A 41,518-nucleotide genomic window follows, 5' to 3' on the forward strand; every position below is an offset into this window, starting at 1 on the left:
GGTTGAGGCGCGAGACGTACTCGCCCGCCGCATGGTTGGTGTGGCCGTGGCCCGCGAACTGCTGGCCCAGCTTGGTGTAGTGCCGGGCCTCGTCGGTCATGAGGATGGCCTCGCGGCTCAGGTTCTCGACCACGATTTCGCCGATGGCCTTGGCGCTGATGAAGTCCAGCACGAACGAGCGCTTGGCGCCGGTGTCGCGGTCTACAAGACTCAGCACCTTCATCTTGTGATTGCCGCCAGCCTTGGCCTTGGGCTCGCCGGGCTCAACGCCGATGAAGGTCTCGTCGGCTTCGACCATGCCGCCGCCCGAACCGAACGACGCCAGGTCGCCGGAGCGCATGGCTTCCCGAATACGGTGAGCCAGGAACCACGCCGACTTGTAGGTGATCTCCAGCGTGCGGTGCAGCTGGTGAGCGCTGACGCCCTTCTTGCTGCTGCACATCAGGTGCATGGCTTGGAGCCAGATGCGCAGGGGCAGCTTCGACTCTTCGAAGATCGTACCCATGCGAACCGTGAACTGCTGCTTGCAGTCGCCGCAGCGCTTGAGGCCGTAGCGGACGCGCTTCTCAGGGTTCGGGGCGATGACACTGATCCGGCCCATGCAGCCGCAGTGATGGCAGACCGGACCTTGCGGCCAGAGAACCTTTTCCACCCGCTCAAAAGCGGCGGCTTCGTCGTGAAAGTGGGGGGCGGAAAGGATCGACATAACGGGGCTCGCTGTTTTCCCCATTGTTATAGCTCATCTTCTCGTGTTTGCAAAGTATATATACGCCTCGCGGGATGACGAACATATATAGAACAACGGGGTTGGCGGCTACGGGTTCTGCTTGTGCAGTTCCGCGCGGAACGCCGCCTCGGACTTGGCGTAGAAGGCCTTGCACCCCTCCCGATCCACGAAGGCGTCGGCCTTGCCGGCGTCCAGGGCCTTGCGCTTCGCCTGCATTCCGAAGAACGACCCGTGGGAGCCCAGGAACACCTCGCAGGGCAGGGACTTCCAGGTGGCGAAGCTCTTCTCGTAGTCCGCTGTCTGGCCGGGGTAGGTCTCGGTCTTGCCCAGCCTGTAGCCCGGCAGGACCGATGAGGAGCAGTGGGCCAGGGCCTGGCGCACCTTGCCGGCCACGGTCACCGGGAAGGTCCAGGTGGTGCAGCCCCTGGTGTGGCCGCCGGTGACGTGGGCGGTCAGCGTCCAGCCGCCGAGGCTGATCGTCTGGCCATCCTTCAGGGTCACGTCCGGCTTCACCGGCTCGTAGTAGAACGTCTCGCCCTTCAGGAACGGGTCGCCCCGTCCGCCGGCGGCGACGATCGCCCCGTCAGCGGCGCTGGCGTAGAACTTCGCGCCCGGCGCGGCGCGCTTGATCTCGGCCAGGCCCGCGGCGTGGTCGAAGTGCTCGTGGCTGTTGAGCAGCACCTTGATGTTGGCCGGGTCGAAGCCCAGGGCGCGGATATTGCCGACGATCTGATGGCCGGTGGCGCCGCCGCCGCCGTCGAGCTGGATCAGCCCCGCCCGGGTGACGATCAGATAGGCGGCGTAGTCGGCCGAGCCGTCATAGTAGAGGCCCTCGCCGATCTTGAACGGGGCGTAGGGGGCGTCGCCGTCGGGGTGGTCCTGCGCGGCCACGCCGGGCGGACACGCGAAAACGGCCGCCGCGAGGGCGACCGTTCCAAAGAGCGCTGAGACGCCGCGCCTCACCCCAGGGCCTATCGCGGCGCCAGGATCATGATCATCTGGCGGCCTTCCATGCGCGGCTCGTATTCGCACTTGGCGATGGGCTCGAAGTCGGCCCGCACCCGCTGCAGCAGCTTCATCCCCAGTTCGGGGTGGGCCAGTTCGCGGCCGCGGAAGCGCAGGGTGATCTTCACCTTGTCGCCTTCCTCGAAGAAGCGGTTCATGGCCCGCTGCTTGACCTCATAGTCGTGGATATCGATGTTGGGGCGGAGCTTGATCTCCTTGATCTCCACCACCTTCTGCCGCTTGCGCGCCTCGTTCTTCTTCTTCTGTTCCTGGAACTTGAACTTTCCATAGTCCAGAATCTTGCAGACGGGCGGATCCGCGTTGGGGACGATCTCGACGAGGTCGAGGCCAGCCTCTTCGGCGGCCTCGATGGCCGCGGAGGTGGGCATCACGCCCTGTTTCTCACCGTGCTGATCGATGAGCAGGACGCGGGGAACGCGGATATCTTCGTTCATGCGCGGCCCTTCCTTGACGGGCGGCGCTTGCATGGGACGGCGAATAGGCAGTGCTCCGGATTGTTGAAACGGCGGCTGTGGAAACGCAAAGGCTGTGGAAACGCAAAAAACGCCGGCGCGCGCGGAGCGCTCCGGGTCTTCCGTCAGTATATGACCCGCGGGCGCCCGCGTATCAAGGCGCGGCGGAGACCTGCGGCGCCAAAGAGTTGGCCGCCTGCGCCACTTGCGCCACAGGCAGGTCGCTGAGGTTCTCGGCCCGCAGGATCGCCACCCGGCCGCGCGGGGCCGACAGCTTGGGATCCGAGGCGCGGGAGAACAGCACGATGGCCGGCGCCCCACCGGCCGCGGCCAGGTGCAGGGGGCCGGTGTCGTTGCCGATCGCCAGGGTGGCCTTGGCGCCCAGCATGGCGATGCTGGCGAAATCCGTGCGGCCGGTCAGGTCGCGGGCGCGCGGCACGGCGCGCTGGATCGCATGGGCCAGCTCGCTTTCCTTCGGGCCGCCGATGATCACCACGTCGAACCCGCGGGAATAGAGGATGCGCGCCAGTTCGGAATAGCGCTCCACCGGCCAGCGTTTCTCCGGCCGATGCTCGGCGCCGCCGGGCACCAGCATGACGTAGGGCCGCGGCCTGTTGGAGCCCGGCACCGGGCGCTGGGCGGGGGTCGATTTCAGCACCCAGGAGAGGTCCGGCGGCGGCGCGCTGCCGGCCTCGGTGGGGGCGTCGTCCCAGATGCCGGCGTACATCAGCTGGTCGGCCTGGCGCTCCAGGGTGTGCATGCTGTTGCGCAGCGGATTCCGGTGCGGCATCGAGCAGCCCAGCGCGACGCCCGACCAGGGCGGCGGCCCGGGCCGCAGGGCCTGGAAGATGCGGTTCGAATGGGCCGAGGTCTGCAGGTCGTAGACCCGCGCGTAGCCGGCCGCCTTGATCCGCTGGCGCAGCGCGATCCACTCGGAGAAGCTCTCGGGCCGCCCGCCGGTGTCGACGGCGTTGAAGTAGGGGCAGATCTTCGCCAGCGCCTCGAAGGGCGGAGTGGTCAGCAGGGTGATGTGCGCCTTGGGATGGGCGGCCCGGATCTTCTTCATCGCCGCCAGGGCGAGCACAAAGTCGCCCAGGGCCGAAAGCTTGATCACCAGGATGCGTTCGACAGGCCGGGCCATCAGGCGCGCGCCTCCAGGACCTTCTCATAGGCTGAAAGCGTGGCGGCGCACATGACGTCCACCGAATAGAGCCGCTGGGCGCGCCGGCGCCCGGCCTCGCCCATCTCCAGCCGCTTGCCGGGGCCCAGGTCGATGGCGCGGGCCAGGGCGACGGCCCAGGCGGCCGGGTTGCCCACCGGAGCCAGCCAGCCGGTGGCGCCGTCGACGATGGTCTCGGTGACCCCGCCGTGGTTGGAGGCGATCACCGGGCGGCCCATCACCTGCGGCTCGACGGCCGCGCGGCCGAAGCTTTCCGGATGGGTGGTGGGCAGGATGGCGAAGTCGGCCAGCAGGTAGGCGGCCGGCATGTCGTCGCAATGGCCGACCAGCTTGACCGCCCCGCCCACACCGGCCTGGTCGATGGCGGCCTGCAGTTCGGCGGCGAAGCCGGTGCGGCCCTGATCGTCGCCGGCGAACAGGATCAGGAAGTCGCTGCGCCCCGCCGCCGCCAGCTGCCGGGCGGCCTCGATGATGGTCAGGTGGCCCTTGATCCGGGTCAGGCGACCGGCCAGCAGAATCCTGGTGCGGCCATCCGCGGCGACGCCCCAGGCCGCCCGCAACGCCTCCACCCGGTTGGGGGGGACGAAGCCGGGGTCGAACCGGGTCAAGTCGACGCCGCGCGGGATGGTGACCATCCGCGCCGGATCGATGCCGTGCTCGGCCAGCACATGGGCGCGCGTGTACTCGGAGTTGGCGATCACCAGGTCGCCGCGGGTCATCACGGCGTTGTACCAGCGCTTGAGCCCGGACTTGGCCTTGTAGACACCGTGATAGGTGGCGACGAACGGCGTGCCCGTCGCGTGGGCGGCCCAAAGCGCGGAAAAGGCCGGGGCGCGGCTGCGCGCATGGACGATGGAGACCTTCTCCTGGCGGATCAGGGCCACCAGGCGCGCGGCGTTGCCCAGCATGGTCAGCGGGTTCTTGGTCTGGACCGGCATCTGCGCCAGCCGGCCGCCGTCGGCCACCAGCCGCGCGGTCATCCGGCCGCCACGCGCGGCGACCAGCGCCGTGCCGCCGGCGCGGACCACGGCCTGGGCGACGTCGATGGTGGTCTGTTCCGCGCCGCCGGTCTCCAGTTCGGGGATCACCTGCAGCAGGGTAAAGTCGGGGGGAAGCGGCACGGGGCCTTCTCTAAACTGAAACTGTGGCCGGTGAACACCTGAGCGGGTTATGACTTAGCCATGAAAGATATCGGGGGGTTTCTGGAACGGCCCGATGGGGCGCGGCTGGCCTGGCGGGCGGTCGAGGGCGCCGGCCCGGCCGTGGTGTGGCTGGGCGGCTTCCGATCGGACATGACCGGGACCAAGGCCGAGACCCTGGCGGAGTGGGCCTGGTCACAGGGCCGCGCCTATGTGCGGTTCGACTACTTCGGTCACGGCCAGTCCTCCGGAGATTTCCCCGACGGTACGATCACCCGCTGGCGCGAGGATGCACTGGCCGTGCTGGACAAGCTCACCAAGGACGAGCTGGTGCTGGTCGGCTCCTCGATGGGCGGCTGGATCGCCTGCCTGGCGGCGATAGCGCGGCCCAAGCGGGTGAAGGCCCTGGTGCTGGTCGCCCCCGCCGCCGACTTCACCGAGAAGCTGCTGGGGCCGGCGATCCCGCCGGAGGGCCAGGCGGCCCTGGCGGCCGACGGTGTCTGGCTGCGGCCGTCCGACTATGGCGAGCCCTATCCGATCACCCGCAAGCTGCTGGAGGACGGCGCGCGCTGGTCGCTGCTGGGCGGCAAGCCGATCCCCGTCAAGGTCCCGGTCCGCATCCTGCAGGGCGGCGAGGACACCGACGTCCCCTGGCGTCACGCCCTGGAAATGGCGCACGCGCTGAAGACCGACGATGTGGTCTTCGGCCTGATCAAGGATGGCGACCATCGCCTGTCGCGGCCACAGGACCTGGATCGGCTGATCGCGGCGGTCGACGAGGTGGTGCGGCCGTAGGGAAATTCCTCCCCCGCTGGGGGAGGTGGCGCGAAGCGCCGGAGGGGGTTCTCAACGATGGCGCCGCCGAAACCTGCTCCGCGCCTCAGAGGTGGATGTGGAGAGGTCTGAGCTGACCCCCTCAGTCAGCTTCGCTGACAGCTCCCCCGACGGGGGAGCAACTCGTTTCCGCCGCCAGCACGGCGCGCAGCCCCTCCCGGTAGGTCGGATAGGCCGGACGCCAGCCCAGTTCCGCCTTGGCGCGCGCGTTTGAGACCCGCTTGCTCTCCGCATAGAACCGCATCGCTGCCGGACGCAGGTTGGCGTCGGCGAGGGCGACCTCGGGGGGCGCCGCCATCCCCAGCAGGCCGGCCGCATAGGCCACCGCCTCGCTGTTGGGCGCCGGCTCGTCGTCGCAGAGGTTGTAGATCCCGGCCGGCCGCGGGCGGGCGATCGAAGCTGCCAGGCCGGCCGCCAAGTCGTCCACGTGGATGCGGGAGAAGACCTGCCCGGGGGCTACTATCCGCCGGGCCTGGCCCTCGCGCAGGCGGTCGAAGGCCGAGCGGCCGGGGCCGTAGATTCCGGGCAGGCGGAAGATCGTCACGGTAAGGCCCATGCCGCGGCCGACCTGAAGCCAGTCGCGCTCGGCTCCGACCCGCCGCGCGCCCTCCACCGACTGGGCGGCCAGCGGGCTGGCCTCGGTGACCCAGCCGCCGCGCCGGTCGCCGTAGACCCCGGTGGTGGAGAGGTAGCCGGTCCAGTCGGGAAAGGCGCCGGCCGCGGCCAGCGGCCCGACCAGGGTGTTGAGGCCCGGACACCCCTGTGGTCCGGGCGGGGCGGTGACCAGCAGGGCGCGGGTCCCGGCCAACGCCTCGGTCAGGGCGGTGCGGTCGGCTAGATCGACCGGTGTGTAACCGTCGGCGCGGACGCGTCCGGCGCCCGCATCGTCCCGATGTGTGGCGAAGACCTCCCAGGCCTCACCCGCCATCCGCCGGGCCAGCGCGCGCCCGGAAAAGCCGTAGCCGAAGATCAGCAGCCGCACCGTCTACGTCCGCCCTGGCGTCGCACGGTCTCTCTTCGCCGCGACCCGGCGCGCCGCCCCCAGCGCCACCCGCGCCCAGGCGACAAGGTCTTCGGGATCGTCCAGCAACCGGTCAGGCGCCCGCCAGAAGGAGAGGTCGATGATGCGACCGCCCTTCTCGTAGTTCAGCGGCGCAGCGGCCCGCGCTTCCGAAAATGCCGCTGCGATCTGGTCATCGACCCGAAAGTACAGCGAGTCCCCCGTCACCATCGCGAACATCAGTCCATCGCAGAATACGCCGGTCTTGCCGAACATGCGTCGCGTCGTGACGCGACCGAGCGGGGCGAGCTCCTCGCGCAAGAAGTTAGCGAAGCTGGCGCTGGCGACCATCCCCGCTCACAGCAGCAAGGCGATCGCCCTGCGGGCCGCCTCGCCGAGCTCCGGGTGGGCCAGGGCGAAGGCGACATTGGCCCGCAGCAGGCCGATCTTGTCGCCGCAGTCGTAGGTGGTCCCGTCGTATTCCAGAGCGTGGAAGGCCTGGGTCTTCATCAGATTGGCCATGCCGTCGGTGAGCTGGATCTCGCCACCCGCGCCGCGCTCCTGGGTTTCCAGCACCTCGAAGATGTCGGGCTGCAGGATATAGCGGCCGGAGATGAACAGGTTCGAGGGCTCGGTTCCGGGCGCCGGCTTCTCGACCATGCCGGTCATGCGGTTTAGGCGGCCGTCACGTCCGTCCAGCGCCACGATGCCGTACTTGTGCGCCTCGCCTTCGGGCACGGGCTCCACGACCACGATATTGCCGCCGACCTGCTCGAAGGCCGCCACCGCCTGGGCCAGGGCGGGGGGTTTCGCGGTCATCAGCATGTCGGGCAGCATCACCGCGAACGGCTCGTCGGCGACGATGTGGCGGGCGCACCAGACCGCGTGCCCCAGGCCTAGCGGGGCCATCTGGCGCACGAAGCTCATCCCGCCGGGCTCGGGCAGGTCGCGGCGGACGTCGGCCAGGATGTCGAGCTTGCCCTTGCCCTGAAGGATCCCCTCGATCTCCGGACTGGTGTCGAAATAGTCCTCGATGGCCCCCTGGCCGCGGCCGACGATGAACACGAAGTGCTCAATCCCGGCGGCGCGGGCCTCCTCGACGATGTAGCTGAGGATCGGCCGGTCCACGACGTTGAGCATGTTCTTGGGCGTGGTCTTGGCGCCCGGCAGCACCCGTGTTCCCAGGCCCGCCACCGGCAGGACCGCCTTCTTCACACGCTGGGACATGCCACCTCCGGAGCCGATAACTCCGTGATCCCTAATGCGCTCCGCCCCGGTGGCGGAGATTTTTTCGCTGCAACTGTACGATCACGATTTTGAGATCGCACGAAGTTGTGTAGGGTCCGCGACGTCGGGGAATTCACCCCCAAGGGGAGCCATACTCAAATGAAGCTTCGCATTCTGACCGTCGCCGCCGCCGGTGTCATGGCTCTGAGCCTGGCCGCCTGCCAAAAGAAGGAAGAAGCGCCGGCCCCGGCCGCCGCTGACGCCGCTGCTGCTGCCGCTCCGGCCGCCGCTGAAGCCGCTGCTCCGGCCGCTGCTGAAGCCGCTGCTCCGGCCGCTGCCGACGCCGCTGCCCCGGCCGCTGCCGCTGCTGCTGCTCCGGCCGCCGCCATGGCCGCTGCTCCGGAAAAGAAGTAAGCATCGTCTCGCAAGAGACGGCTTGAAAGAGCGGCCGTCCCTCACGGGGCGGCCGTTTTTTATGCGCAATCGCTCCGCCTTTGGGGGAGCTGTCGGCAAAGCCGGCTGAGGGGGTCCTCAGCGGCGGGGCCGACGCGAATCCTGCGCCAATGCAGGGTGTCAGCCGGACGTTCCGAGCGGACCCCCTCCGGCGCTTCGCGCCACCTCCCCCGATGGGGAGGAACCAGGCGTTATTCCACCGTCACCGATTTCGCGAGGTTGCGGGGCTGGTCGACGTCCGCGCCTTTCTGGACAGCCACATGGTAGGCCAGCAGCTGGATCGGGGCCGACATCACCAGCGGCGCGATCAGCGGGTCGCAGCTGGGGGCGGTGACCACGACGCGGGCGCCGGCCGGGGCGTGCCGCTCGCCGTCCGAATCGGTGATGAACACCACCTGGCCGCCACGGGCCATCACTTCGCTCATGTTCGAGGCCGACTTCTCGAAATAGCTGTCGAAGGGCGCCAGGATGACGATCGGGGTCTGTTCGTCGACCAGGGCGATGGGGCCGTGCTTCAGCTCGCCGGCGGCATAGCCCTCGGCGTGGATATAGCTGATCTCTTTCAGCTTCAGGGCCCCTTCCAGGGCCAGCGGGTACATCGGGCCGCGGCCGAGATAGAGGACGTCGCGGGCCTTGGCGACCTCGACGGCGATGCTCCTGACCGCCTCCTCCAGCTGGATCGATTCCGCGATCAGGCGCGGCGCCTCCAGCAGCACGCGGACCAGCCGCTGTTCCTCCGCCTCGTCGATCCGCCCGCGGGCCCGGGCCGCCGCGACGGCGAGCGCGGTCAGCACGCTGACCTGGGCGGTGAAGGCCTTGGTCGAGGCGACGCCGATCTCCGGCCCGCAGTGGATCGGCCAGATCACGTCGACCTCGCGGCCGATGGTGGATTCCACCGTGTTGACGATGGCGGCGCTCTTCATCCCCTTGGCCTGGCAGTAGCGCAGCGCCGCAAGGGTGTCGGCGGTCTCGCCGGACTGCGACATGGCGATGGCCAGGGACCCGGCCCGCAGCGACGGCTCGCGATAGCGGAACTCCGAGGCGATCTCGACGTCCACGGGCAGGTCCGCCAGCTGCTCGATCAGGTACTTGCCCAGCAGGCCGGCGATGTAGGAGGTGCCGCAGGCGACGATCTGGATGCGCTCGATGGCCGCGAAATCGACGCCGCCGGGCACCGCGGTCCGGTCGGTCAGGGTGTCCACGTAGGCTGCGATGGTCCGCTGGCAGCCCTCTGGCTGGTCGTGGATCTCCTTCTCCATGAAGTGGCGGTAATTGCCCTTCTCCATGACCGCGGCCGAGGCGGCGAGCAACTTGATCGGTCGGTCGGCCGGCAGCCCCGCCTCGTCGAAGATCCGCGCCGAGGTGTGGTCGATGACCACGTAGTCGCCGTCGTTGAGGTAGGCCACCCGGTTGGTGAACGGCCCCAGCGCCAGGCCGTCGGACCCGATGAACATCTCGCCGTCGCCATAGCCCACCGCCAGCGGCGGGCCGTTGCGGGCGCCCAGGATCACCTCGCGCTCGCCGCCCACCAGCACCGCCAGGGCGTAGGCGCCGCGCAGCTTGTCCAGGGTGGCCTTGAACGCCGCCAGCGGGGCCAGGCCGTCGTTCAGCGCCTCGTCGACCAGGTGGGCCACCACCTCGGTGTCGGTGTCGCTCTGGAACACCCGACCTCTGGCCTGCAGCCCGGCCTTCAGCTCGGCGAAATTCTCGATGATGCCGTTGTGGACCACGGCCACCCGGCCGGCGACATGCGGGTGGGCGTTGCGCTCGGTCGGCGCGCCGTGGGTGGCCCAGCGGGTGTGGCCGATGCCGGTCTCGGCGCTGAGCGGGTGCGCGGCCAGCACGGCTTCCAGCTCGCGCAGCTTGCCCGGCGCGCGCCGGCGCTCGAGCTTTCCGTCGACCTGGGCGGCGATGCCGGCCGAGTCATAGCCGCGATATTCCAGGCGCTTCAGGCTCTCGACCAGGCGCTCCGCGACGGGTCTGGTCCCGACGATGCCGATGATGCCGCACATGTGGCCGGAGTTTCCTTTATGCTAGACGCGAGTGATGTACGCGAATCTGGGACGGGTTCGGCCCCGACGCGGCCGCTTTAGCATCCGGTAGGCCGCCGGCGAGAAAAAGTCAGTTTCGGATCGTTTCCTTGTCACCCGCACGAGCCCTTCATGAATAAACGCGCCTATTTCGGCACCGACGGCATCCGCGGCGAGGCCAACCACCATCCGATGACCGCCGAGGTGGCCCTGCGGGTCGGCCTGGCCGCCGGCAAGATCTTCATGTCGCGCGACGAACGCCGGCACATGGTGGTGATCGGCAAGGACACCCGGCTGTCCGGCTATATGGTCGAGCCGGCCCTGGTGGCGGGCTTCGCGAGCGTCGGCATGGACGTGCGCCTGCTGGGCCCGATGCCGACGCCCGGCGTGGCGATGATGACCCGCTCGCTGCGCGCCGACCTGGGGGTGATGATCTCGGCCTCGCACAACGCCTATGTGGACAACGGAATCAAGCTGTTCGGCCCCGACGGCTACAAGCTCTCCGACGAGCGCGAGCTGGAGATCGAGGCGCTGATGGACCAGGGGCTGGCCGACGGGCTGGCGCCCTCCACCTCGCTCGGCAGGGTCGCCCGGGTCGACGATAGCCAGGCGCGCTACGTCGAGATCGCCAAGGCCACCTTCCCGCGCCGCCTGAGCCTCGCGGGCCTGCGCGTGGTGATCGATTGCGCCAACGGCGCCGCCTACAAGATCGCCCCGGTGGTGCTCTATGAGCTGGGCGCCGAGGTCATCAAGGTGGGCGTCGAGCCCAACGGCACCAACATCAACGAGGACTGTGGCTCCACCCATCCCGCCGCCATGGTGCGGGCGGTGAAGGAGTTCCGCGCCGACATCGGCATCGCCCTGGACGGCGACGCCGACCGCCTGGTGATCTGCGACGAGAAGGGCCAGATCGTCGATGGCGACCAGATCATGGCCCTGATCGCAGACGACTGGGCGGCCCGCGGCAAGTTGCGCGGCAGCGGGGTGGTGGCGACGGTCTATTCGAACCTCGGGCTCGAGCGCTTCCTGGCCGAGCGGAACCTCAAGCTGGAACGCACCGCTGTGGGCGACCGCGCGGTGATGATGCGGATGCGGTCCGGGGACTACAACCTGGGCGGCGAGCAGTCGGGCCACATCATCATGTCGGACTTCTCCACCACCGGCGACGGCCTGCTCTGCGCGCTGCAGGTGCTGGCGGTGCTCAAGGAGGGCGACAAGCCGATGAGCACCCTGGCCCGGCAGTTCGAGCCGGTGCCGCAGAAGCTGGAGAACGTCCGCTTCGCCGGTGGCAAGCCACTGGAAAGCGCCCAGGTAAAGGCGGTCCTGGCCGACGCGGAGAAGCGCCTGAACGGCTCCGGCCGCCTGGTGGTGCGCGCCTCCGGCACCGAGCCCCTGATCCGCATCATGGCCGAGGGCGACGACGAGAAGCTGGTCGACCAGCTGGTCCGGGAGATCGCCGGGGCGGTGAAGAAGGCCGCCGCCTGAGGTCGGGTCCACGGCGCTTCACGACGATCTGATGGCGCGGGCAGCGCGCACCGTGGCGGCGGCGGCAACCACATCCCTACCCAAGTCGCAAATACTGTGTCACGCTCGACACATTCGGCCGGCTCGACCCGGTCGATCTGAGAACAGCGACTTGGGAGGATACATGCGGCGCGAATTCGCCCTCACCGGCGTGGCGCGACACGCGCAGCGGCCAGCCCGCTCGATCGCGTGCCTCGTCTTTGTGGCTGTCCTTGGCGCGGCCTTCTGGGCCGGCGCCGTCTGGATCGCCGAAACCTTCCTGCGGACGGCCCACCTGGGGCTCTGACCTGCGTCAGACGGGGCGGGTCACAGGCCTAGGCTGCTCAGTCCGGGGTGATCGGCGGGCCTCGGTCCGGACCGGTCCCAAAGAAACAGGCGCTCGGCGGCCTGGATCGGCAGGTCGTTGATGCTGGCGTGGCGTTCGCCCATCAGGCCGTTCTCATCGAACGCCCAGTTCTCATTTCCGTAGGCGCGAAACCATTCGCCTGAGGCCAGGCGGTATTCGTAGGCGAATCGCACGGCGATCCTGTCGTCGGCGAACGCCCAGATCTCCTTGATCAGCCGGTAGCCCAGTTCACGCCGCCATTTGCGGTCCAGGAACGCGACGATGGCCGGCCCGCCCTGCAGGAATTCGTCGCGGTTCCGCCAGCGGCTGTCGACCGTATACGCCTTGGCCACGCGCTCCGGGTCGACGCTATTCCAGGCGTCCTCCGCCCGCCGCACCTTCAGCGTCGCGGTCTCCAGGGTGAACGGCGGCAGAGGCGGGCGGGGTTCGGACGGTTCGGTCATGGGAAGCTCCAGCGCCGGCTCGGTTGAAGGCGCAGAATATTCGGGCGAGCCCCCCGGCGACGACGCCGCAGCCGAGGGACTCTAAGGGTCAGGCCGCTTCGAGGGCGCGGACCACCGGAAAATCGATCTCCGTCCGGGCCACGTTGTTGATGAAGTTGGTGAAGACATTCTCGGCGACCACGGCGACGATCTCGACGATCTCCGCATCGGTGAACCCGGCTGACCTGACCGTTGCGATCTCGGCGTCTGCCACTTGGCCGCGCGACTCGGCGACCAGGGCTGCGAAGCGGACGGCGGCGTTGGCCTTGGGATCGCCGGAACCGCCCCCTCGATTCAGGGCGATCTCGGCGGCGTCGATCTTGGCCAGGTTCAGGCCGAGATAGGTGTGGGCCGAAAGGCAGTAGTCGCAGCCGTTGACCTGGGCCACGGCAAGCGCGATGCGCTCCCGGGTCTTGACGCCGAGCGTCTTGGCCAGCGCGCCGCTGAAGCTCAGGAAGCCGCCGAGCGCCGCGGGGCTGTTGGCGACCAGCCGGTAGAGGTTGGGCGTGACCCCCAATTGCTGCTTCACGGCGTCAAGCAGCGGTTGCGAGGCGGCCGGGGCTTCGTCGCGGGTCGGAATGGAGAGGCGGGACATGTGCGGACTTCCTGTCGGGCGGCCGTGAGTGGCCGGCCCGATCCAGATAGGCCTCAGCGATTGGCGCGATAATCTAGTTAATTGACAAGTTTTTGTTGCGAGATCAGCAATAGTGAATGGATCAACTCGACGCCATGCGCGCCTTCGTCGCTGTCGCCACCCGAGGCAGCTTCGCCGAGGCGGCCCGTCATCTGCGTCTGTCGCACTCCGTGGTGTCGCGGGCCATAGCCGGATTGGAAGATCGCCTGGGCCTGGTTCTGTTGATGCGAACCACGCGTTCGGTGCGGCTGACCGAGCGCGGCGCCATCTACGTTGAGAGCTGTCGAAAAATCCTGGAGGACATAGATGGCGCCGAGCGTCTTGTGCGCGGGGAGGACGCGGCGCCGCGGGGAATTCTCACCGTAGCGGCGCCCATCCTGTTTGGCCGCCTGCATGTGCTGCCCATCCTGACCGGACTGATGGCCGGGCACGCCGACCTGCGGGTCCGGCTGGCCCTGTCCGACCGCAACGTGCATCTGGTCGAGGAGGGTGTCGACGTTGCGATCCGGGTTGGCGCGCTGGCCGATAGCAGCCTGGCGGCCGTGCGACTGGGCGCCGTCAGCCGGGTGATCGTCGCCAGCCCGGCCTACCTGGTCCGGCGCGAACACCCTCGGGGGCCCGCGGACCTCGACGATCATGACATCGTCGCCTTCGAGGGCGTGGGGCTCGACGACATCTGGCGGTTCGCCAAGCCGGACCTGGACGTGCGGATCGAACCCCGGATCGCGGTCAACAGCGCCGACGCCGCCATCGCCGCCGCCGAGCAGGGGGTCGGGATCACGCGCGCCTTTTCCTACCAGATCCAGTCCAAGGTCGCCGCTGGCCGGCTCGTTCCCTTACTGCGCGGCTTTGAAGCTCCGCCGCTTCCCGTCAGCGCAGTGCATCAGGCGCGCCGGATCGGCTCCGCCAACCTGGAAGCGTTCAAGGCCGCGGCGCGGACCTACTTCAAAGGGCGTGACCTCACATTGGCGTAGCGGGCGGGTCCGGCCTGCAGGCGACGCGCTTGGGCGCAGACATCCGTGCTGAACGGGCTGAGTGTCGGCGGCGTCATTCGGGCTGCGGGAGATTGTTCATGCAACGCTGGTTCGCCGCCGCGGCGGCGCTACTGCTTTGGGCGACTCCCTGTTTCGCGCAGGACCTCGACGCCACCTTGAAGGCCGCCATGACCGGCACTCAGACGCCGGCCGTCGGGCTGCTGGTGATACGCGGCGGCAAGGTGGTCGGGCAGGCCGTGCAGGGCGTGCGCCGCAACGATGGCAGCCGCCCGGCGACGATGAACGATGTCTGGCTGATCGGCTCGGACGGCAAGCCGATGACGGCGACGCTGATTGCCAGGCTGGTGGATCGCGGCGTGCTGTCCTGGGACGCGCCGCTTTCCGCCATGCTGCCGGAACTGGCCGCCCAGATGCGGCCTGATTACCGCACCGTCACCCTGGTGCAGTTGCTGTCACACCATGCGGGCTTCGCCCATGACATCGGTGATATGGCGTTCCTCAACAGCCTTTACGCCGATAAGAGGTCGCTTCCGAAGCAGCGCCTCGACTACATCGCCCGCACCCTGAAGGAGCCCCCGGAGATCGCGCCCGGCACGGCCTTCAGATACAGCAACACGGGGTTTCTGATCGCCGCGGTGATCGCCGAGCGGGCCACCAAGACGAGCTATGAGACCCTGATACGGCGCGAGGTGTTTGGGCCGCTGGGCATGACCACCGTCGGGTTCGGCCCGACCCATGACCCCCAGCTGATCGGCCACCACGGCGGCAAGCCGATCGTCAGGGCGGAAGACAGCAACCCGCTGATGTTCGCGCCGGCCAGGAATATGCACATGAGCCTGGGAGACTGGGCGAAATTCTGCCTGGACCAGATCGCCGGCGGCCAGGGGCATGGAAGGCTGCTGAGCGCGGACTCCTACCGGCGCATGCAGACGGCGCTGCCCGGCGGATCCAGCGCCCTGGCCTGGGGTGTTCAGGCCTCGCTCGCAGGACGCCAGGGGCCGGTGCTGACCCACGCCGGCTCGGACGGGAACTGGAACGCGATCGTGGCGCTGTTCCCGGCCTCCGGCGACGGGGTTCTGGCGGCGGCCAATGCCGACGAGGACATGGGCGGCGACAAGGCGACCAAGGCCGCCCTCATGGCCGTTCTGCCGACCCTGAGCGTCGCCAAGGCGCCTTAGGTGTCTTCGATCAGGCCCGCCCGACGCTGGTGTAGGCGAAGCCAAGGGCGCGCATGTCGCCGGGCTTGTAGATGTTGCGCAGGTCCACCAGCACCGGCTGGTTCATCAGGAGCTTGATGCGGTCCAGGTCCAGCGCCCGGAACTGGTCCCACTCGGTGATGATCACCAGTACGTCGGCGCCGGTGGCGACCGCATAGGGGTCGTCCTTGAAGTCGACGTCCTTCAGCAGGTGGCGGGCTTCCTCGCCCTCGGGGTCGAAGGCCTGGATCCTGGCGCCCTTGTCCTGCAGGGCGGGGATGATGGCCAGCGACGGCGCGTCGCGCATGTCGTCGGTGTTGGGCTTGAAGGTCAGGCCCAGAATGCCGACGGTCTTGCCCTTGACGTCGCCGTCCAGCGCCTTGACCACCTTGCGGGCCATGGCGCGCTTGCGTTCGTCGTTGATCTTCACCGTGGTCTCGACCAGTTCGACGGGCGAGCCGGCGTCGCGGGCGGTGCGGACCAGGGCGATGGTGTCCTTCGGGAAGCAGGAGCCGCCGTAGCCGGGGCCGGCGTTCAGGAACTTGCCGCCGATGCGGCCGTCCAGGCCGATGCCCTTGGCCACCTGCTGAACATCTGCCCCGACCGCCTCGCAGAGGTCGGCCATCTCGTTGATGTAGGTGATCTTCAGCGCCAGGTAGGCGTTGGCGGCATATTTGATCAGCTCGCTGGTGCGCCGGCTGGTGAACAGGATCGGCGTCTCGTTGAGGTAGAGCGGCCGGTATAGCTCGCGCATGATCGCCTGGGCGCGCGGCTCCTCCGTGCCGACCACGACGCGGTCTGGGCGCTTGAAGTCCTCGATCGCCGCGCCCTCGCGCAGGAATTCCGGGTTGGAGACGATGGTCACGTCGGCGTCGGGCCGCACGCGCTTGAAGATCGCCTCGATCTCGTCGCCGGTGCCGACCGGCACGGTGGACTTGGTGACGATCACCGTGAAGCCGTCGACGAAGGCAGCGATCTCCTCGGCGGCGGCGTAGACGTACGAGAGATCCGCGTAGCCATCGCCCCGGCGCGAGGGCGTGCCGACGCCGATGAACACCGCGTCGGCCCCGCGCACCGCCTCGGCGGCGTCGGTGGCGAAGAACAGGCGGCCGGCCTTGACGTTCTGGGCCACCAGCAGGTCCAGGCCGGGCTCGTAGATCGGGATGCCGCCGGACTTCAGCTGCTCGATCTTGCCCGCGTCCTTGTCGATGCAGGTGACCGTGTGGCCGAAGTCGGCGAAACAGGCGCCGCTGACCAGTCCCACATAGCCCGTCCCGATCATCGCAACGCGCATAGACTACTCCTTGAAGACCGCGGCGCCTTTCACCACGCAGGGCGAGGGCCCGCAATCGCTAGAACGGGACATTGGTATCGCGGTGCAGCAAGATGCGCGCCGGACCCTCAGATCTCCTGGTTGTACGCGCCCACCGACGCGCGCTTGCCCAGGCGCGGCTTCACCTCCTGGTGGAACAGGGCGCGCATGTCGTCGTCGGAGCGGGTGCTCTCCACCACCACCACGATCTCGGGCTTGTTGGACGACGCGCGGACCAGCACCCACGAGCCGTCCTCCAGCGCCACGCGGACGCCGTTGACGGTGATCAGGTCGACGATCCTGCGGCCCAGGATCGTGCCGCCGGCATTGGCGAGCGCGGTGTATTCGGCGACCACCTCGTCCACCACGCCGTACTTCAGCTCGTCGGGGCAGTGCGGGCTCATGGTCAGGGAGGTATAGGCGACCGGCAGGGCCTTCTTGAGGTCGCTGAGCTTCTTGTCCGGGTTGCGGTCCAGCATGGCGAGGATCGCCGCGGCCGCCACCAGGCCGTCGTCGTAGCCACGGCCGATCGGCGGGTTGAAGAAGAAGTGGCCGGACTTCTCGAAGCCGGCCAGCGCGCCCAGCTCGGAGGTCTTGCGCTTGATGTAGCTGTGGCCGGTCTTCCAGTAGACGGTCTTCGCGCCATTGGCCTTCAGCACCTCGTCGGTGGCGAACAGGCCGGTGGACTTCACGTCCACCACGAACGTCGCGTCCTTGTGCAATTGCGAAAGATCCCGGGCGAGCATCAACCCGATCTTGTCGGCGAAGATCTCCTCGCCCTCGTCGTCCACCACCCCGCAACGGTCGCCGTCGCCGTCGAAGCCCAGGGCCAGGTCGGCGCCATGGGTGCGAACCGTCTGCGCCATCGCGTGCAGCATGATGCTGTCTTCGGGATTCGGATTGTACTTCGGGAAGCTGTAGTCGAGGTCGCAGTCCATCTCGATCAGGACGGCCACGCCCATGTCGCGCAGTGCGCGCGGCGCGAAGGCGCCGGCGGTGCCGTTGCCGCAGGCGGCCACCACCACCAGCGGCCGTTTCACGGTCACCCGTCTCGCGGCGTCGGCGATGTAGCGCTCGGCGACCCCGCCGATATGGGCCAGCGAGCCGCCCGGCCGCTGCGCCCAGCGACCTTCCAGCACCAGCTCCTTCAGCCGGCCCATCTCGTCGGGGCCGAAGGTCAACGGGCGTTGCGCGCCCATCTTCACGCCGGTCCAGCCGTTCTCGTTGTGGCTGGCGGTGACCATCGCCACGCAGGGAGCGTCCAGGTCGAACTGGGCGAAATAGGCCATCGGCGAGACCGCGAGGCCGATGTCCAGCACCTCGCAGCCGGCGGCGACCAGGCCGATGGTCAGGGCCTGTTTGATCGACAGCGAATAGGCGCGGTAGTCGTGGCCGACCACGATCCGCTTCTGGCCCATCTCGTGGATCAGCGTCCCCAGGCCCAGGCCCAGGGCCTCGACGCCCAGCAGGTTGATGTCCGGCCCGAACACCCAGCGGGCGTCGTACTCGCGAAACCCGGTGGCCTTCACCAGGGGGATGTTCTCGTAGTCGAGCGTGTTGGGAACGAGATCGGCGCGGGGGGTCGGCAGCATGGAAACTCCGGGGGGCGACGTGTCGTGCGTTTGTTTACGCGAGCCCATAGGGCCTCGGCCACCACGGAAGGCTTAACGGACCAACGTGTTCCGTTGCGGGCTATACCACCCCGGCCCGCAGCAGGTCGTGCACGTGCAGGATGCCGACCGGCGTTCCGGCCTTCACTACGAACAGCACGGTCACCGCCGGGGGCGGGTCGCTCATCAGGGCCAGGGCTTCGCCGGCCAGCATGTCGGGCGCGACGACCTTTTTCGGGCCGGCCGTCATCACCTCGCCGGCGGTGCGGTCGAGCAGGCCGTCGATGCTGCGGCGCAGGTCGCCGTCGGTGATGGCGCCCACCAGGCGGCCGGCAGCGTCGGTGACGCCGACGATCCCCCAGCGCTTTTCCGTCATCACCAGCAGAGCCTGACGCATCGGCGTTTCGCCGAGGACTAAGGGCAATTCGCTTGATCCGTGCATCAGATCAGCGACCGTCAGCAGCATGGCGCCGAGCTTGCCGCCAGGATGCAGCACCCGGAAGTCCTGCGGCTTGAACCCGCGCCGCTCAAGCAGCGCCACCGCGAGCGCATCGCCCATCGCGATCTGCAGCGTCGTGGAGGTGGTCGGCGCATTCACGGCGTCGGTGGCTTCCGGCGCGTCGGGCAGCAGCAAAACGATGTCGGCGGCCCGGGCCAGGGTCCCGTCGGCCGCCGCCGTCAGCGCGAGCAGCGGGATCGAAAAGCGCGCGGCATAGGCGATCAGGTCGGCCAGCTCGCGCGTCTCGCCGGTCTTGGACAGCGCCAGGATCACGTCGTCGGGGCCGATCATCCCCAGGTCGCCGTGACTGGCCTCGCTGGGGTGCACGAACATTGCCGCCGAACCGGTCGAGGCCAGGGTCGCGGCGATCTTGCGCGCCACGTGGCCGGACTTGCCCATGCCGGTGCAGACGATGCGGCCTTTGGCGGCGAACAGCGCCTCGACGGCGTCGGCGAATGCGCCGTCCAGTCCCGCGGCCAGCCGGGTCAGGGCCTCGGCCTCGGTCTCCAGCACGCGGCGGCCGATGGCGATGGTGTTGTCTGCGCTCATTGCGACGGCGCCAGGGCGTCCTTCTGGATGTTCCGGACCGCCTCGCGGGCGTTGTTGACGCGTCGCTGCGCGGCCTCGGTCTCGCGGTGCATGGCGGCCTGCATCCGAGCCGTCCGCTGCACCGGCGGGTGGCCGAACGGCGCGGGCGAGCGGTCGCCAAGGCCCTGCGGCCAGACCAGGGCGACCGCGACGGCGGCGATGGCGGCGAGCCCCAGCAGCGGCAGATAGAAGCGATCCAGCATCGCTCCGCTATAGCCCGCCCCGCCGGCCCGTGGAACCTGGGGCCGAATCTGGCGGCCTACCTTGGGGAGAAACCTTGACGGGGCAGGCCCCTACGCCCTAGCCGTCCGGTCCGCCAAGAAGGAGCCACGACCGTGCCGACCTTGATCCTGCTGCGCCACGGCCAGAGCCAGTGGAACCTGGAGGACCGCTTCACCGGCTGGGTCGACGTCGACCTCACCGCGCAGGGCGAGGCCGAGGCGAAGAAGGGCGGCGAGCTGATCATGGCCGCCGACCTCGCCATCGACCGGGTGTTCACCTCGGTGCTGACCCGGGCCATCCGCACCTCCTGGCTGGCGCTGGCCGCGGCGGGTCAGGCCTTCGTGCCGGAGACCAAGGACTGGCGGCTCAACGAACGCCACTACGGCGGCCTGACCGGGCTCAACAAGACCGAGACCGCGGCGATACACGGCGAAGCCCAGGTCAAGGTTTGGCGCCGTTCCTACGACGTGCCGCCGCCGGACCTGGCGCCGGGCGGCGAGTTCGACTTCGCCAAGGACCGCCGCTACGCCGGGATCGCGCTCCCGGCCACCGAGAGCCTGAAGACCACCCTGGTGCGGGTGCAGCCCTACTGGGACGCCGAGATCGTACCCTGCCTGCGGCGCGGCGAGACCCTGCTGGTGGCCGCCCACGGCAATTCCCTGCGCGCCATCGTCAAGCTGCTGTTCGAGGTCTCCGACGACGCCATCGTCGGCGTGGAGATCCCGACCGGCAATCCGCTGGTGATCGAGCTGGACGCCGCGCTGAAGCCTACCGGCGCCCGCTATCTGGACGCCGAGCGGGCGACGGCGATCCCCGTGATCTGACCCGCTCATCCCCGCGAAGGCGGGGACCCAAGCGGTGTTTCGCGGCTTGCCGGGGCCTGAAGGACACCCCAGACTCGGCATGGGTCCCCGCCTTGGCGGGATGAGCGGATGTCAGGATGACGGACGAAGACTTCATGCACCGCGCGATCGCCCTGGCGGCGACGCATGTGGGTCTGACGGGCGACAATCCGTCGGTGGGCTGCGTCATCGTCCGCGACGGGGCGGTCCTGGGCGAGGGCGTGACGGGGCTGGGCGGGCGACCGCACGGCGAGGAACTCGCGCTGGCGGCCGTGGCGGGGTCGGTGGCGGGCGCCACGGCCTATGTCACCCTCGAGCCCTGCGCCGAGCGCTCGGCCGGGACTGCGTCCTGCAGCGAGCGGCTGGCGGCCGCCGGGTTGGCCCGAGTGGTGATCGCCTGCGACGACGCCTCGGTGTTTGCCAATGGACGCGGGCGCCAGCGGTTGCAGGCGGCCGGGATAGTTACCGACCGGGGGTTGTTGGCCGTCGACGCCGCCCCGCTCTACGCCGCCTATTCGCCGGCCCGGCTCTCGGAAAGTCGCCGTTAATCCCGATCGCCTAACATGGTTCACGATAGTCCCAAGTGAACCCGCCGCCCGAATGTCCGTCACCAACAGCCGAACGCTTGTCCAGGTCCGCCTCTCCCAGGCGGAGGTCGACGCGGTCTGCGCCAAGCATGACCGGCTGTGGACGGCCAAGCCCGGCGGCGCGCGCGCGGTGTTCGCCTTCAAGGACCTGAGCGGCACGGACCTGCGGGGCCGCAACCTCTGCGACGCCGACTTCACCGGGGCGCTGCTCAACGACTGCAGGTTCCGCGGCGCGCGGCTCGACAACGCTACGTTCTTCTGCGCCGACCTGCAGGGCGCCGACCTGCGCGAGACGTCCATGCGCCGCGCCGACCTGCGCGGCTCCTGCATGCGCAACGCGGACCTGACCGGCGCCGACCTGTTCGAGGCCGACCTGCGCGAGGGCGCCATGGCCGCCGCCGACCGGCAGATGGGCTTCCGTCGGCTGGAAACCGGCCTGGCCACCACCGGCGAACTGCAGGGCGCGATCCTGGCCGGCGCCAACCTGGAGCGCTCGCGCCTGTCGGGCGCCATGGCAGTGCGGGCCGACTTCACCGACGCGATCCTCAAGGACGCCAAGCTGATCCGCGCCAACCTGAAGCAATGCTCGATGCGCGGCGCGAACCTGTCCGGCGCCGACCTGTCGGGCGCGGACCTGGCCGGGGCGGACCTCCGCGACGCCGTCCTGGTGGGCGCGCGGACGGTCGCCTGGAACATCAGCGACGCCAATTTCGCCGGCGCGCTGACCGACGAGCCGGCTGGCCGGATGCTCAATGACCTGCCCTACGCGCAGATGATCAAGGACCACGCGCGCTGGTGCGAGACGGGCGGTGGGGAGGGCAAGCCCTCCTCGTTCGACGGCGCCGACCTGCGCGCCCTGGCGACGATTCGCGGCTATAACCTCACCGCGCTCTCGGCCAAGGGCGCGGTGTTCTACGGCCTCGACATGGAGGGCGTGCAGCTCCAGGGCGCCCATCTCGAGGGCGCGGACCTGCGCAACTGCGTGCTGCGGCGCGCCGACCTGCGGGGCGCCCGGCTGGTGGGCTGCAAGCTGTCCGGCGCCGACCTGCGCGATGCCCAGATGGGGCCGCTGCTGCTGGGCGCCGACCGGGTGCTGCCGTGCGACCTCACCGGCAGCCAGCTCAAGGGCTCCGACCTTACCGGCGCGGATTGCCGCCACGCGGTCTTCGCCGACGCCGACGTCAGCCGGGCCAACTTCACCAATGCGATGCTGAAGCAGGCGAATTTCAGCGGGGTCGCCCGGCATGGCGCCCGCGGTCTCGACGAAATCATCTAGGTCCAGAATGGTGCGCCTCCAGGCCCGCTCCGACGAGCCCAACCTGCCGGGCCGACGCCGCCTGAGCGAGGGCGAGCTGGCCATGCTGCTGGACAGCCATGTCCGGTTCCTGGCCGGCAAGGGCGGCAAGCGGGCGCAACTGCCGTTCGTGGACTTCACCGGCCTTGACCTGTCGGGCCGCAAGCTCGCCGGGGCCGACCTTACGGGCTCCGTATTCGACGGCGCGCGCCTGCCGGGCGCCGACCTCTCCGGGGCCATCCTGGCCGGCTGCGACCTGCGCCGCGCCGACCTGCGGGCCGCCAACCTGCGCCGCGCCGACCTGCGCGGGACCTGCCTCTCGGGCGCCAACCTGGCCGGCGCCGACCTGACGGAGGCCGACTTCCGCCCCGGCGTGATCGGCCGGCCGCACCCGACCCGCGGCTACCCCTCGGTGATCGAAGAGCACCGCAGCGGCGAGGTCGATGGCGCCAACCTCAGCGGCGCCACCCTGGACGGCTCGCGCCTCGACGGGCTCTACGCCGCCGACGCCGACTTCTCCGACGCCTCGCTGAAGGGTGCGCGGATGGTCGGCGCCAACCTCAAGGGCGCCAATCTCACCGGCGCCTTCCTGGCCAGGCTGGACATCTGCGGGGCCATTCTGGAGGACGCCGAGTTCAACGGCGCCGACCTGACCGGCGTGGTCCTGACCAGCGCCCGCACCCAAGGCGCCAAGCTGGCCGGGGCCGTGGCGCCGCCCACTCGCGACGCCATCGCCCGCGCCGAAAAACTGGTCATCCAGGCGAGGGCGCATCACAGCTGGGTCGACACCGGCGGCCGCGACGGCGGTCCGGCTCGGCTGGACGACGCCGACCTGCGCTCCGCCCAGGACGGGCTGAAGGGGCTCAAGCTCACCGCGATCAGCGCCAAGGGCGCCAACCTCGCCGGCCTGGACGTTTCGGGGATCCAGCTGCAGGGCGCCAACCTGGAAGGCTGCGACCTGCGCGGCGCGATGCTCTGCGGCGCCGACCTGCGCGGCGCGCGGCTGATGGGCGCCGACCTCACCCGCGCCGACCTGACAGACGCCAACCTGGGCCCGCTGCCGCTGTCTGCCGACCGCTCGACCCCGGCCAACCTGACCGGCGCCCGCCTGCGCTACGCCAAGCTGGAGCGCGCGATCCTCACCGGCGCGATCCTCGATGGCGCCGACCTGCGCGGCGCAAAACGCCCGGAATAGAAAAAGCGGCGCCCCCAGGGGGAGCGCCGCCTCGTGGTCTGCGCGCTTCCCCTCTCGCGAAGCGAGAGAGGAAGTGCGGGTGCTCGCTTAAGCCGCCTTCTCGCCTTCGATCAGGGTCGAGGGGCCGGTGGTGATGCCGATGGTGCGGGGCTTCAGGGCCTCCGGCAGTTCGCGCTTCAGGGAGATGGACAGCAGGCCGTCGGCCAGGTTGGCGTCCACGACCAGCACGTAGTCGGCGAGCTGGAACTTGCGGTCGAAGTTGCGCTCCGCCAGGCCGCGATGGAGATACTTCTTGGCGGCGTCGTCATTGGCGGCCTTGCGCCCGGTCACGGTGAGCAGGTTTTCCTTCACCTCGACGTTCAGCTCTTCGGAACGGAAGCCCGCGACCGCGATGTCGATGCGGTAGGCGTTCTCGTCGGTGCGCTCGATGTTGTAGGGCGGATAGCCCGTGGCGACGTCGGCGGCGGCGGTCTCGAGCAGCGAGGCCAGGCGGTCGAAGCCCACGACGGAGCGATAGAGGGGGGAGAAATCGATCGTACGCATGTGCGTCACATCCTTCTTTCAAAGCAAGGTGCGTTGTCGGATGGACCTGCGGCGACCCTGGGTGGCGTCGCCTTCAGCCCAGGAGGCCCGGACATCCAGCGCCTCCGCCGCATGAGTTAAGCGCGCCTGAAACCGTTTCAAGGGGTGGGCTAATTCGCCAACGGCGACCCCTGCGCTGTCACGGGCGGTTTACATGGCCGACACACGCAGCGAAGCTCGCGCGTCGAGTCAGGAGCACGACTGGGGCATGGCCACGGTAGAGGAACTGACGGATCGGATCCGCCGCGCGGCGGCGTCCGGCGACGGCCTCTCCCGCACGGTCAAGCTCGATCTGAAGGGCGAGGGCTTCATCCACCTGGATGGCGCGGCGGTCACCAACGACGACCGGCCGGCCGACCTGACGGTGCGGGTCAGCCGCGCCGACCTGGTGCGACTGGGCAAGGGCGAGCTCAATCCGATGAGCGCGGTGATGACCGGCCGGATGAAGCTCAGCGACATGAGCCTGGCCATGACGCTGACCCCGGAGATCCAGGCGCTGTTCGAGAAGGCCGTCTGAGCCGTCATGTTCGAACCCGCGCCTCTCGTCGACACGCCCGAAGACCCGGTCCCGCCCGGCGCGGAGCCGGATTGGTTCCTGGGCGCCGGCGGCGCCAAGCTGCGCGCGGCCCTGTTCACGCCGCCGGGACGCCCGCGCGGCTCTGTGGTGCTGTCCGGGGGGCGGACCGAGCCGATCGAGAAATATTTCGAGACCATCCGCGACCTGATGGACCGCGGCTTCGTGGTGCTGGCCCACGACTGGCGCGGCCAAGGCCTGTCGATCCGCGAGTTGCCCGACCGGCTCAGGGGCCACGCCAAGGGCTACAAGACCTTCCTCGAGGACTACCGCTGGCTGCTCAACACCTATGAGGGACGCCTGCCGCGGCCCTGGATCGCGGTCGGCCACTCGATGGGCGGCTGCCTGACCCTGCTGGCCATGGCCAACGGCGAGAAGCGGTTCGCCGGGGCGGCCCTGTCGGCCCCCATGCTGGGCGTGCAGTTCGGCAAGTTCTCCGCCGCCTCGGCCGCGGCCCTGACAGGCCTCAGCCTGTTCTTCGGCCGGGCCGGGCGCTACATGCTGGGCCAGCCGGGCAAGCCGTTCGACGATACCTTCGAGGGGTCTGTCCTCACCCACGACGAGCCACGGTTCGCCCGCCACCGGGCCCAGGTCCGCGCCAATCCGGACCTGGCGCTGGGCGGCCCGACCTGGGGCTGGCTCGATTTCGCCCTGAAGGCCACCGCTTTCCTGGCCAAACCCGAGCGCCTGCGCGCCGTCACCGTTCCGGTGGAGATCGTCTCCGCCGGAGAGGATCACCTCGTTGACAACGCCGCCCAGTCCGCGGCGGCGCGCAACCTCCCCCAAGGCCGCCTGATCACCGTGCCCGGCGCCTTTCACGAGATCCTGATGGAGACGGACGATATGCGTAACATCTTCCTGCGAGTGTTCGACACGCTGACCGGCAAGACCGCGCCGAAGCCCGCCGACGCTCCGAAGGCTGCGCCGGCGCCCGCGGCCGCGCCAACGCATGCGCCGGCTCCCGTCGCTGCAGCGCCGGCGCCCGCTCCCGCTGCGGCGCCGGCCCCCGCCGCCAAGCCGATCGCTGTGAAGGCTCCGGCCGTGAGGAAGCCGGCGACCAAGAAGGCCGCCGCCCCGAAGGCCGCCGCCCCGAAAGCAGCCGCCCCAAAAGCCGCCGCTGCGCCCAAACCCGCCGCCAAGCCGGCGCCCGCGGCCAAGCCGGCGGCGGCGAAGGCTGCTCCGACCAAGGCGGCGAAACCCGCACCGAAGGCTGCCGCCGCGAAACCCGGGCCCAAGCCGGCCGTAAAAGCCCCCGCCCCGGCGAAGGCGGCTGCGCCCAAGGTGGCTCCAAAGGCCGCGCCGGTGAAGGCCGCCGCGGCGAAACCGGCGGCCAAGCCTACCGCCGTGCAGCCGGCCCCAAAGGCCGCGGCTGCGAAACCGGCTCCGGCGAAGGCCGCGTCCAATCCGGTCGCCAAGCCCGCCAAGGCCGCGGTGGCGAAACCCGCCGCCAACAAAGCGGCGTCAAAGAGGTAGGTTTTTCCCTCCCCTTCATGGGGAGGGACAGCTTGCCTGAGGCAAGCAGGGTGGGGAACGCACGGCCGGGCTCGGGGCTTGGACCAGCCCTCCCCACCCGGACTGCTTCGCAGTCGATCCCTCCCCATGAAGGGGAGGGAAAAGTCAGGCCGCCGCCCGTTTCAGGGCGACCAGCGCCGCTTCGAGGCAGGCGCGGTCGCCGGCGATGACCACCTGGCCGCCGTGCTGGCCCACCGGGTCGCCCCGCCAGTCGGTGGTGAGCCCGCCGGCGCCGGCGATCACCGGGATCGCCGCCTCGATGTCCCAGCTCTTCAGTCCGGCCTCGACCACCAGGTCCATGGTCCCGGCCGCCACCATGGCGTAGGCGTAGGCGTCGCAGCCCAGGCGGGCCAGCCGCGCGGCCGCCCGCACCTGACGCCACGCGCCGAGCTCGGCGCCGCTGAAGCAGTACTCGGGGTCGGTGGTGGCGATGAGCGCGTCGGTCAGTTTGGGGCAGGCGCGCACCTGCAGCGGTCGCGAGGTTCCCCGGCTCATCAGCCGCGAGCCGCCGGCATGGCCGATATAGAGCTCGCCCAGGAACGACTGGCCGATCGAGCCCAGCACCGGCCGGCCCTGGCGGCGCAGCCCGATCAGGGTGGTCCACAGCGGCAGGCCGGCGATGAACGCCCGCGTCCCGTCCACGGGATCCAGCACCCAGACCCAGTCGGCGTCCGGGCGGTCCTCACCATATTCCTCGCCGATCACCCCATGGTCGGGGTAACGCTCGGAAATCAGCGCCCGGATGGCGCGCTCGGCGCCCTTGTCCGCTTCGGTGACGGGGTCGAACCCCACCTCGAACTTGTTGGAAAGTCCGTGATCGCCACGGAACAGGGGCAGGATGGCCGAGGCGGCGGCGCGATTGAGCTCGACCAGGAAGGCGTCGAACTCCTCAAGGCGGGCGATGTCGAGGGCGGTCATGCCCTCGTTTAGCGCGCCTCGGGCGGGGGCGGCAGGCAAAAGTGGAAGCCGGTTTTGCCGTTCGCCGCGCCCTCGGCAAAGATTTTCAGCCCTAAGCCTCGATCTCGCCGTTCATCGCCTTGGCCAGGTCCAGCAAGCGCCGGCGGGGCCGTTCACCGAGCTGGTAGTAGGCGTGAATCAGATCCTGGGTTTCCTTGCTGGCCAGGGTCTCGGTCGACGAGGCGGAGGTCTCGCGCTCGAGGCTCTCGCGCTGGTCGCGCGTCAGGCCCTCGTAGAAATAGCTCACTGGAACTTCCAGCACCTCGGCGAGTTGCCACAGGCGGGCCGCCGACATGCGGTTGGCCGCGCACTCGTACTTCTGGATCTGCTGGAAACGCACACCGCAGGCATGCGCGAGTTCCTGCTGGGTCAGTCCCAGCAGCCGCCGCCGCCGCCGCAGACGCCGGCCAAGATGGATGTCAATCTCGTCCATGGAATCCCCGACCATGATTTCCCTTCGTCCCGGTTCGGGACTCCGTGATTGAGACATCGCAAGTCGCACGCCAGCCGCCTCCATTGCCCTGGGTGGGCCACCTCCCGTAGGAAGGCTTATGGCCGCACCTTATCACTCATACGTGTCGGTTCTAATTTGGATGCTCGAAGCGGCGCTGTTCGACGCAGTTTGTTGGCTAGCGCGCTTGTTTTCCGTGGATTCTGTATCGGATTGCGGCGCCTGGGTTTTTCGAAGAATCGGTCCGCTGACGGGCGCGCACCGGGTGGCGGAGCGCAACCTGCGTATCGCGTTCCCAGACGCGGGCGACGCCGAAATCAAGCGACTCCTCCAGGCGCAATGGACTGAACTGGGGCGATCGTTATCCGAGATCATCATTCTCGACCGTATCGTAGCCGACACAGGGCGGCTGGAGATCGACGGGGAAGCCTCGCTGGCCGCAATCGCGGCGGGCGCGGGGCCGGTGGTGTTCATTTCGGGGCATTTCTCGACCTTTGAGCTGATGGCCGCCGCCATTGTCCGAGCTGGGGTCCCCTGCCAGATCACCTACCGCGCGATGAACAACCCCTATGTGGACGCGCGGGTCCGCAAGAACCGGTTCCGATACGGGGTACGCCTCTTCGCCCCGAAGGGGCTGGAAGGCGCCCGCGAATTGATCAGGGGCCTGGAGCGGGGCGAATCCGTGGCGCTGATGAACGACCAGAAATTCAATGGTGGCATCGCGGCGCCACTTTTCGGCCTCATGGCCTACACTGCGCCCGGCCCAGCCACCTTCGCCCTGCGCTTCGGGATCCCGATCGTGCCGATGAGCGTGCAGCGGATCGGCGACGCCGCACGCTTCAGGATCATCGTCCACGAGCCGATCGAGCTGGAAAGCACCGGCGACCGCGCCGCCGATATCGAGACCGGCGTCCGCCGCATCAACGGCTTCATCGAGGACCGCGTCCGCGCCCGCCCGGCGGAGTGGTTCTGGGTCCACCGGCGCTGGCCGAACGAGGTGTATCGCTAAGCCCCGTTTCCCTCCCCATGAAGGCCCAGGAAGGGGAAAGGCTCAGACCAGGGCGCCGTGGCAGTGCTTGAACTTCTTGCCGGAGCCGCAGGGGCAGGGCTGGTTGCGGCCGGTGTCTTCCCAGCCGCCGGGCAGGGCCGAGACCGGCAGGGCCTGGCGCTGTTCGGCCGAGACGCCGTCGGGGACGAAGCCGCGTTCCAGCTCGTTCTCGCCGGTCATCGGGTCCAGGTGGACCTCGAAGGTCTGGCCGGACGGCGGGGGCGGCGGCTCCTCGAACGAGAACTCCACCGTCATCAGCCAGCGGGTGACGTTCTGGCGCAGGTCGATCAGCAGCTTCTCGAAGAGGGTGAAGGCCTCGGTCTTGAACTCGTTCAGCGGGTCGCGCTGGCCGTAGCCGCGCAGGCCGATCACCGTGCGCAGGTGGTCGATATGCATCAGGTGCTCGCGCCACTGCAGGTCGATGGTCTGCAAGAGGAAGCTCTTCTCGATCTGGCGCATGTGCTCGCCGACCAGCTCGTCGCGCTGGGCGGCGCGGGCCAGGGCCGCGGCCATGATCCGGCTCTCGATCTCCTCGTTGGCGATGCCCTCCTCACCGGCCCAGGTGGCGACCGGCAGGTCGAGGCCCAGGAACTGCTTCAGGTGGGCGTCCAACCCCTCCACGTCCCACTGCTCGGCATAGGCCTTGGGCGGCAGGTGGCGGGCGACGAAGTCGTTGATGGTGTCGGAGCGGAACTCGCCGATGATCTCCTGGAGGTCGGTGGCCTCCATGAATTCCTGGCGTTGCTCGAACACCGCCTTGCGCTGGTCGTTGATGACGTCGTCGTACTTCAGCAGGTTCTTGCGGATCTCGTAGTTGCGCTGCTCGACGCGCTTCTGGGCGGTGGCGATGGCGCTGTTCAGCCACTTGTGGGTGATCGCCTCGCCTTCCTGGACGCCGAAGGTGCGCATGATCGAGTCCAGCCGCTCGCCGGCGAAGATGCGCAGCAGGTCGTCCTCGCAGGAGAGGAAGAACTTGGAGTGGCCCGGGTCGCCCTGGCGGCCGGTGCGGCCGCGCAGCTGGTTGTCGATCCGCCGGCTCTCGTGGCGCTCGGTCCCCAGCACGAACAGGCCGCCGGCTTCGAGGGCCTGCTTCTTCAGCCCGGCGATGTCGGCCTCGATCTCCGCCTTCTTGGCCAGGGCCACGGCCGGGGCGATCTCGACGCCCGCCGCGACCTGTTCCTCGCGCCACTTGGCCAGGGCCATGTCGACGTTGCCGCCCAGTTGGATGTCGGTGCCGCGGCCGGCCATGTTGGTGGCGATGGTCACCGCGCCCGGCACGCCGGCGTCGGCGACGATGGCGGCTTCCTGCTCGTGATAGCGGGCGTTCAGCACGTTGTGCGGGATGCCGCGGATGGTCTGGCCGTCGACCTCGAAATTGTGCGCCTTCAGCAACTCCGAGAGCTGTTCCGACCGCTCGATCGACACCGTGCCCACCAGGATCGGCTGCTTGCGGCGGAAGCAGTCCTCGATCAGCAGGATGACCGCCTGGTTCTTCTCGGCGGCGGTGCGGTAGACCTCGTCGTCGTCGTCGATCCGCACGACCGGGCGGTTGGTCGGGATCTCGGCGACGTCCATCTTGTAGATGTCGAGGAATTCCTGGGCCTCGGTCGCGGCGGTGCCGGTCATCCCCGAGAGCTTGGCGTAGAGGCGGAAGTAGTTCTGGATGGTCACCGAGGCCAGGGTCTGGTTCTCGGGCTGGACGACAGCGCCTTCCTTAGCCTCGATGGCCTGGTGCAGGCCTTCCGAGAGGCGGCGGCCATGCATCATGCGGCCGGTGAACTCGTCGATCAGGATCACCTCGCCGGCGCGGACGATATAGTCCTTGTCGCGCACGTAGAGGACGTTGGCGCGCAGCGCCTGGTTCACGTGATGGACGGCGGAGATGTTGGCGGGATCGTAGAGGCCGGCGCTGTCCGGCTCGAGGTGGCCGGCGGCCTGCAGCATCTCCTCGACCTTTTCCGAGCCCTCCTCGGTCAGGATCACCTGGCGCTGCTTCTCGTCGAAGTCGTAGGTGGTCTTGTCGAGGATCAGTTCATTCACCACCAGGTCGGTGGTCCGGTAGACGTCGGAGCGGTCCTCGGTGGGGCCGGAGATGATCAGCGGGGTGCGGGCTTCGTCGATCAGGATCGAGTCGACCTCGTCGACGATCGCGAAGTTGTGGCCGCGCTGAACCATCTCGCTGACGTCATAGACCAGGTTGTCGCGAAGGTAGTCGAAGCCGAACTCGTTGTTGGTGCCGTAGGTGATGTCCGAGCCGTAGGCCTCCTGGCGCTGGTTCTGGCTCAGCCCGTGGACGATCACGCCGACCCGCATGCCCAGGAAGCGGTAGACCTGCCCCATCCACTCGCTGTCGCGCTGGGCCAGGTAGTCGTTGACGGTGATGACGTGGACGCCCTTGCCGGCCAGCGCGTTGAGGTAGACCGGCGCGGTGGCGACCAGGGTCTTGCCTTCGCCGGTCCGCATCTCGGCGATGCCGCCCTTGTGCAGAATCATCCCGCCGACCAGCTGGACGTCGTAGTGGCGCTGGCCCAGCACGCGGATCGACGCCTCGCGGACCACGGCGAAGGCCTCGTCCAGGATGTCGTCCAGGGTCGCGCCCTTGGCCAGCCGCTCGCGGAACTCGACCGTCCTGGCGCGCAGCTGCTCGTCGGAGAGCGCCTGCATGGCGGGCTCCAGCGCATTGATCTTCAGCGCGCGCGCGGCCATGCCCTTGACCTTGCGGTCATTGGAAGAGCCGAAGAACCGTTGGATTATGCTCAAGTGGGGTATCCGTTAGGCGGCGATGGGGCCCTTCGCCCGCCCGGGGAAAAGCGCTTTTTGGGGCGCGGGAGACTTAAGTACAGACCCCGCGCAAGTCAACGCGGCGGCCCGGCGCAGCTTGACCCGCAAGGCCGCCCATGCAAATCCGCGACCACGATGAAGGCTTGATCGCACATAAGCGCCGCGGACACCGCCGGCCATTGCGACGCGCCAGGGCGAGGCCCGGGCGCGGTCCCCCTTCTTAACGCTCCTCCCTGTCCCATATCGAGAGGCCTTCATGCCCTCCAAGCTCGCCACCAACCGTTATGGCGCCATAGCGGCCGAGATCTACGACCTCGACAAACCCTACCACGCCCTGCCCGACACCGCGTTCCACCTCGAGCGGTTCGCCGGCTTCGACCGGCCGATCCTGGAGCCGGCCTGCGGGTCGGGGCGGACGCTAGTGCCCTTCCTCAAGGCCGGGCTGGATGTTACCGGCTTTGACCCCAGCGCGGAGATGCTGGATCGCTGCCAGGCCCGGTGCGCCGAGGCCGGGTTCGCGCCAGACCTCAGCCGCCAAGCCTTCGCGGATTTCAGGTACGACCGGCGGTTCGGGGCGATCCTGATCCCCGCGGGGTCATTCACCCTGATCGACGACTTCGCGGTCGCCCTGGCGACGCTGCGCCGCTTCCACGACGTGCTGGAGCCGGGCGGCATTGTGGTGCTGGATGTCCAGGGCCTGAATTTCCTCGCCTCGGAGCGCCAGGATCGCCGCCGCTGGACCGCTGACAATGGCGACCTGCTGACCTGCGAAGGGATTCGCACCGCCACCGACTGGCTCCGCCAACGGGCGGAAACAACCTATCGCTACGAGCGCTGGCGGAACGGCCGGCTGGTGGAGACGCAGATCGACGTCATGGCCCAGCGCTACTGGGGCCTGGACGAGGTCCGCATGGCGCTGGCGGAGGCCGGGTTTGGCGAGGTCAACGTCACCGGGGGTTACGACCGCTCGCGCGGGCCACGGGGAGGGGACCGGGTCTGGACGTACGAGGCGGTGAAGGCGTGAACCGAATTTCCCTCCCCTTCATCGGGAGGGTCGACTCGCCAAAGGCGAGCGGGGTGGGGAAGTAAGGTCCAAGCGCCGAGCCCGGCCGTGACTTCCCCACCCTGACGGCTTCGCCGTCTGTCCCTCCCCATCAAGCGGAGGGAAAAGATCAGAACACTTCGAACAGGCCGGCGGCGCCCATGCCGCCGCCGATGCACATGGAGACCACGACGTTCTTGGCGCCGCGGCGCTTGCCTTCCTGGAGGATATGGCCGGAGAGCCGCGCGCCGGTCATCCCGAACGGGTGGCCGATGGCGATCGAGCCGCCATTGACGTTGTACTTCTCCGGGTCGATGCCCAGCTTGTCGCGGCTGTAGAGGCACTGGGAGGCGAAGGCCTCGTTCAGTTCCCACAGGTCGATGTCGTCGACCTTCAGGCCGTGGCGTTCCAGCAGCCTCGGGATGGCGAACACCGGGCCGATGCCCATCTCGTCGGGCTCGCAGCCGGCGACGGCCCAGCCCTTGAACGCGCCCATGGGGCTGAGGCCGCGGCGCTCGGCTTCCTTGGCCTCCATGATCACCACGGCGGCCGAGCCGTCGGAGAGCTGGGAGGCGTTGCCGGCGGTGATGTACTTGCCGGCCCCGCGCACGGGCTCGAGCTTGGCCAGGCCTTCGGCGGAGGTGTCGGGCCGGTTGCACTCGTCGCGGTCGACCACGTAGTCGACGATCGATTCTTCCTTGGTCGCCTTGTCGACCACCTTCATCTTGGTGGTCATCGGGACGATCTCGTCCCGGAACTTGCCGGCCTGTTGCGCGGCAGCCATGCGGCGCTGGCTTTCCAGGGAGTATTCGTCCTGGGCCTCGCGGCTGACCTGGTATCGTTCGGCGACGATGTCGGCGGTGTCGATCATCGGCATGAAGATCGCCGGATACAGTTCCGCCAGCCGGGGGTCCATGTTGTGGGCGCCCGCGCCGGGGTTGGGGATCGAGATCGACTCGACACCGCCGGCCAGCACGGCGTTGGCCCCGTCGTTGCGCACATAGTTGGCCGCCATGGCGATGGTCTGCAGGCCGGACGAGCAGAAGCGGTTGACCGTGACCCCGGAGGTGGTGATCGGCAGGCCGGCGAGCAGCCCGGCCTGGCGCCCGACGTTGCCGGAGCCGTGGGCGCAGTTGCCCATATAGATGTCCTCGATGTCGGCCGGGTCGAGGCCGGAGCGCTGGACGGCGTGCTTCACCGCGTGGGCCGCCATCGAGACGGTGGGCGTCATGTTGAAACCGCCACGGCCGGACTTGGCCAGACCGGTGCGGGCGTAGGAAACGACAACGGCTTCGCGCATTGGAAATGATCCTCCCGAAACATGCGTCTTGAGGCCTCGTTGGGCCTGAACAAGGTCGGCGGCAACCTTTGCATCCCCGAATGGAAATGGCTAGGGACGGGCGGCTCACTCGGGCGGTCTCGCGCCCTGGAGGACCCTCGTCCATGGCGGCCGGCCCTGCCTATCGCTCCGCCCTTTTCGCCGTGGGCCTGGCTCTGGCGGTGAGCGCCTGCGCGCGCGGGCCCGGCGGCGACACGGCGCCCGAGCACGGCGACCAGGCGGTGGCCAGGGTCGACGGCAAGACCATCTGGGCCTCCGACGTCAAGCGCGAGGCTATCGCCCAGGGCCTGATCGGCCAGGGGGAGCCGCTGGACATGTCGTCCGACACCTTCCGCCAGATGATGGACGAGGTGGTCGACCAGAGGCTGCTGGCCGCCGAGGCCGTGCGCCGCAAGCTGGACAAGGACGCCGTGGCCCAGCGCAAGCTGGAAAGCGCCCACGACCGGGTGCTGGGCGACCTGCTGGTGGACTCCACGGTGGCAGACGCGGTCACAGAGAACAACATCAAGGGCCTCTACGACGAGCAGCAGAAGCTGGCCCGGCGGGGGGTGGAGATCCATGCCCGCCAGATCGTGCTGGCCACACCGGCCGAGGTGGAGGCGGTGCGCAAGCTGGTCATGGCCGGCGGGTCGTTCGAGGCCCTGGCGATGGAGAAGTCGCGCGACGCGGCCACCCGGTTCAACGGCGGCGACCTGGGCTATTTCACCGCCGACGTGATGCCGGGGGGCTATGAGGCGGCGCTGAACGGCGCCAAGCCCGGCCAGCTGGTCGGGCCGGTGACGGTGGCCGGCGGCTATGCCCTGGTGAAGGTCGAGGACGTGCGCGAGGAACAGCCGGTCAGCCTGGATGCCGCGCGGCCGCAGATCGTGCGGTTCCTCACCTACGACCGCATCCGCGACCTGCTGGAGACGCTGCGCGCCAAGGCCAAGGTCGAGACCCTGATCAAGGCCGAGGCCGGCGGGCGCAAGCCGATCCCGCCGGCCGACGCGCCCAAGGTCGCACCGCAGACTCCGGCCGCACCCACGGCCCAGCCCAAGCTCAAGGGAGCCGTGAAATGACCCGCAAGCCCACGGCGCCCCGAGTGACCCCCAAGGCGCCGAAGCCGGTCGAAGTGGTCGGCCAGACGCTGGAGCGCGCCTTCGATCCCCTGACCAGCGCCCTGAAGCGCGCGGCGCTGCGGCGGGCCGACAAGGCCTCGCGCAGCTTCGACGACCGCAAGCCCGCGCCGCCGGCCGGCAAGCTGGACAAGGGCGCGATGCCGGTCTCGCCGATGGCAGTGCCGTTCCCGCGCCTGCAGCCGATCCGCGGCCTGACCATGGCGACCGGCCGGGCGGGGTTCTACAAGCAGGAGCGCGACGACCTGCTGGTGATGAGCTTCCCGGAGGGCGCCAGCTGCGCCGGGGTGTTCACCCGCCACGGGGTCGGCTCCGCGCCGGTCGACTGGTGCAAGCGCCACCTCGAAGCCACCAAGGGCGAGGGCGTCATGGCCCTGGTGGTCAACGCCGGCTGCGCCAACGCCTTCACCGGCCGGCCGGGCGCCGACGCGGTGCGCCGGGTGGCGTCGGCGGTGGGCAAGCGCTTCGACTGCCGCCAGCGCGACGTGATGGTGGCCTCGACCGGGGTGATCGGGGTGCTGCTGGACGACGCCAAGATCACCGCGCGGCTGGCCGATGTGCAGCAGCGGCTGGCTGCCGACGCCTGGGGCGGCGCGGCCCGGGCGATCATGACCACCGACACCTTCCCGAAGGGCGCCTACGCCGAGGCCGTGATCGACGGCGTGACGGTCAGGATCGGGGGCATCTGCAAGGGCTCCGGCATGATCGCGCCGGACATGGCGACCATGCTGGCCTTCGTGGCCACCGACGCGGCGATCTCGCCCGGCGCGCTGCAGAACCTCTGCAACCTCTACACGCGCAACACCTTCAACGCGGTGACAGTGGACGGCGACCGCTCGACCAACGACACGCTGTTGTTGTTCGCAACGGGCCAGTCGGGCGCGCCCAAGATCAGCCGTGCGGGCGACCGGCGGCTGGCGGACTTCCGCGACAAGCTGGAGCAGGTGCTGCTGAACCTGGCCCACCAGCTGGTGCGCGACGGCGAGGGGGCCACCAAGTTCATCAAGATCACGGTCACCGGGGCGCAGAGCGCCGCCTCGGCCCGCAAGATCGCCCGCACGGTGGCCGAGAGCCCGCTGGTCAAGACCGCCTTCGCCGGCGAGGACGCCAACTGGGGGCGCATCGTCATGGCGGTCGGCCGCGCTGACGAGCCGGTGGATCGGGACCGGATGAGCGTGAAGTTCGGCGACCTGTGGGCCGCCCAGGACGGCCTGGTCTCGGAGACCTACTCCGAGGCCAAGATGAGTGCCTACATGAAGCACCAGGACCTGGAGGTCAGCGTCGACGTCGGCGTCGGCCGGGGCGCCGCCAGCATCTGGACCTGCGACCTGACCAAACGCTACGTCGAGATCAACGGGGACTATCGGTCCTAATTCCGCTCATCCCTGCGAAGGCCGGGATCCAGATCTCATAGTCTGGGGGCTGATGGGAAGAACGCCGCGCGGATAGACCCCGCCTCCAAGCCATCCCATCTGGGTCCCGGCCTTCGCCGGGATGAGCGGGCTATGCCCTCCACGGCGGCTTGCGGGCCGGCGGGTAGGCCAGGCGGAAGTCGGTGTGCTGGCGGTCGAAGTTGGGGCCGTAGAAGGGGTCGGAGTCGAGGACGTCGCCCCAGCGGGCGCGCATCGCCGCGACCTCGGCGTTGAAGCGGGCCAGGGCGCCGGGCGCCAGGTCGGAGCCGCGGCTGGCGGACTCGTGGTGGGTCAGCTCCGCGAACGGCGTCCAGACGATGTCGTAGCCGGCGGCGCGGATCTTCAGGCACAGGTCGACGTCGTTGAAGGCTACGGCCAAGCCCTCGGCGTCGAGCCCGCCCACCTCGTCGAACACCGACTTGCGCAGCGCCAGGCAGGCGGCGGTGACGGCGGAGACGTCGCGGATCATCGCCAGGTGGCCGAAGTAGCCGCGGTCCGCCGCCCCCGCGCCGGGCCCGAAGTGGGCGGCGACCCCGCCGACCCCGATCGCCACCCCGGCGTGCTGCACCGTGCCGTCCGGATAGTCGAGCTTGGCCCCCACCGCGCCGACGCGCGGCCGCACGGCGTGGGAGACCAGCTCGGTCAGCCAGTCGGACCGTTCCAGGCTGACGTCGTTGTTGAGCAGCACCAGCACCTCGCCGCGCGCCTGGGCGGCCGCGCGATTGTTGAGCGCCGAAAAGTTGAACGGGCCGGGGGCGGCCAGGATACGCACCCGCGGGTCTTTCCTGAGCTCGGCGAACAGGGCGTGGGTCTCGGGCTCGACGCTGCCGTTGTCGACGATCAGCAGCTCCAGCGGCGCGTAGTCGGTGCGGTGCAGGACGCCGTCAGCGCAGGCGCCCAAGAGCTCGGCCCGGTCGCGGGTCGGCACGACGATCGAGACCAGCGGCGCCGGCGCGGGGATCGGCCGTCGCACGCGCACCCAGCCGGGCATCCCCGGCAGGTTTGTGACCTCGCAGCCGGGCTGGCCGGTGCGGTCCAGGTGTTCCTCCACCGCACGCCGCGCGGCGTCGGCGCAGCGGGCCATCTGGCTCTCGGAGAACGACGCGGTCCCGGCTTGTTGGCGCCAGTGGTAGAGCACCCAGGGGATGTGGTGGATCCGGTCGCGCGTAGTCCGCTCGGCGATGCGCAGGGTCAGGTCGTAGTCCTGGCTGCCCTCGAAGCCGACGCGTAGGCCGCCCACGGCCTCGACCAGGCTGCGGCGATAGACCCCCAGGTGGCTGACCATGTTCTGGCCCAGCAGCAGGTCGTAGTTCCAGTCGGTCTTGAAATAGGGCTCGAAGCGCAGGCCGCGACCATCGATCTTGTCCTCGTCCGAATAGACGATGTCGGCGTCGGGATGGCGGTCGAGGACGGCGGCGACCTCATAGAGGGCGCGGCGGGGCAAGAGGTCGTCGTGGTCCATCAGGGCCACGAAGTCGCCGCGCGCCAGCTCGAGGGCCGAGTTGGTTGCGGCGCAGATGTGGCCGTTGACCGGGCGGCGGACCAGCTTGATGCGGCAGTCGCGCGCGGCGTAGCGCGACAGCAGCCGCCAGACCGCGTCGCCGGGCGAGGCGTCGTCGGCGATGCACAGCTCCCAGTTCGGATAGAGCTGGGCGCGGACCGACTCGATGGCCGCCTTCAGCAGCTTCGGCGAGGTGGCGTAGACCGGCATCACCACCGAGATCGGCGGGCGATGCGCCATGGCGGCGATGTGCGCCCGGATCGCCGACCGGTCGGCGGCGGTCAGGACGTCGTAGCGCGCGGCCCAGACCTCATAGCCCAGCGGCTCGAGGGTGGGCGCGTGGAGCACCGAGCGGACGAAGCTCGCGCCCCAGCGGGTCGCCATCATCCGCACGGCCAGCGCGTGCACCGGGCGATGCACGAAGGACACCTGGCGGACGAGGCCCAGCGCATGGGCCGCGAGAGAGCGTAGGGGCGAGGGCATTGCGTCCGGGATGTCTTGAAGGCCGATACGAAGACGGCCCGCGAAGCATCGCGGGCCGTCCGGTCGTGTTTAGCCTGGGACTAGCGGTTGGACCAAACGCCCGTGGGGGCGGAGGAGCGTTCCGCGCCCCCCGTGCGGCCGCCGCCATGGCTGCCGCCGCTGCGACCCGCGCCGCCGCCACGGCCGCGGTTCTCACCGCGGCTGGGGCCCTTGAAGGCCGGCTTGTCGGCCGAGCGCGCCGGAGCGCCCTCGGCGCGGCCGCCGCCGGCGCCGTGGTTGCGATTGCGCTTCGGCTGGCCGCGCGTGCCGCGCGTGTCGGCGCGCTCCGGCTTGCCGCCCGGATCGGGCATGGCCGCGGTGGCCGCGCCGAGGTGGCGGTCGTTGCGCCGGTCGAACGAGGGGATCCGCTGGCGGCTGACCCGCTCGATGTCCTTCAGCAGGTTGCGTTCGTCATCCGAGCAGAAGGCCACGGCCGAGCCGTCCGCGCCGGCTCGGGCGGTGCGCCCGATCCGGTGGACATAGGCTTCCGGCACGTTGGGCAGGTCGTACTGCACCACGTGGCTGACCGCGTCGATGTCGATGCCGCGGGCGGCGATGTCGGTGGCCACCAGGACGCGGACCTTGCCGGCCTTGAAGTCGGCCAGGGCGCGTTCCCGCTGGCCCTGGCTCTTGTCGCCGTGGATGGCGGCGGCATCGACGCCGGACTGCTCCAGCCCGCGCGCCACGCGGTCGGCGCCGCGCTTGGTGCGGGTGAAGACGATGACCCGCTTGAAGGCGGCGTCATCGAACAGCTCGCCGAGCAGGGCGCGCTTGCGCTGCTGTTCCACGAACAGCACGCGCTGGTTGACCTTCTCGACGGTGGTGGCCTGCGGGGTGACCGAGACCTTCACCGGGTTGGGGTTGAGGATCTCGGCGGCCAGCTTCTCGATCTCGGTCGGCCAGGTGGCCGAGAAGAACAGGTTCTGGCGCACCTTGGGCACGAACTTCACGATCTTCCGGATCGGGACGATGAAGCCCATGTCCAGCATCTGGTCGGCTTCGTCGAGCACCAGGATCTCGACGCCTTCCAGGGTGATGGTCTTCTCGCCCAGGTGGTCCAGCAGGCGGCCGGGGGTTGCCACCAGCACGTCGACGCCGGGCGCCAGGGCGCGCATCTGGCCGCCGTACTTCACGCCGCCGAACACCACGGCGACGGAGACGCCCAGGTGCTTGCCGTAGGTCTTGAAGCTCTCGCCGATCTGGGTGGCGAGTTCGCGAGTCGGGGCCAGGACCAGGACGCGGGCGCTGCGGCGCGGCGCGGGTTTCTTGTTCTCGGCCAGGCGGTGCAGGATCGGCAGGGCGAAGGCGGCGGTCTTGCCGGTGCCGGTCTGGGCGATGCCCAGCAGGTCCTTGCCGGTCATGACGCCGGGGATGGCCTGCGCCTGGATCGGGGTGGGGACGTCATAGCCTTCGTCGGCCAGCGCCTTGAGCAGCGGCTTGGCCAGGCCAAGGTCGGTGAACTGAGTCAATGGATAGTCTTTCGCGTATGCGCCGAACGCGCCCGGTCGGATCCGTCCGAGGGCGCGGAGCGCGGGTCTCTGGGGGAAGCGCCCCGCGTGATGGGCGAATCTATGGGTCCTTGCGCTCGACAGGCTGAACCTCGTTCTAGAGGTCCCACGCGGCTGGAACGCGGACAGCACTCCGAAGAGCGCAGGGGGCACATCGGGGTTTCGCGGGTTAATGTCAACCCACGCGGGTGGAATTGAGCTGGCGGTTGCCTTTTGGCCGCACGGGCGATGGCGAAGCCGAAGCCGAAGCGTTCCCCATCGGCGGCTCCTCCCCCCGACGCGAAGCGCGAGGGAGAGGCTGGGAGAGGGCCGGCGCGTGCGAACGTGATCCGCGGTGGCTCCAGCCATGACCCCCGAGCGCCGCCGCCGCGGGACCTTGGGTCACCTCCGCACCATACGACAGGCCCAGCCGGCCCTCTCCCTACCGTCTCCCTCTCGGCTTCGCCGGGGAGAGGAAGGACCGGGTCTACGCCGCCACGCCGCTTCGCGCCGCTTTCCCACACCAGCGGGGGAAGCTAGGAACCCCTCATGACCAAACCCCTGCTCCTGGTGGCTGCCGCCGCCCTGGTGGACGCCGATGGGCGGGTGCTGCTGTGCCAGCGGCCGGAGGGCAAGGCGCTGGCCGGCCTGTGGGAATTTCCGGGCGGCAAGGTGGAGGCCGGGGAGACGCCGGAGGCCTGCCTGATCCGCGAGCTGGACGAGGAGCTGGGGATTACCGTGACCCGGAGTTGCCTGGCGCCCTTCGTGTTCGCCAGCCACGAGTACGAGGCCTTCCACCTGCTGATGCCGCTGTTCCTGATCCGGCGGTGGGAGGGGATGGTGCGCGCGCGGGAGCACAAGGCGCTGGCCTGGGTGAAGCCCAACGCCATGGACGCCTACCCGATGCCTCCGGCCGACCCGCCGCTGGTGGCCTGGCTGCGGGATTTGATTTGAGGGTTTTCCCTCCCCTTCATGGGGAGGGACAGCTTGCCGGAGGCAAGCCGGGTGGGGAAGTGTGGGCCAGAGTGCGGAGTCGGAGCTTGACCCTGAGTTCCCCACCCTGACCGCTTCGCGGTCTGTCCCTCCCCATAAAGGGCAGGGAAATAGTCAGTTCAGCCCCGCCCGCCGGACGCCACGCGCCGACTTGGTGGCGTCCACCACGCACTGGCCGGGGTCGGCCATGGCGTGGAGGCCCAGGCAGTAGATGTCCTCGTAGTGGGTCCCGGCGGCGGCCAGGCACTGGTGGAAGTTGAGCTTGGCGATGTGCAGGCATTCGCCGCTGCGGGGCTCGGTCATCAGCGACCGGGCGGCGGTGTCCTGGTCGAGGATCGTCAGGGCGGCGACGGCGACGCCGCGGGCGATCACCGGGCTGACGCCGCCGCGCCAGCCGGGTTCGGCGACGGCGGCGGAGAGCCTGGCGCGGTCCACCGCTTCCGGACGGTAGCCGGCGGCCTGCTTCACCGCGGCCAGGCGCTGGGGGCCGTTGGGGATGCGGGCGCGCGACCAGGGCTGGCGCTGGACGCTGTAGGCGGCCTTGCGGACCCGTGCGCCGGCCTCGGCCAGGGCTTCGCCGCGGCGGGCGAGGGCGGCGTTGGCGCGGCTGGCGGCGGCGGGTACTGAATGATCTGGTTTTCAAGGACACCCCGCTTCGCATCGTTGGCCAGCACGTCTCCAATGGCTGGATCCCAGATCTGCGTATGCGGATTGAAATTGTTCAGGTGCGGAAAGATTTCCGTTCCTTCTCGCGTGTCCTGAATTACATGCTTGATCTTGTTGAGGTCATCCGGATCATGCACGGTTG

At 69.4% G+C, this 41,518-nt stretch carries 40 protein-coding genes and 1 pseudogene; 17 read left to right on the plus strand and 24 right to left on the minus strand.

Annotated features, from left to right (window positions below; all coding sequences use genetic code 11):
- The 5 genes from Q0R13_RS04125 to Q0R13_RS04145 form a co-directional block, all read right to left on the minus strand.
- Window positions 1-706: IS1595 family transposase (locus Q0R13_RS04125; RefSeq protein ID WP_293899902.1), on the minus strand; the 706-nt coding region annotated here is incomplete at its 3' end.
- 108 nt (window positions 707-814) lie between these two features.
- Window positions 815-1,618, minus strand: a complete 804-nt coding sequence (gene bla / locus Q0R13_RS04130; protein ID WP_293899905.1) for a subclass B3 metallo-beta-lactamase — start codon at window positions 1,616-1,618, stop codon at window positions 815-817.
- 80 nt (window positions 1,619-1,698) lie between these two features.
- On the minus strand, window positions 1,699-2,220 hold the full coding sequence (gene infC / locus Q0R13_RS04135) for a translation initiation factor IF-3 (RefSeq protein WP_293899908.1): 522 nt from the start codon (window positions 2,218-2,220) through the stop codon (window positions 1,699-1,701).
- Between the two features lie 139 nt (window positions 2,221-2,359).
- A complete protein-coding gene (locus tag Q0R13_RS04140) occupies window positions 2,360-3,346 on the minus strand; it encodes a glycosyltransferase family 9 protein (protein WP_293899911.1) in 987 nt (328 codons plus the stop codon).
- Window positions 3,346-4,506, minus strand: coding sequence for a glycosyltransferase family 4 protein (locus Q0R13_RS04145; protein ID WP_293899915.1), 1,161 nt, complete (start codon window positions 4,504-4,506; stop codon window positions 3,346-3,348). The genes Q0R13_RS04140 and Q0R13_RS04145 overlap by 1 nt, the downstream gene beginning before the upstream one ends.
- Before the next feature lie 60 nt (window positions 4,507-4,566).
- Between Q0R13_RS04145 and Q0R13_RS04150 the strand changes: the two genes are divergently transcribed.
- The gene (locus tag Q0R13_RS04150) at window positions 4,567-5,319 is read left to right on the plus strand and encodes an alpha/beta hydrolase (protein ID WP_293899918.1); all 753 of its coding nucleotides are present in this window, start codon (window positions 4,567-4,569) and stop codon (window positions 5,317-5,319) included.
- Window positions 5,320-5,440: 121 nt separating this feature from the next.
- Here Q0R13_RS04150 and Q0R13_RS04155 read toward each other — a convergent pair whose 3' ends face one another.
- The 3 genes from Q0R13_RS04155 to Q0R13_RS04165 are packed head-to-tail and all read right to left on the minus strand — an operon-like array spanning window position 5,441 to window position 7,585.
- A complete protein-coding gene (locus Q0R13_RS04155) occupies window positions 5,441-6,340 on the minus strand; it encodes an SDR family oxidoreductase (protein WP_293899921.1) in 900 nt (299 codons plus the stop codon).
- Window positions 6,341-6,343: 3 nt separating this feature from the next.
- Window positions 6,344-6,709, minus strand: a complete 366-nt coding sequence (locus tag Q0R13_RS04160; protein WP_293899924.1) for a TfoX/Sxy family protein — start codon at window positions 6,707-6,709, stop codon at window positions 6,344-6,346.
- Between the two features lie 6 nt (window positions 6,710-6,715).
- Window positions 6,716-7,585: a UTP--glucose-1-phosphate uridylyltransferase gene (locus tag Q0R13_RS04165; protein WP_293899927.1), complete on the minus strand. Its 870-nt coding sequence runs from the start codon at window positions 7,583-7,585 to the stop codon at window positions 6,716-6,718.
- A 159-nt stretch (window positions 7,586-7,744) separates the two neighbouring features.
- Here Q0R13_RS04165 and Q0R13_RS04170 point away from each other — a divergent pair, with 159 nt between their 5' ends.
- Entirely contained in the window at window positions 7,745-7,999 is a 255-nt protein-coding gene (locus Q0R13_RS04170; RefSeq protein WP_293899930.1) for a hypothetical protein, read from the plus strand.
- Window positions 8,000-8,229: 230 nt separating this feature from the next.
- On the opposite strand, the gene glmS is transcribed toward Q0R13_RS04170, so the two are convergent.
- On the minus strand, window positions 8,230-10,050 hold the full coding sequence (glmS, locus tag Q0R13_RS04175; RefSeq protein ID WP_293899933.1) for a glutamine--fructose-6-phosphate transaminase (isomerizing): 1,821 nt from the start codon (window positions 10,048-10,050) through the stop codon (window positions 8,230-8,232).
- A gap of 150 nt (window positions 10,051-10,200) precedes the next feature.
- On the opposite strand from glmS, the gene glmM reads away from it, so the two are divergent.
- Together glmM and Q0R13_RS04185 are read left to right on the plus strand one after the other, a co-directional pair.
- On the plus strand, window positions 10,201-11,553 hold the full coding sequence (gene glmM, locus Q0R13_RS04180; RefSeq protein ID WP_293899936.1) for a phosphoglucosamine mutase: 1,353 nt from the start codon (window positions 10,201-10,203) through the stop codon (window positions 11,551-11,553).
- Between the two features lie 163 nt (window positions 11,554-11,716).
- A complete protein-coding gene (locus Q0R13_RS04185) occupies window positions 11,717-11,878 on the plus strand; it encodes a hypothetical protein (RefSeq protein ID WP_293899939.1) in 162 nt (53 codons plus the stop codon).
- 20 nt (window positions 11,879-11,898) lie between these two features.
- On the opposite strand, the gene Q0R13_RS04190 is transcribed toward Q0R13_RS04185, so the two are convergent.
- A complete protein-coding gene (locus tag Q0R13_RS04190; protein ID WP_293899942.1) occupies window positions 11,899-12,381 on the minus strand; it encodes a nuclear transport factor 2 family protein in 483 nt (160 codons plus the stop codon).
- A gap of 88 nt (window positions 12,382-12,469) precedes the next feature.
- Window positions 12,470-13,015 carry a carboxymuconolactone decarboxylase family protein gene (locus Q0R13_RS04195; RefSeq protein ID WP_293899945.1) on the minus strand — a complete coding sequence of 182 codons (546 nt, stop codon included), beginning with the start codon at window positions 13,013-13,015 and terminating at the stop codon, window positions 12,470-12,472.
- Window positions 13,016-13,131: 116 nt separating this feature from the next.
- Between Q0R13_RS04195 and Q0R13_RS04200 the strand changes: the two genes are divergently transcribed.
- Window positions 13,132-14,028, plus strand: coding sequence for a LysR family transcriptional regulator (locus tag Q0R13_RS04200; RefSeq protein ID WP_293899948.1), 897 nt, complete (start codon window positions 13,132-13,134; stop codon window positions 14,026-14,028).
- Window positions 14,029-14,126: 98 nt separating this feature from the next.
- Entirely contained in the window at window positions 14,127-15,227 is a 1,101-nt protein-coding gene (locus Q0R13_RS04205; protein WP_293899951.1) for a serine hydrolase domain-containing protein, read from the plus strand.
- 10 nt (window positions 15,228-15,237) lie between these two features.
- Here the strand turns inward: Q0R13_RS04205 and Q0R13_RS04210 are convergent, their stop codons facing one another.
- The 4 genes from Q0R13_RS04210 to Q0R13_RS04225 all read right to left on the minus strand — a co-directional run bounded on the left by Q0R13_RS04210 (window position 15,238) and on the right by Q0R13_RS04225 (window position 19,457).
- Entirely contained in the window at window positions 15,238-16,539 is a 1,302-nt protein-coding gene (locus Q0R13_RS04210; protein ID WP_293899954.1) for a UDP-glucose/GDP-mannose dehydrogenase family protein, read from the minus strand.
- Window positions 16,540-16,646: 107 nt separating this feature from the next.
- On the minus strand, window positions 16,647-18,149 hold the full coding sequence (locus Q0R13_RS04215; RefSeq protein WP_293899957.1) for a phosphomannomutase/phosphoglucomutase: 1,503 nt from the start codon (window positions 18,147-18,149) through the stop codon (window positions 16,647-16,649).
- A 100-nt stretch (window positions 18,150-18,249) separates the two neighbouring features.
- A complete protein-coding gene (locus Q0R13_RS04220) occupies window positions 18,250-19,215 on the minus strand; it encodes a KpsF/GutQ family sugar-phosphate isomerase (RefSeq protein WP_293899960.1) in 966 nt (321 codons plus the stop codon).
- The gene (locus Q0R13_RS04225) at window positions 19,212-19,457 is read right to left on the minus strand and encodes a hypothetical protein (RefSeq protein ID WP_293899963.1); all 246 of its coding nucleotides are present in this window, start codon (window positions 19,455-19,457) and stop codon (window positions 19,212-19,214) included. The genes Q0R13_RS04220 and Q0R13_RS04225 overlap by 4 nt, the downstream gene beginning before the upstream one ends.
- Before the next feature lie 132 nt (window positions 19,458-19,589).
- Between Q0R13_RS04225 and gpmA the strand changes: the two genes are divergently transcribed.
- The 4 genes from gpmA (at window position 19,590) to Q0R13_RS04245 (ending at window position 23,394) form a co-directional block, all read left to right on the plus strand.
- Window positions 19,590-20,300 carry a 2,3-diphosphoglycerate-dependent phosphoglycerate mutase gene (gene gpmA, locus Q0R13_RS04230; RefSeq protein ID WP_293899966.1) on the plus strand — a complete coding sequence of 237 codons (711 nt, stop codon included), beginning with the start codon at window positions 19,590-19,592 and terminating at the stop codon, window positions 20,298-20,300.
- Between the two features lie 116 nt (window positions 20,301-20,416).
- Window positions 20,417-20,866, plus strand: a complete 450-nt coding sequence (locus tag Q0R13_RS04235) for a bifunctional diaminohydroxyphosphoribosylaminopyrimidine deaminase/5-amino-6-(5-phosphoribosylamino)uracil reductase RibD (protein WP_293899969.1) — start codon at window positions 20,417-20,419, stop codon at window positions 20,864-20,866.
- A gap of 52 nt (window positions 20,867-20,918) precedes the next feature.
- Entirely contained in the window at window positions 20,919-22,181 is a 1,263-nt protein-coding gene (locus Q0R13_RS04240; protein ID WP_293899972.1) for a pentapeptide repeat-containing protein, read from the plus strand.
- A gap of 7 nt (window positions 22,182-22,188) precedes the next feature.
- Window positions 22,189-23,394, plus strand: coding sequence for a pentapeptide repeat-containing protein (locus Q0R13_RS04245; protein ID WP_293899975.1), 1,206 nt, complete (start codon window positions 22,189-22,191; stop codon window positions 23,392-23,394).
- A gap of 87 nt (window positions 23,395-23,481) precedes the next feature.
- On the opposite strand, the gene Q0R13_RS04250 is transcribed toward Q0R13_RS04245, so the two are convergent.
- Entirely contained in the window at window positions 23,482-23,937 is a 456-nt protein-coding gene (locus Q0R13_RS04250; protein WP_293899978.1) for an Hsp20 family protein, read from the minus strand.
- A 247-nt stretch (window positions 23,938-24,184) separates the two neighbouring features.
- On the opposite strand from Q0R13_RS04250, the gene Q0R13_RS04255 reads away from it, so the two are divergent.
- Window positions 24,185-24,493: an SCP2 sterol-binding domain-containing protein gene (locus Q0R13_RS04255; protein ID WP_293899981.1), complete on the plus strand. Its 309-nt coding sequence runs from the start codon at window positions 24,185-24,187 to the stop codon at window positions 24,491-24,493.
- Window positions 24,494-24,499: 6 nt separating this feature from the next.
- Window positions 24,500-26,023, plus strand: coding sequence for an alpha/beta hydrolase (locus Q0R13_RS04260; protein WP_293899984.1), 1,524 nt, complete (start codon window positions 24,500-24,502; stop codon window positions 26,021-26,023).
- Window positions 26,024-26,167: 144 nt separating this feature from the next.
- Here the strand turns inward: Q0R13_RS04260 and hisN are convergent, their stop codons facing one another.
- A complete protein-coding gene (hisN, locus tag Q0R13_RS04265) occupies window positions 26,168-26,980 on the minus strand; it encodes a histidinol-phosphatase (RefSeq protein WP_293899987.1) in 813 nt (270 codons plus the stop codon).
- A 91-nt stretch (window positions 26,981-27,071) separates the two neighbouring features.
- Window positions 27,072-27,452: a helix-turn-helix domain-containing protein gene (locus Q0R13_RS04270; protein ID WP_293899989.1), complete on the minus strand. Its 381-nt coding sequence runs from the start codon at window positions 27,450-27,452 to the stop codon at window positions 27,072-27,074.
- Window positions 27,453-27,612: 160 nt separating this feature from the next.
- Here Q0R13_RS04270 and Q0R13_RS04275 point away from each other — a divergent pair, with 160 nt between their 5' ends.
- Entirely contained in the window at window positions 27,613-28,479 is an 867-nt protein-coding gene (locus Q0R13_RS04275) for a lysophospholipid acyltransferase family protein (RefSeq protein ID WP_293899992.1), read from the plus strand.
- 42 nt (window positions 28,480-28,521) lie between these two features.
- On the opposite strand, the gene secA is transcribed toward Q0R13_RS04275, so the two are convergent.
- The gene (gene secA, locus Q0R13_RS04280; protein ID WP_293899995.1) at window positions 28,522-31,278 is read right to left on the minus strand and encodes a preprotein translocase subunit SecA; all 2,757 of its coding nucleotides are present in this window, start codon (window positions 31,276-31,278) and stop codon (window positions 28,522-28,524) included.
- Window positions 31,279-31,555: 277 nt separating this feature from the next.
- Here secA and Q0R13_RS04285 point away from each other — a divergent pair, with 277 nt between their 5' ends.
- Window positions 31,556-32,323, plus strand: a complete 768-nt coding sequence (locus Q0R13_RS04285) for a class I SAM-dependent methyltransferase (RefSeq protein WP_293899998.1) — start codon at window positions 31,556-31,558, stop codon at window positions 32,321-32,323.
- Between the two features lie 148 nt (window positions 32,324-32,471).
- Here the strand turns inward: Q0R13_RS04285 and Q0R13_RS04290 are convergent, their stop codons facing one another.
- Window positions 32,472-33,641: an acetyl-CoA C-acyltransferase gene (locus Q0R13_RS04290; RefSeq protein ID WP_293900001.1), complete on the minus strand. Its 1,170-nt coding sequence runs from the start codon at window positions 33,639-33,641 to the stop codon at window positions 32,472-32,474.
- A 143-nt stretch (window positions 33,642-33,784) separates the two neighbouring features.
- On the opposite strand from Q0R13_RS04290, the gene Q0R13_RS04295 reads away from it, so the two are divergent.
- Window positions 33,785-34,738, plus strand: a complete 954-nt coding sequence (locus tag Q0R13_RS04295) for a peptidylprolyl isomerase (RefSeq protein ID WP_293900004.1) — start codon at window positions 33,785-33,787, stop codon at window positions 34,736-34,738.
- Window positions 34,735-36,168, plus strand: coding sequence for a bifunctional glutamate N-acetyltransferase/amino-acid acetyltransferase ArgJ (argJ, locus tag Q0R13_RS04300; protein WP_293900007.1), 1,434 nt, complete (start codon window positions 34,735-34,737; stop codon window positions 36,166-36,168). The genes Q0R13_RS04295 and argJ overlap by 4 nt, the downstream gene beginning before the upstream one ends.
- A 130-nt stretch (window positions 36,169-36,298) precedes the next feature.
- Here the strand turns inward: argJ and Q0R13_RS04305 are convergent, their stop codons facing one another.
- Together Q0R13_RS04305 and Q0R13_RS04310 are read right to left on the minus strand one after the other, a co-directional pair.
- On the minus strand, window positions 36,299-38,191 hold the full coding sequence (locus Q0R13_RS04305; RefSeq protein WP_293900010.1) for a glycosyltransferase family 2 protein: 1,893 nt from the start codon (window positions 38,189-38,191) through the stop codon (window positions 36,299-36,301).
- 80 nt (window positions 38,192-38,271) lie between these two features.
- A complete protein-coding gene (locus tag Q0R13_RS04310; RefSeq protein ID WP_293900013.1) occupies window positions 38,272-39,699 on the minus strand; it encodes a DEAD/DEAH box helicase in 1,428 nt (475 codons plus the stop codon).
- Window positions 39,700-40,266: 567 nt separating this feature from the next.
- On the opposite strand from Q0R13_RS04310, the gene Q0R13_RS04315 reads away from it, so the two are divergent.
- Entirely contained in the window at window positions 40,267-40,671 is a 405-nt protein-coding gene (locus Q0R13_RS04315) for a (deoxy)nucleoside triphosphate pyrophosphohydrolase (protein WP_293900015.1), read from the plus strand.
- A gap of 153 nt (window positions 40,672-40,824) precedes the next feature.
- On the opposite strand, the gene Q0R13_RS04320 is transcribed toward Q0R13_RS04315, so the two are convergent.
- Entirely contained in the window at window positions 40,825-41,178 is a 354-nt protein-coding gene (locus Q0R13_RS04320; protein WP_293900018.1) for a hypothetical protein, read from the minus strand.
- Window positions 41,175-41,518: pseudogene (locus Q0R13_RS04325) on the minus strand (hypothetical protein); the annotation flags it as partial. The gene Q0R13_RS04320 and the pseudogene Q0R13_RS04325, both read right to left, overlap by 4 nt.

This window comes from Phenylobacterium sp. (assembly GCF_025351295.1).
Taxonomy (GTDB): Bacteria; Pseudomonadota; Alphaproteobacteria; order Caulobacterales; family Caulobacteraceae; genus Phenylobacterium.

Bases quoted from the DNA above. Each gene is read 5' to 3' on its own strand.
- Q0R13_RS04165 (WP_293899927.1), bottom strand. From the start codon at position 7,585: ATGTCCCAGCGTGTGAAGAAGGCGGTCCTGCCGGTGGCGGGCCTGGGA.
- Q0R13_RS04190 (WP_293899942.1), bottom strand. From the start codon at position 12,381: ATGACCGAACCGTCCGAACCCCGCCCGCCTCTGCCGCCGTTCACCCTG.
- Q0R13_RS04290 (WP_293900001.1), bottom strand. From the start codon at position 33,641: ATGCGCGAAGCCGTTGTCGTTTCCTACGCCCGCACCGGTCTGGCCAAG.
- Q0R13_RS04270 (WP_293899989.1), bottom strand. From the start codon at position 27,452: ATGGACGAGATTGACATCCATCTTGGCCGGCGTCTGCGGCGGCGGCGG.
- argJ (WP_293900007.1), top strand. From the start codon at position 34,735: ATGACCCGCAAGCCCACGGCGCCCCGAGTGACCCCCAAGGCGCCGAAG.
- infC (WP_293899908.1), bottom strand. From the start codon at position 2,220: ATGCAAGCGCCGCCCGTCAAGGAAGGGCCGCGCATGAACGAAGATATC.
- Q0R13_RS04210 (WP_293899954.1), bottom strand. From the start codon at position 16,539: ATGCGCGTTGCGATGATCGGGACGGGCTATGTGGGACTGGTCAGCGGC.
- hisN (WP_293899987.1), bottom strand. From the start codon at position 26,980: ATGACCGCCCTCGACATCGCCCGCCTTGAGGAGTTCGACGCCTTCCTG.
- Q0R13_RS04250 (WP_293899978.1), bottom strand. From the start codon at position 23,937: ATGCGTACGATCGATTTCTCCCCCCTCTATCGCTCCGTCGTGGGCTTC.
- Q0R13_RS04170 (WP_293899930.1), top strand. From the start codon at position 7,745: ATGAAGCTTCGCATTCTGACCGTCGCCGCCGCCGGTGTCATGGCTCTG.
- Q0R13_RS04275 (WP_293899992.1), top strand. From the start codon at position 27,613: ATGCTCGAAGCGGCGCTGTTCGACGCAGTTTGTTGGCTAGCGCGCTTG.
- Q0R13_RS04150 (WP_293899918.1), top strand. From the start codon at position 4,567: ATGAAAGATATCGGGGGGTTTCTGGAACGGCCCGATGGGGCGCGGCTG.
- Q0R13_RS04305 (WP_293900010.1), bottom strand. From the start codon at position 38,191: ATGCCCTCGCCCCTACGCTCTCTCGCGGCCCATGCGCTGGGCCTCGTC.
- Q0R13_RS04140 (WP_293899911.1), bottom strand. From the start codon at position 3,346: ATGGCCCGGCCTGTCGAACGCATCCTGGTGATCAAGCTTTCGGCCCTG.
- Q0R13_RS04200 (WP_293899948.1), top strand. From the start codon at position 13,132: ATGGATCAACTCGACGCCATGCGCGCCTTCGTCGCTGTCGCCACCCGA.
- Q0R13_RS04215 (WP_293899957.1), bottom strand. From the start codon at position 18,149: ATGCTGCCGACCCCCCGCGCCGATCTCGTTCCCAACACGCTCGACTAC.
- Q0R13_RS04205 (WP_293899951.1), top strand. From the start codon at position 14,127: ATGCAACGCTGGTTCGCCGCCGCGGCGGCGCTACTGCTTTGGGCGACT.
- glmS (WP_293899933.1), bottom strand. From the start codon at position 10,050: ATGTGCGGCATCATCGGCATCGTCGGGACCAGACCCGTCGCGGAGCGC.
- Q0R13_RS04285 (WP_293899998.1), top strand. From the start codon at position 31,556: ATGCCCTCCAAGCTCGCCACCAACCGTTATGGCGCCATAGCGGCCGAG.
- Q0R13_RS04260 (WP_293899984.1), top strand. From the start codon at position 24,500: ATGTTCGAACCCGCGCCTCTCGTCGACACGCCCGAAGACCCGGTCCCG.
- Q0R13_RS04220 (WP_293899960.1), bottom strand. From the start codon at position 19,215: ATGAGCGCAGACAACACCATCGCCATCGGCCGCCGCGTGCTGGAGACC.
- Q0R13_RS04160 (WP_293899924.1), bottom strand. From the start codon at position 6,709: ATGGTCGCCAGCGCCAGCTTCGCTAACTTCTTGCGCGAGGAGCTCGCC.
- Q0R13_RS04185 (WP_293899939.1), top strand. From the start codon at position 11,717: ATGCGGCGCGAATTCGCCCTCACCGGCGTGGCGCGACACGCGCAGCGG.
- Q0R13_RS04225 (WP_293899963.1), bottom strand. From the start codon at position 19,457: ATGCTGGATCGCTTCTATCTGCCGCTGCTGGGGCTCGCCGCCATCGCC.
- glmM (WP_293899936.1), top strand. From the start codon at position 10,201: ATGAATAAACGCGCCTATTTCGGCACCGACGGCATCCGCGGCGAGGCC.
- Q0R13_RS04255 (WP_293899981.1), top strand. From the start codon at position 24,185: ATGGCCACGGTAGAGGAACTGACGGATCGGATCCGCCGCGCGGCGGCG.
- Q0R13_RS04195 (WP_293899945.1), bottom strand. From the start codon at position 13,015: ATGTCCCGCCTCTCCATTCCGACCCGCGACGAAGCCCCGGCCGCCTCG.
- Q0R13_RS04315 (WP_293900015.1), top strand. From the start codon at position 40,267: ATGACCAAACCCCTGCTCCTGGTGGCTGCCGCCGCCCTGGTGGACGCC.
- Q0R13_RS04295 (WP_293900004.1), top strand. From the start codon at position 33,785: ATGGCGGCCGGCCCTGCCTATCGCTCCGCCCTTTTCGCCGTGGGCCTG.
- Q0R13_RS04235 (WP_293899969.1), top strand. From the start codon at position 20,417: ATGACGGACGAAGACTTCATGCACCGCGCGATCGCCCTGGCGGCGACG.
- Q0R13_RS04240 (WP_293899972.1), top strand. From the start codon at position 20,919: ATGTCCGTCACCAACAGCCGAACGCTTGTCCAGGTCCGCCTCTCCCAG.
- Q0R13_RS04245 (WP_293899975.1), top strand. From the start codon at position 22,189: ATGGTGCGCCTCCAGGCCCGCTCCGACGAGCCCAACCTGCCGGGCCGA.